The sequence below is a fragment of the Paenibacillus favisporus genome, assembly GCF_040545415.1.
GTDB lineage: Bacteria > Bacillota > Bacilli > Paenibacillales > Paenibacillaceae > Paenibacillus_AQ > Paenibacillus_AQ favisporus.
In genome coordinates this window covers 634387-692057 of the sequence record NZ_JBEPLV010000002.1, presented here as the reverse complement: position 1 = coordinate 692057, position 57671 = coordinate 634387, and the positions used below count along the sequence as shown (strand labels likewise).

51 protein-coding genes (2 of these 51 only partly in view) are annotated in these 57671 nt (G+C 51.5%); 18 read left to right on the top strand and 33 right to left on the bottom strand.

What is annotated here, in order from left to right:
- The 6 genes from ABID47_RS11210 to ABID47_RS11185 form a co-directional block, all read left to right on the top strand.
- Window positions 1–352 carry the final stretch of a glycoside hydrolase family 38 N-terminal domain-containing protein gene (locus ABID47_RS11210; RefSeq protein ID WP_354496663.1) on the top strand. 2162 nt of this gene lie to the left of the window's left edge, so the window shows 352 of its 2514 coding nt (coding positions 2163–2514); its start codon lies off the left edge, out of view; its stop codon occupies window positions 350–352.
- 566 nt (window positions 353–918) lie between these two features.
- Entirely contained in the window at window positions 919–2241 is a 1323-nt protein-coding gene (locus ABID47_RS11205; protein WP_354496661.1) for an ABC transporter substrate-binding protein, read from the top strand.
- 113 nt (window positions 2242–2354) lie between these two features.
- Window positions 2355–3248 carry a carbohydrate ABC transporter permease gene (locus tag ABID47_RS11200; RefSeq protein ID WP_076169143.1) on the top strand — a complete coding sequence of 298 codons (894 nt, stop codon included), beginning with the start codon at window positions 2355–2357 and terminating at the stop codon, window positions 3246–3248.
- Window positions 3248–4081 carry a carbohydrate ABC transporter permease gene (locus ABID47_RS11195; RefSeq protein WP_076169145.1) on the top strand — a complete coding sequence of 278 codons (834 nt, stop codon included), beginning with the start codon at window positions 3248–3250 and terminating at the stop codon, window positions 4079–4081. The genes ABID47_RS11200 and ABID47_RS11195 overlap by 1 nt, the downstream gene beginning before the upstream one ends.
- A gap of 29 nt (window positions 4082–4110) precedes the next feature.
- Entirely contained in the window at window positions 4111–5919 is a 1809-nt protein-coding gene (locus tag ABID47_RS11190) for a cache domain-containing sensor histidine kinase (protein WP_354496658.1), read from the top strand.
- Window positions 5920–5949: 30 nt separating this feature from the next.
- Window positions 5950–7443, top strand: coding sequence for a response regulator (locus ABID47_RS11185; protein WP_354496656.1), 1494 nt, complete (start codon window positions 5950–5952; stop codon window positions 7441–7443).
- Window positions 7444–7505: 62 nt separating this feature from the next.
- Here ABID47_RS11185 and ABID47_RS11180 read toward each other — a convergent pair whose 3' ends face one another.
- Window positions 7506–8339, bottom strand: a complete 834-nt coding sequence (locus ABID47_RS11180; RefSeq protein ID WP_354496654.1) for an SDR family oxidoreductase — start codon at window positions 8337–8339, stop codon at window positions 7506–7508.
- Window positions 8340–8572: 233 nt separating this feature from the next.
- Between ABID47_RS11180 and ABID47_RS11175 the strand changes: the two genes are divergently transcribed.
- Together ABID47_RS11175 and ABID47_RS11170 are read left to right on the top strand one after the other, a co-directional pair.
- Window positions 8573–9358, top strand: coding sequence for a glucose-1-dehydrogenase (locus ABID47_RS11175; RefSeq protein WP_145024710.1), 786 nt, complete (start codon window positions 8573–8575; stop codon window positions 9356–9358).
- A 59-nt stretch (window positions 9359–9417) separates the two neighbouring features.
- The gene (locus tag ABID47_RS11170) at window positions 9418–9654 is read left to right on the top strand and encodes an alpha-glucosidase C-terminal domain-containing protein (RefSeq protein WP_354496652.1); all 237 of its coding nucleotides are present in this window, start codon (window positions 9418–9420) and stop codon (window positions 9652–9654) included.
- Between the two features lie 101 nt (window positions 9655–9755).
- Here the strand turns inward: ABID47_RS11170 and ABID47_RS11165 are convergent, their stop codons facing one another.
- A complete protein-coding gene (locus ABID47_RS11165; RefSeq protein ID WP_354496650.1) occupies window positions 9756–10637 on the bottom strand; it encodes a sigma-70 family RNA polymerase sigma factor in 882 nt (293 codons plus the stop codon).
- A gap of 211 nt (window positions 10638–10848) precedes the next feature.
- Here ABID47_RS11165 and ABID47_RS11160 point away from each other — a divergent pair, with 211 nt between their 5' ends.
- Window positions 10849–11274 carry a VOC family protein gene (locus ABID47_RS11160; RefSeq protein WP_105443937.1) on the top strand — a complete coding sequence of 142 codons (426 nt, stop codon included), beginning with the start codon at window positions 10849–10851 and terminating at the stop codon, window positions 11272–11274.
- 163 nt (window positions 11275–11437) lie between these two features.
- On the opposite strand, the gene ABID47_RS11155 is transcribed toward ABID47_RS11160, so the two are convergent.
- Window positions 11438–12010, bottom strand: coding sequence for a CBO0543 family protein (locus tag ABID47_RS11155; protein ID WP_354496648.1), 573 nt, complete (start codon window positions 12008–12010; stop codon window positions 11438–11440).
- A 188-nt stretch (window positions 12011–12198) separates the two neighbouring features.
- Here ABID47_RS11155 and ABID47_RS11150 point away from each other — a divergent pair, with 188 nt between their 5' ends.
- Together ABID47_RS11150 and ABID47_RS11145 are read left to right on the top strand one after the other, a co-directional pair.
- On the top strand, window positions 12199–12984 hold the full coding sequence (locus tag ABID47_RS11150; protein WP_354496646.1) for a hypothetical protein: 786 nt from the start codon (window positions 12199–12201) through the stop codon (window positions 12982–12984).
- On the top strand, window positions 12984–13481 hold the full coding sequence (locus tag ABID47_RS11145) for a hypothetical protein (RefSeq protein ID WP_354496644.1): 498 nt from the start codon (window positions 12984–12986) through the stop codon (window positions 13479–13481). Before ABID47_RS11150 ends, ABID47_RS11145 begins: the two co-directional genes overlap by 1 nt.
- Here ABID47_RS11145 and ABID47_RS11140 read toward each other — a convergent pair.
- The 3 genes from ABID47_RS11140 to ABID47_RS11130 all read right to left on the bottom strand — a co-directional run bounded on the left by ABID47_RS11140 (window position 13476) and on the right by ABID47_RS11130 (window position 16665).
- Window positions 13476–14405: a phosphotransferase family protein gene (locus ABID47_RS11140; protein WP_354496642.1), complete on the bottom strand. Its 930-nt coding sequence runs from the start codon at window positions 14403–14405 to the stop codon at window positions 13476–13478. The genes ABID47_RS11145 and ABID47_RS11140 overlap by 6 nt on opposite strands.
- Before the next feature lie 157 nt (window positions 14406–14562).
- A complete protein-coding gene (locus tag ABID47_RS11135) occupies window positions 14563–15627 on the bottom strand; it encodes a right-handed parallel beta-helix repeat-containing protein (protein ID WP_354496640.1) in 1065 nt (354 codons plus the stop codon).
- A gap of 165 nt (window positions 15628–15792) precedes the next feature.
- The gene (locus ABID47_RS11130; RefSeq protein ID WP_354496638.1) at window positions 15793–16665 is read right to left on the bottom strand and encodes an AraC family transcriptional regulator; all 873 of its coding nucleotides are present in this window, start codon (window positions 16663–16665) and stop codon (window positions 15793–15795) included.
- 275 nt (window positions 16666–16940) lie between these two features.
- Between ABID47_RS11130 and ABID47_RS11125 the strand changes: the two genes are divergently transcribed.
- Window positions 16941–18488 carry an MFS transporter gene (locus tag ABID47_RS11125; protein WP_354496636.1) on the top strand — a complete coding sequence of 516 codons (1548 nt, stop codon included), beginning with the start codon at window positions 16941–16943 and terminating at the stop codon, window positions 18486–18488.
- Between the two features lie 78 nt (window positions 18489–18566).
- Here the strand turns inward: ABID47_RS11125 and ABID47_RS11120 are convergent, their stop codons facing one another.
- Together ABID47_RS11120 and ABID47_RS11115 are read right to left on the bottom strand one after the other, a co-directional pair.
- The gene (locus ABID47_RS11120; protein WP_354496634.1) at window positions 18567–19355 is read right to left on the bottom strand and encodes a TetR/AcrR family transcriptional regulator; all 789 of its coding nucleotides are present in this window, start codon (window positions 19353–19355) and stop codon (window positions 18567–18569) included.
- Window positions 19356–19494: 139 nt separating this feature from the next.
- Window positions 19495–20301 carry an AraC family transcriptional regulator gene (locus ABID47_RS11115; protein ID WP_354496632.1) on the bottom strand — a complete coding sequence of 269 codons (807 nt, stop codon included), beginning with the start codon at window positions 20299–20301 and terminating at the stop codon, window positions 19495–19497.
- 251 nt (window positions 20302–20552) lie between these two features.
- On the opposite strand from ABID47_RS11115, the gene ABID47_RS11110 reads away from it, so the two are divergent.
- Complete coding sequence (locus ABID47_RS11110; RefSeq protein ID WP_354496630.1) at window positions 20553–23129, top strand: Ig-like domain-containing protein; 2577 nt, start codon at window positions 20553–20555, stop codon at window positions 23127–23129.
- A 116-nt stretch (window positions 23130–23245) separates the two neighbouring features.
- Here the strand turns inward: ABID47_RS11110 and ABID47_RS11105 are convergent, their stop codons facing one another.
- From ABID47_RS11105 to ABID47_RS11090, 4 genes are all read right to left on the bottom strand, one after another.
- Complete coding sequence (locus ABID47_RS11105) at window positions 23246–23806, bottom strand: sugar O-acetyltransferase (RefSeq protein WP_354496628.1); 561 nt, start codon at window positions 23804–23806, stop codon at window positions 23246–23248.
- Window position 23807: 1 nt separating this feature from the next.
- The gene (locus ABID47_RS11100; protein WP_354496626.1) at window positions 23808–25040 is read right to left on the bottom strand and encodes an MFS transporter; all 1233 of its coding nucleotides are present in this window, start codon (window positions 25038–25040) and stop codon (window positions 23808–23810) included.
- A gap of 11 nt (window positions 25041–25051) precedes the next feature.
- Window positions 25052–26083, bottom strand: a complete 1032-nt coding sequence (locus ABID47_RS11095; RefSeq protein ID WP_354496624.1) for an ROK family protein — start codon at window positions 26081–26083, stop codon at window positions 25052–25054.
- A gap of 202 nt (window positions 26084–26285) precedes the next feature.
- Window positions 26286–26885 carry a TetR/AcrR family transcriptional regulator gene (locus ABID47_RS11090; RefSeq protein WP_354496622.1) on the bottom strand — a complete coding sequence of 200 codons (600 nt, stop codon included), beginning with the start codon at window positions 26883–26885 and terminating at the stop codon, window positions 26286–26288.
- Between the two features lie 95 nt (window positions 26886–26980).
- Between ABID47_RS11090 and ABID47_RS11085 the strand changes: the two genes are divergently transcribed.
- Window positions 26981–27706, top strand: coding sequence for an SDR family oxidoreductase (locus ABID47_RS11085; RefSeq protein ID WP_354496620.1), 726 nt, complete (start codon window positions 26981–26983; stop codon window positions 27704–27706).
- A gap of 216 nt (window positions 27707–27922) precedes the next feature.
- Here ABID47_RS11085 and ABID47_RS11080 read toward each other — a convergent pair whose 3' ends face one another.
- From ABID47_RS11080 to ABID47_RS11065, 4 genes are all read right to left on the bottom strand, one after another.
- On the bottom strand, window positions 27923–28915 hold the full coding sequence (locus ABID47_RS11080) for a phosphotransferase enzyme family protein (RefSeq protein ID WP_354496618.1): 993 nt from the start codon (window positions 28913–28915) through the stop codon (window positions 27923–27925).
- 70 nt (window positions 28916–28985) lie between these two features.
- Window positions 28986–29612: a hypothetical protein gene (locus ABID47_RS11075; RefSeq protein WP_354496616.1), complete on the bottom strand. Its 627-nt coding sequence runs from the start codon at window positions 29610–29612 to the stop codon at window positions 28986–28988.
- A gap of 154 nt (window positions 29613–29766) precedes the next feature.
- Complete coding sequence (locus ABID47_RS11070) at window positions 29767–30621, bottom strand: class I SAM-dependent methyltransferase (RefSeq protein ID WP_354496614.1); 855 nt, start codon at window positions 30619–30621, stop codon at window positions 29767–29769.
- Window positions 30622–30835: 214 nt separating this feature from the next.
- Entirely contained in the window at window positions 30836–31354 is a 519-nt protein-coding gene (locus ABID47_RS11065; RefSeq protein ID WP_354496612.1) for a DinB family protein, read from the bottom strand.
- A 127-nt stretch (window positions 31355–31481) separates the two neighbouring features.
- Between ABID47_RS11065 and ABID47_RS11060 the strand changes: the two genes are divergently transcribed.
- Window positions 31482–32432 (top strand): helix-turn-helix transcriptional regulator, encoded by a 951-nt coding sequence (locus ABID47_RS11060; protein ID WP_354496610.1) that lies wholly within the window; start codon window positions 31482–31484, stop codon window positions 32430–32432.
- A gap of 86 nt (window positions 32433–32518) precedes the next feature.
- Here the strand turns inward: ABID47_RS11060 and ABID47_RS11055 are convergent, their stop codons facing one another.
- The 11 genes from ABID47_RS11055 to ABID47_RS11005 all read right to left on the bottom strand — a co-directional run bounded on the left by ABID47_RS11055 (window position 32519) and on the right by ABID47_RS11005 (window position 48684).
- The gene (locus ABID47_RS11055; protein ID WP_354496608.1) at window positions 32519–34798 is read right to left on the bottom strand and encodes a beta-glucosidase; all 2280 of its coding nucleotides are present in this window, start codon (window positions 34796–34798) and stop codon (window positions 32519–32521) included.
- 74 nt (window positions 34799–34872) lie between these two features.
- Window positions 34873–36843 carry a beta-N-acetylhexosaminidase gene (locus ABID47_RS11050; RefSeq protein WP_354496606.1) on the bottom strand — a complete coding sequence of 657 codons (1971 nt, stop codon included), beginning with the start codon at window positions 36841–36843 and terminating at the stop codon, window positions 34873–34875.
- Window positions 36840–39389 carry a glycoside hydrolase family 3 N-terminal domain-containing protein gene (locus ABID47_RS11045; RefSeq protein WP_354496604.1) on the bottom strand — a complete coding sequence of 850 codons (2550 nt, stop codon included), beginning with the start codon at window positions 39387–39389 and terminating at the stop codon, window positions 36840–36842. The genes ABID47_RS11050 and ABID47_RS11045 overlap by 4 nt, the downstream gene beginning before the upstream one ends.
- Window positions 39390–39438: 49 nt before the next feature.
- Window positions 39439–40323 (bottom strand): carbohydrate ABC transporter permease, encoded by an 885-nt coding sequence (locus tag ABID47_RS11040; RefSeq protein WP_354496602.1) that lies wholly within the window; start codon window positions 40321–40323, stop codon window positions 39439–39441.
- Window positions 40324–40333: 10 nt separating this feature from the next.
- Window positions 40334–41203: an ABC transporter permease gene (locus ABID47_RS11035; protein WP_354497290.1), complete on the bottom strand. Its 870-nt coding sequence runs from the start codon at window positions 41201–41203 to the stop codon at window positions 40334–40336.
- Between the two features lie 252 nt (window positions 41204–41455).
- Window positions 41456–42985, bottom strand: coding sequence for an ABC transporter substrate-binding protein (locus tag ABID47_RS11030; protein ID WP_354496600.1), 1530 nt, complete (start codon window positions 42983–42985; stop codon window positions 41456–41458).
- A 76-nt stretch (window positions 42986–43061) separates the two neighbouring features.
- Window positions 43062–44708: a response regulator gene (locus ABID47_RS11025; RefSeq protein ID WP_354496598.1), complete on the bottom strand. Its 1647-nt coding sequence runs from the start codon at window positions 44706–44708 to the stop codon at window positions 43062–43064.
- Window positions 44709–44710: 2 nt separating this feature from the next.
- Window positions 44711–46480, bottom strand: coding sequence for a sensor histidine kinase (locus ABID47_RS11020; protein WP_354496596.1), 1770 nt, complete (start codon window positions 46478–46480; stop codon window positions 44711–44713).
- Between the two features lie 83 nt (window positions 46481–46563).
- Window positions 46564–47556: an alpha/beta hydrolase gene (locus ABID47_RS11015; RefSeq protein WP_354496594.1), complete on the bottom strand. Its 993-nt coding sequence runs from the start codon at window positions 47554–47556 to the stop codon at window positions 46564–46566.
- Between the two features lie 175 nt (window positions 47557–47731).
- A complete protein-coding gene (locus tag ABID47_RS11010; RefSeq protein WP_354496592.1) occupies window positions 47732–48274 on the bottom strand; it encodes a GNAT family N-acetyltransferase in 543 nt (180 codons plus the stop codon).
- Window positions 48275–48417: 143 nt separating this feature from the next.
- Window positions 48418–48684, bottom strand: coding sequence for a CD3324 family protein (locus ABID47_RS11005; protein ID WP_076169170.1), 267 nt, complete (start codon window positions 48682–48684; stop codon window positions 48418–48420).
- 360 nt (window positions 48685–49044) lie between these two features.
- Here ABID47_RS11005 and ABID47_RS11000 point away from each other — a divergent pair, with 360 nt between their 5' ends.
- Window positions 49045–50013 (top strand): copper amine oxidase N-terminal domain-containing protein, encoded by a 969-nt coding sequence (locus ABID47_RS11000; protein WP_354496590.1) that lies wholly within the window; start codon window positions 49045–49047, stop codon window positions 50011–50013.
- A 184-nt stretch (window positions 50014–50197) separates the two neighbouring features.
- Here the strand turns inward: ABID47_RS11000 and ABID47_RS10995 are convergent, their stop codons facing one another.
- A complete protein-coding gene (locus ABID47_RS10995) occupies window positions 50198–50911 on the bottom strand; it encodes a glycerophosphodiester phosphodiesterase (RefSeq protein ID WP_354496588.1) in 714 nt (237 codons plus the stop codon).
- A gap of 249 nt (window positions 50912–51160) precedes the next feature.
- Here ABID47_RS10995 and ABID47_RS10990 point away from each other — a divergent pair, with 249 nt between their 5' ends.
- On the top strand, window positions 51161–52165 hold the full coding sequence (locus ABID47_RS10990; protein WP_354496586.1) for an aminoglycoside phosphotransferase family protein: 1005 nt from the start codon (window positions 51161–51163) through the stop codon (window positions 52163–52165).
- Window positions 52166–52259: 94 nt separating this feature from the next.
- On the opposite strand, the gene ABID47_RS10985 is transcribed toward ABID47_RS10990, so the two are convergent.
- The 5 genes from ABID47_RS10985 to ABID47_RS10965 all read right to left on the bottom strand — a co-directional run bounded on the left by ABID47_RS10985 (window position 52260) and on the right by ABID47_RS10965 (window position 57249).
- Window positions 52260–52856, bottom strand: coding sequence for a TetR/AcrR family transcriptional regulator (locus ABID47_RS10985; protein WP_354496584.1), 597 nt, complete (start codon window positions 52854–52856; stop codon window positions 52260–52262).
- Between the two features lie 68 nt (window positions 52857–52924).
- A complete protein-coding gene (locus tag ABID47_RS10980; protein WP_354496582.1) occupies window positions 52925–54400 on the bottom strand; it encodes an FAD-dependent oxidoreductase in 1476 nt (491 codons plus the stop codon).
- A 255-nt stretch (window positions 54401–54655) separates the two neighbouring features.
- Window positions 54656–55180: an AAA family ATPase gene (locus ABID47_RS10975; RefSeq protein ID WP_354496580.1), complete on the bottom strand. Its 525-nt coding sequence runs from the start codon at window positions 55178–55180 to the stop codon at window positions 54656–54658.
- Window positions 55181–55245: 65 nt separating this feature from the next.
- A complete protein-coding gene (locus ABID47_RS10970) occupies window positions 55246–55602 on the bottom strand; it encodes a VOC family protein (RefSeq protein ID WP_354496578.1) in 357 nt (118 codons plus the stop codon).
- A gap of 150 nt (window positions 55603–55752) precedes the next feature.
- Window positions 55753–57249 carry an alpha-L-fucosidase gene (locus ABID47_RS10965; protein ID WP_354496576.1) on the bottom strand — a complete coding sequence of 499 codons (1497 nt, stop codon included), beginning with the start codon at window positions 57247–57249 and terminating at the stop codon, window positions 55753–55755.
- A 130-nt stretch (window positions 57250–57379) separates the two neighbouring features.
- Here ABID47_RS10965 and ABID47_RS10960 point away from each other — a divergent pair, with 130 nt between their 5' ends.
- Window positions 57380–57671 carry the beginning of an AraC family transcriptional regulator gene (locus ABID47_RS10960; RefSeq protein ID WP_354496574.1) on the top strand. It continues 551 nt past the right edge of the window, so the window shows 292 of its 843 coding nt (coding positions 1–292); its start codon is at window positions 57380–57382; its stop codon lies beyond the right edge, outside the window.

The window sequence follows — 57671 nt, the reverse complement described above, 5'->3', positions numbered from 1 at the left end:
TCCGGGGACCTGCCTCGATTATGCCTGCGTACAGGAAGGCATCGCCTGGCAGGATGACCGAAGCTCGCTGCTCTTGGCTTCGCCGGATACGCCGCTCATGCAATGGGGCCCGCTGGAGTACGGCACAAGACGCCTCCACACCCAGCAAGCGGAGGACGAGAAGCCGGAGTCGTACGCCTGGCTGATGACCAACTATTGGGAGACCAATTTTAAAGCGACGCTCGGCGGCTTTTACGAATTTCAATATCATGTCAGTTCGGAGCCGGCGCTGCCGGAGGATGAGCTTGCGGCAGCCCTCCGGGCGCTGCATGCGCCTTTTGTCGTGTGCCGGATGCGCCCGGAAGGCGTGTAAGCGGCCAACAAGGCGCAATATTTGAAGGACGTCCATCGACATACTTTCATCGAAGACAGACGCATATAGCGAAAGTTTTTCTTTCTATATAAGAAAGATCACTCTCCGAAGCTTATACATTCTTATATATACAAAAAGGGGCCGTCCCTCATGGGACGGCTCCTTTCTTGTTTGTTCTTCCGCTCATGCCAAAACGAACACACCGATCCGGCGGAACTGCGGCGAGCCAGCGCTGCAACTTCGCCTTCCTCTTCGCTCTTTAGGTCTGCACCATCCCCTTCTTCCCTTTCTCTATGCACTTTAGATCGTCACGAACAACCCTCCTTCTCCCCCACACCTATTACAGCAAAATAATGCTATTCCCCGCCATTTCTATTTAGCAGCATTTTCTTCTTTCTCCTCCAAACTTTAATTTGTTATTATTTTGTTATATTAATAACACTAATTTTTATTGTGATTAGTATAATAGAAGACAATAAATAACAAATGAGTACATTTAAAAAACGCATTCAAAAAGCTATAATAGCAATGCAAACGCTAACATATTCGAAATGGGGAGAGTAGAAATGAAAAAGAAATCTGTTACGTTGTTAGGATTTGTTATGATCCTGATGCTTTCCATGTCCCTGTCCGCTTGCGGATCAAGCGGCGGCAGTGATGATTCGGCCGGCAGCGGAGGAGGCACGGACACAACCGGCACTTCGTCCGGCGGATCTGCCGGAAGCGGAACCGAGCTGTCGGGCAAAATCACCTTTTTAACCAACCGCACCGACATGATCGGCAAAGAGTATGACGATTATGTAAAGCGCTTTAACGAGAAATACCCGAATATCAAAGTGGAATTCGAGGGTTCGCAAACCGATTATAACCAGCAGGCCAAAGTGAGAATGGCCGGCGATGAGCTTCCGGACGTCATGTTTATCCCGACGATTCCGAACTCCGACTTGCCGAAGTATTTTGCTCCGCTTGACGATCTCGGGCTGGATGACAAGATTACGTTTAAAGACTTCAGATCTTATGAAGGCAAAGTATACGGAATCACAACAGGCAACTCCACTTCCGGTATCGTGTACAACAAAAAAGCGTTCGCCGATGCAGGCATTACGGAAATCCCGAAAACTTGGGACGAATTCCTGGCAGCTTGTGAAAAGCTGAAGCAAAAAGGCATCGTTCCGCTGGCTTCCAACTTCAAAGATAAATGGCCGTTGAACAACTGGGTGTATGACCTGCCCCGGTTGATCGAGAACAATGCGGACTTCCCGAACGCGAAGCTGAACACGGACACGCCGTTCACGATGGACAACGGTTACGGCAAGGCGTTCAGCCTGATCCGTGAACTGAATGAAAAAGGCTACCTGGAGAAGGACATCAACTCCACCAACTGGGAGCAGTCCAAGAAGGATGTGGCCTCCGGCAAGTTCGCCATGTACTTCCTTGGCAACTGGGTCATCAATCAAGTCGTCGGAGCCGGAACGACTTCGGACAACATCGGCTTCTTCCCGCTGCCGTATGACAACTCCGGCACGCTGCGCGCCGCCCTTAGCCCTGACTTCTTCTATGCAGTATCCAAAAACAGCAAAAACGTTGATGCTGCCAAAGCTTTCGTAAAATGGATGATCGAAGATTCCGGTTACGAAGATTTCGCCGGATTCATCCCGCCGCTGAAAGACAAAGAGTCCAAGCTGGCCCAGCTTAAAGAATTCCAGGCTACCGGCGTGGAGCTTCAGGAAGGCACACCGGACGACGCGACGGTTACCGACATCCTGAATAAAGCCCAGATCGATTTGCCGGCCATGGTTCAGGAATTCGTCCTTGCCAAGGATCCGCAAAGCGTCCTGGATAAATGGAACAAGGCGTGGGCCAAAGCCAAGAAAGACCTCGGCAAATAACGCCTGCTTACAGAAATAGCCCGGCAAAGTGGATTATCCGCCTTAGGAGGTAATCCGCTTTGCTGTCGGCTTGCATCCAAAACGCCTAAAAGCTTGCAGAAAGAAGGTATAGCATGTTCGGAACGCTCTCGTACCGCAAACAGAAGACGATCATTATCGTCTCTTTTTTACTGATTCCTTTAATTCTACTAGCCACCTTCACCTACTACCCGGCGATCAAGCTTATCTATTACAGCTTTACGAACTGGGACGGCTACAGCCCGGAGAAGCCTTGGGTCGGCCTGGACAATTACCGGGAAGTGTTCTCCAATTCGGATATTTTCAAAGTGTTTGAGCACAACTTCGCTTATTTTGCGATGGGGATCGTCCAGAATATTATCGCCATTTATTTTGCTGTCGTCCTGAACAGCCGGCTGCGCGGCCGGAACGTGTTCCGGATTCTGCTGTTTCTGCCTTACATTATGAACGGCGTGGCGGTCGCTTTTATGTTCGGATACGTGTTTGACACGACCAACGGCTCGCTGAACCTGTTCCTCTCCAGCCTTGGACTGAAGCATCTTGGCGAAACGAGCTGGCTTGGCACGGAAGGGCTTGTCAACTATGCGCTGGCCTCTACCGGTCTGTGGCGCTTCATGGGCTACAACATGGTCATTTACATCGCTTCCCTTCAGGCTATTCCGAAGGATATTTACGAAGCGGCGAAAATCGACGGTGCCGGCTCTTTGCAGACCCTGTGGAAAATCACGCTGCCGAACATGAAGCCGGTCATTCAGCTGAACCTGTTCCTGACCGTGACGGGCGCGCTCGAAGTGTTCGACCTTCCGTTTGTGCTGACCAAAGGCGGACCTGCGGGAGCGAGCCAGACCTATGTGCAGCGCGTCGTGGAAACGGCCTTCGCCTACAACAACTATGGATTGGCCTCGGCGATGAGCGTCATCTTATTGTTCTTTGTGGTCATCGTACTGGCCGTTCAGCAGCTTGTGCTCAGCAGAGGAGGAAATAAATAATGCACTCGTCCAAATTCCGGATCCAGGACCTGATTAAGTACTTGACCCTGCTCATCGGGGTATTCGTCGTCCTGTTCCCTCCCTATGTCGTCATCATCAACGCATTCAAATCGAGGGATGAATTTAACAGCAGCAGCTCAATGTCGCTGCCTCATAACTTTTTGAATTTCGAAAATTTCAAGGTCGTGTTCGAGCGCGGCGGCCTGCTCAGCGGGTTCGGCAACATTCTGATCATTATCGTCGTCTCGCTCGCGCTGAACATTTTGTTCGGCACGATGGTCGCCTATGTCCTTGGCCGGTTCGATTTCAAACTGAAACCGATCGTGTTCGGGGCGTACCTTGTCGCTACCATCATCCCGAGCATCACGACACAGGTTGCCACATTCGGCATTATCAAAAGCCTAGGGCTGTACAACACGATGGGTGCCCCGATCGTCTTGTACATCGGAGCCGACGTCATCCAGATCATTCTATACCTGCAGTTCATTCGCAACATCCCTTATGACCTGGATGAAAACGCCATGGTGGAAGGCGCATCCCTGTTCAAAATTTACCGTTCGATCATTTTTCCGCTGCTGACACCAGCCACGGCGACGCTCATTATCCTGAAAACGATCAGCATTTATAACGATATGTACATTCCATATTTATACATGCCGAAGCAGAGCCTCGGCGTCGTAACCACTGTATTGATGCGGTTCCAGGGCGTCAACACGGCCGATTGGAACCTCATCTGCGCCGCGATTCTGGTCATCCTTTTGCCTACGGTCATATTGTACTTTTTCCTGCAGCGTTATATCTTTGAAGGAGTAACCAGCGGAGCGGTTAAATAAGACAAGCATCAGGGAGTGGACTATCGGTTATGAGTACTGCAATCGGCCGCATCATACGCAGGGGATGGCTCTTTCTGGCCAATCTGTCATTGGAGAAAAAGCTGATTCTCGTATTTGTCTTTCTGTTATCGCTGCCCATCACTTATGTCAGCTACCTGTCGGCAAGGTCCACGTTCAATTCCGTGCTGCAGAACGCCACCAACAACGCGGGACAGATGGCCGACAACGCCTCCGATACGATCGACCGGTACGTGGACGACCTGAAGCGCTACACGGCGCTTCCCCTGTATAACAAGGATGTGCAGTACTATCTCGGACAGGAACACACCGACTGGTACAAGAACGAGAGCATGGGCATGTTTCTCAGCTATCTGAGCCATACCAAAAAAGACGTCGTGGCCGTCTACCTCGTTGACCGGTACGATAATATTTTTTATGACAAGAACGGGAACATCAACGATCTGTCGGCCGAAAATCAGCTTCCCGGCTGGAAGAAGCTCTTAAGCGAGGCGGGCGGAGCCCGTCCGATCCTGGAAGGCCGCCACCCGATCACGGTCAACGGCAGCAGTACGATGGATGTCATCAGCGTGCTGCGGACCATTAACTCGGCCAGCTCGCTCCAATATCTCGGCATCATCGTCCTGGATATCGATATCCGCCTGTTTCAAGGCATCGTCGAGCCAATGGATCGGGTGACCCAGGGCAGCTCGCTCATTATGGATGAGCAAGGACAGCTGGTGTACGCTAGCGGCAGTGCGAATTCGGTTCAGGATCGGCTGACCGCACTGATGGCGGCGGCCAAGGGTCAAAAGGAAGGCCATTTTGAATCGACGATACACGGAACCCGTTACCTGACCGTCTACTACACGTCGGATCAGACCGGATGGACGACGTCCGTCACGATTCCGCTGTCCAAAATATTGTACAAGGTGCAGCAGAACAGCCGGGCGCTGATGGTTACGACCTTAATCCTGCTGGCGATCGCCCTGTTCGTCGCAACCTTCTTCTCTCACGCCTTGACCAAACCGCTGAAATCCATGGTTCGGCTGATGCGCAAAGTTCAGCACGGCAACCTCGACGTCTGGATATCGCCAAAATATAATGATGAGATCGGCATGCTGGGCAGCCATTTCAACCGGATGATTCTACGGGTCAAGGACCTGCTCACCGAAATCAAGCTGACCGAAAAACGCAAGCAGACCGCCGACATGAGGGCGCTGCAGAGCCAGATCAACCCTCATTTTATTTACAATACGCTCGAGTCCATCCGGATGCTGGCCGAGAGCAACGACGATCCGCGCGTCGCCAAGCTGACCTACCTGCTGGGAAACCAAATGAGATATTCCATCGTCCGCAGCGGGGACCCGGTGACCATCCGGCAGGAGCTGGAGCATGTCCGCAACTACTTCGACCTGCTGGCCATCCGCTTCCCGGACAAATTCCGGCTCATCATGGATGTGCCTGAGCCCTACCTTGGCCTGTCGGTGCTCAAGCTGGTGTTCCAGCCGATTGTGGAAAACTCGGTCTTTCATGGGCTGGAGCGCAAGCCCGGACTCGGCACGATCACCATCACCGCTTCGCGCGAACAGGACCACGTCGTCTTCGTGATCGGCGATGATGGAGTCGGCATGGATGCGGATACCGTCCAGCAGCTGAACCGCAGCCTGAAGCACGGCGACTCGGGCGGTGCATTCGGCATCGGGCTGCATAATGTGGCCGAGCGGGTACGTCTCCATTACGGCGGCTCCTGCGGTCTTGAAGTGGAGAGTGAGCCCGGGCACGGAACCCGGGTCATTGTGCGCATTAAGGAAGAACTCCCCGACGAAGACCAAGAGTAAACATCATTACAGCAAAGGCGGGAGAGAAATATGCTTCGAATTGTGATTGTGGACGATGAAGTTCTGATTCGCGAAGGCCTGTCGCGCATGATCGAAAAGGAAAGCAGCCTCTTCCGTGTGGTCGGGCAGTTTCCGGACGGCAAGGATGTACTGGACAGCCTTCCCGGCCTGGAGGTCGACGTGGTCATTACCGATATCCGGATGCCGATTGTGGACGGTCTGGACCTGATCAAGCAGCTGAAGGCTGCCCGCCCGCACGTCCGTTCCATCCTGATGAGCGGTTTCACCGAATTTAACTATGCCAGGGAAGCGATCCGCGCTTCCGCGGTCGACTACCTGCTCAAGCCGATCAACAAAGAGCAGCTGTTTGAGCTGTTGTACCAATTGGACGAGGAGCATCAGTCTTTGCTCGAGAAAGAAGCCTTGAGCCGCAAGCGGCTGCTTCATTCCTGTTTTCTGAGCGAGTCTCCCCTTCCCTATCTTTCCGAAGATACCGGGCTGCCCCTGTCCTGTTATGCCACGTTCGTTCAGAAGGGCGGATCGCTGGAAGCCGCAGCCGGGCGGATCCAACAGCATCCGGAGCTCGTCTGTGACTGGATCTCGGTCCAGGAGCGCATGCTCGCCTGGGTCTTTTATTTTCCGGAAGCTCCAGGGCAGGAACAATTGGACCGGATCGCCCGTCTGCTGGGCGGCGCGGAGGAACAAAGCGAAGAGGAAACGGCGGTTCATATCGGATTCAGCCGCATCCACAACGACGCTGCCGAACTCAGAGTCTCCTATGAGGAAGCCATGCAAGCCTGTGATCTGGGCCTATATTCAGATTCGGCCCCATATTATGCCGCCGGTTATGCCGGGGAAGCTTCCGGGGACATCGTCGATGCGGAGGATGCCGTCCGCGGCATGAACCTTGCCGAGCAGCTGCAGCTCCTCCATATTCCAGCCGTGCTGGAATGTGTCCGTCAGTGCTTTGGGCGGCTGAAAGAGCAGCGTGCAGGTACCGGGACGATCGTCCGTGTCTGCCGTCAGCTGGAGGATATGGCAAGCCGGGAAGTGCAGGAGTACAGGGAGATTCGGGGCAAAGAAGCCCGCGCCCGGCTGGAGACGCAGCTGCGAGCCTGCATGAGCTTCTCCGACATGGAAGATTGTTTTGTGGAAGCGTTCAGGTCGGCACTGGAAAAAGTGTACGGATTGCGCAGCGAGATGGGCGGTAAAGCCGTAGAGATCGTCAAGCGCTGGATCGCCGAGCATTACAGTGAGCATGCCGAGCTGAACACACTGGCGGCCATGGTGTATCTGACACCGAGCTACCTCAGCAAGCTGTTCAAGCAGGAGACCGGTCTGACGCTGACCGAGTACATCACCGACGTGCGTCTAAAAAACGCCAAACGCCTTTTGCGAACCGAGACGAACATGAAGGTGCACCAAATCGGAGCGGAAGTAGGATATGCGGATCCCGCTTACTTTAATAAGCTGTTTAAGAAAGTGGTCGGCGTCACGCCGAATGAATATAAAAAGTGGAAATAGCCGCCAATAAACAAGCGCCCTGAATGATCAGGACGCTTGTTTTTAATATGTTCATACGGAAATCAGTTGAAGTCGGTTGAAAAAGCGAGATCCTTTTGCTGTTCCAATTCCGCCAGCCGCTCGGTAAGAGCTTTGTGAATCGTCGAATATGCGTCGCTGCCCAGCACGATTCTTTTAGGTGCCGGATTCTGGTCTACACTGTTAATCATCGCAGCAGCCATTTTGGCAGGGTCCCCTAGCGAGGGTGCCTTGGCTTCTTCGATAATCCGCCGCGCATGGATGGCCGGGGAGGCCTCATAAGCATCTATCTTTGGTGCCAGCGTGGAGCTTTGATACCGGAAGTTCGTCCTTGCACTGCCCGGCTCCACAATAGTGACGCCTATATTAAAAGGGGCAACTTCAGCCATGACCGATTCGGCAAACCCCTCAATTCCCCATTTGCTCGCATGATACAAAGAACTTCCCGGGAAAGCGGTCTGGCCGCCTACGGTCGACAGCTGGAGGATCCGCCCATAGCCTTGTTTTCGCAAGTGTGGAAGAGCCGCACGCACCACCTGGATGGATCCGATCAGGTTCGTTTCAAGCTGATGGCGTATCTGCTCATCTGTCAATTCCTCTGCCGCGCCGAAAAGGCCGTACCCCGCGTTGTTGACCACGACGTCGATGCTGCCGAGATCATGAAAAGCGTTGTCCACAACCCGGTGTATGGCGGGCGTATCGGTGACATCCAGCTTGGAAACCCATAATAGGTCGCCATATTTTGCTTGCAAATCATTCACGGCCTCCATATTGCGGACCGTTCCCGCGACCCGTTCCCCGCGTTTCAAAAGCTGCTCCGTCATTTGACGTCCAAAGCCGCTGCTAATGCCGGTAATCAGCCAAGTACGATCATTCATTGTCGAATCCTCTCCCACTCTCTTAGTATGCGCCATTAGTATTTATAACTAACTGGTTAGTTATAAATTACACCTACCGAACGTTATTGTCAAATGGAAATGACTCATAGACTGATTCTGATGCTATAATGCCGTTTCTTCTACGGAAGTTATGACCCCGCCCTGTTGAACCATACCCGTTCCGGTTAAATACTATTGTAGTCATTATGATGGGACGACAGGAGGGATTGATTGTGTACAAGGATCTTGAGGGTAACACAGCCATTATTACCGGAGCTTCTTCCGGCATCGGACGAGCTATGGCGCTGAGGTTCGGTCGGGAAAAGATGAATGTGGTCATAAACTACCGCAGCGGCGAGCAGGAAGTGAATTCCATCATCCAGGAGATTGAACAAAGCGGCGGTCAAGCGATAGGCGTGTACGGCGATGTCACCCGTGAAGAGGATGTCAAAAAGCTGGTAGCCGCCGCGCATGAGCATTTTGGCTCGCTGGACGTCATGGTCAACAACGCAGGCATCGAAAACGAAGTCCCCTCGGAAGACCTGACGCTGGAGGACTGGCGGAAGGTGCTGGACGTGAATCTGACCGGGGCTTTCCTCGGCTGCCGCGAGGCGATCGATTACATGCTGGAACACCGGATCAAGGGACGGATCATCAACGTTTCGAGCGTGCACGAGATGATTCCGTGGCCCCATTTCGTGCATTATGCCGCGAGCAAGGGCGGGATCAAAATGATGACCGAGACGCTGGCGCTGGAATTTGCGCCGAAGGGAATCCGCGTCAACAGCCTCGGTCCCGGTGCGATCGATACGCCGATCAATGCCGCCAAGTTTTCCGATCCTGCCGCCAAAGCAAGCGTTGAGGCGCTGATCCCGCTCGGGTATATCGGCAAGCCGGAGGAAATCGCCGCTGCAGCCGCATGGCTTGCCTCCTCCGAGTCCAGTTATGTTACGGGCATTACCCTGTTTGCGGACGGCGGGATGACCAAATACCCCGCTTTTCAAGGGGGACACGGTTAATTCCCCATACAACCCATTTCATGCACGGACAGGAGGAATGCGCACATGAACGAAACCTGGTGGAAAGAATCCGCCGTTTGGATCCGGATCTCTATGTTTACACCCGTACGCTCGAGCAAGACACCGTCCTGGTCATCCTTAACTTTTTTGATGATACGCCGGTCATGGAATGGCCGAAAACGCTGCGGGGCATGTCGCGAGACCTGCTGATCAGCAATTACGATCTGCCGCCTGACGCGGAAGGAGACCGCATTGAGCTGCGCCCCTATGAAGCCAGAGTATACCGGTTGACCTGACCGGGGTTTGACAAGAAAAAAGGCACCCGCTGCAAGCCTTACGGCTGCAAACGGTGCCTTTTCCTTGCTTCAAGATCATTTCTCCATGTTCTTTATACCCGTTAATCGTTCAACAAGGCCAGGTCAAGCTGGCGCAGGCGCGCCGGATCGGCAATCATTTCGATTTCGGTGATTTTATCATTCTTTACCGTAAAGACGAGTACGAACAGGATTCGATCAAGCGGACCTATAACGGCGCCTACGGAACCGTTCACGAGCGCAGGCTGGGCACCTTGGGCACGGCCTGCGAATTGCTTGGCCGCAGCTTGCGAACCATGAACAACAACCGGCGCGTTTGCGGCCGGCGGAAATGCCGGATCGTTTCGTGTCACGACATTCGGATCCAGGATAGAGAGAAGTTTCTCAAAATCTCCGGCGCGCGATGCAGCAAGGAATGCATCCACCAGCTCCTGTTTGCGCCTGAGCTCTTCTGCTCTTGAAGCCGATTCATCCCCCTTCACCCGTTGACGTGCACGGCTGGCAAGCTTTCTGGCTGCCGCCTCATTTCTTTCCAAGATGGAAGCAATATCCGCGAAAGACATGCCGAAAATATCGTGCAGCACGAACGCGATTCGTTCGGCGGGACTTAATGTTCCTAAGACCACAAGCATGGCATGCCCCACAGCATCGGCCATCAGCGCTTCATACTCCGGGTCGCTTCCGTCACGGAAGTGGGTAACTGGCTCTGGTGCACGATCTATCGTCAGATCTTCATGCCTTGATTTACGGGCTCGGAGCATATCCAAACAAACCCGCGAGACGATCGTCGTCATCCATCCCCCGATATTTTCCACGCTGCTCATATCCGAACGGCTAAGACGTATCCATGACTCCTGTACGGCGTCATCCGCCTCATTCCGTGATCCCAGTATTCGGTAAGCCACAAACTGAAGGTGATTCCGATGCGATTCGAATTGTTCTGCAAGCCCGTTGTGATCGTTCACGCGCCCCAACCTTTCCTTTTCCTTATTACTAATATGTCGTAAGAAATCTAACGGATGTGACCGAAATCGTAAAAAAATCGCAAAAAAATATTTTAACTTTAACGGTCACGTTTACCTGCCGGTGAACGACATTGGTAGTGAAGGGAATCCCGCTGCGAAATAAAAGGTCCGTCGGTATCCCGGTAAAAAACATGTACAGGAGATGATTGTTGTGAGCACGAGTTTAATCCCTTTTATTGAAATGAATGGTCAAGCAAATGAGGCTATCGATTTTTACGTCAAAGCGCTGGAAGCCAAGGTCGTCTATGCGCAACGGCTTGGCGATTTACCGGAAAATCCGGAATCCCCGCTGCCGCCGGAGAAAAAAGACTGGATATCCTTTGCGGTCTTGGTCATCGGTGAATCGCAGCTCCAATTGTCCGACCTTGTTACCAGCAGCAGTTACCAAAAGGGCTCGCCAGTGACTATCGTCGTGCAAACCGATGACAAAGATCAGGCCACCCGATATTTTGACGCCTTGAAACAGGGCGGTCAAGTGAATACGCCGCTTGAAGCCAGCTTCTTCAGTCCTGCTTACGGCAATGTGACGGATCCATTCGGCATTACATTCCGGATCCTTGCCAAAGGACAACAGTAATCTACGCGCACAGCTCCCCCTTTTCATCAAGGTTAGGCTAACCGGTTTCAGAAAGTGGAATCGTATAACAAACCATAAAATAACGCATCGAATTCGCCTTCGATGCGTTATTCAGTATATCGATATTGTATCCTGGAACTTAAAGCGGGCTCAATGCCTTCTTCTAGTTCGCAGGTTTTTGTTGTGATCGGTTTGCCTTAGATAGCATGAATTCCAGCGACCACTTAACAAAACAGGCTTTAGCTATATATAGCGGGAACGAATAAATAGATTTCCAATGGTCCATATCATAAATATCAATCCAGACAAAGAAGGGCTCTGCAATGAAGGCAGCCCCTAGGGCCAGTATGACGTTGGCGACAACGAATGACTTCCAACTTCTAAAATACTGATAGATCAACATATGGATAACAGGTAATACGGAGTAATCAATCGGGCTTAGGCGAGGAATCAGCCTGAAGACTTGATGAGGGTAAGACCATAATCCCAGTTCGCTGCCAATATCATCCAGCAGGACAATAACGATGGTTATTGCAAAACCGTAAAGTAAAATATCCTTCAGTCTTGATTTATCGACCATTTTCCACCAAATGATCCATGGCACAATCAAAAGCACCAACAAAAACCACCATTGAATCGAGAACAGGTCATGGCGATAATAATACAGTTTTCTCATTTCAGTAAGTTTACGATCTACATCTTTGATTTCTTCAAAGGAAGGATATCGGTCTGACAAAAGTAATGCAGCTCCTTTTTATGCACCGTTTCATCGTCCGTTTGGATTGTCCTTAAACTTCCCCAAAGTCATCCCGCTAATTCCATGTCTTCTTTAAGCCAATCGCGTTATACCTCCCAAGGAAGAATAATCTTTCGCCAATTGACAAAAAATTCGATTAAACTGTATTTCCATTGGAGCGTTGATAAGTGAACAACTTTAGAAACAAATATAGAAACCGTTATTATCATGCCTATGTAACGACGTTCGGCACCATCCAGCTTCACCAGCGTAATCCCCTGGTCGTAGCGTTATGGTCCGTAGCGTTCCCCGGATTCGGCCACATCTTATTACACAAATTCATTTCCGGGTTCGCATTATTTTTTTGGGAATTTTATATCAATCAAAAAACCCAGCTGAATACAGCCATTATGTATTCGTTTAACGGAGATATCGCCCAGGCAAAGGCTGTATTAAATGAAAAGTACATTTATCTCTATATCCCGGTTTATTTGTTTGCCATATGGGACAGCTATCGGACCACAGTTGACCTGAATAAGGTTCACCTGTTGGCGAAAAGGGAAAATGCCAAATACCCGAATTTTTCGGTGAGCCCCTTTGAGATCAACTATCTGGACAAGAAAAAGCCGTGGATTGCATTGGTCTGGGCAATGACGATTCCAAGTCTTGGACAACTGTATATTCATCGGATCCTAGCTGCTGTTTTGACGCTTGCTATGACCGTGATGATTGTCATTCATTCCAATATGATTGAAGGCATGCACTACTTTTTGCTGGGGAACTTCCCCAAATCAAGAGAAGTGATGGGCGTTCAGTGGTTCCTTTACTTCCCCTCGATCTACTTCTTCACAATGTATGATTCTTACATCAATGCCGTAGAGCTGACGAAACTGTTTGATTGGGAACAAGCCGATTACTTGAAAGAAAACTATCAGCCGCAAAATTTTGTACTGCATAAGGGAGAAAAAGTCTAATGGGAATCCAATTTTTCTCTACATTTCAGCATTCACACTATGTTGAGCTGGCTATAAGCAAGCTTAAGGAAAACGAGGTCGTCCATATTTACGCTGTCCCCCTGGATAATCGTTCGATGGATATGAAGTTGGTTGATACGATGCACGGTACAGACGGTACCTCGTTAGTCGATATTGGGCTTATCCTAGCCATGATGGGTGGGACCATCGGGGTATCCAGAGGATTTGTTCTCCACTGGGGTCCGGTCTTTTGGGGGCTAATTGGAGCGGCTGTCGGATTTGCTGTTGGCTTTGTTTACGATTTGATAAAAAACCTTGTGAAACGAAAAAAGATGCGGACGGTCAAGACAACAGCCGGTGAAGTAATATTGATCGTCCAATGCAGAGCGGAGCAAGCCCCGTTTGTTGAGCAGACGCTGTGGGGGAACAGGGCACTCGGAGTTGCCAAAACACAAATGCAGACAGCCCCATCCGAGCCCGTTACAACAGACTTATGATTTGTCCAGGCCCAGAAGGAAGTTGCGAGTATATGCATAGGCGTCGGTCCATCCCATTTTGGCATAGAAGCGCAGTCCGTCCAGTCCTTTGAAGTAATAAGCGCCCTTTAATCTCTCATTGAAATCGGGGATGACGATTCCGGCTTGCGCTTGATGGTCCTGATAAGCCTGTACGACGTTGTGCCCGTCCATGTGCCGATCCAAAATGGCCAGATCCACAAGAAAGTCGCCGTAAGCGCAGTTGCAATCCAAAATTCCCGTAATCCGGCTGCCGTCAGACAAGATGTTCCACTGGTGAAAATCCCCATGAATAAAATACCGGTGCGGCTCGTTATAGTGTGAATAAGCCGTTAACCGGCTGTAAATCTCATCGAATACCTCTTTCTCCAAACAGGAGGTATGGAATAAGGCGTACCAATTCTCCCAGAAGCTGCCCGTTTGGTCTTCCGCATAGACGGATTCCCAATAATCCTTCCAGGTTGGGAACGCACCGTCACCACTCGCCCCGATCCAGCCGTATCCACGGGCTCCACGCAGGTCAATATGGTTCAAGCGCGTCAAAATCCGAATAAGCTCCGGAAGACGGCGGCGCTGCTCCTCAGCCGAAAAATCCGCCAGATTGCGGCCTTCTATCTTTTCCAAAATGGAATATTCGAGATTCCCTGTTTTCCCATGTCCGATACACCGGGGGAAAGGTATGCCCTGGCTGGACAGCAGATTCGATACGTAGATTTCCGACTGGTACGCCCCTTCAAGGTCGCTGAATTTGATCACGTACCCTTGACCTTCATGGTTAAAGGAAAAAACGCGGCTTAAATTCCCCCCTTGCATCGGCGTGATTTCCGCCGCTCCATCACCCAGATGCTCACTGATCGTCTCCTCGACCAAAGTGATGTCCACGATTGGTTTTTCGTATTCAGTCATGCTTTCCGCCTCTCTTTCACTTCCATATCGTTCGATCGGTTACCCGCGATTCCGGATTGAACCCATTATATCCCGGATTGTCTCATAGAAAAATGGGGCCGGACAATAAAATATCAATCCTCAAGCCAAAGGCCTGAGGATTGATCACCATGCAGCCTTACATCACCGGAGCTCCGCCTTCACCAGGCCATGTCATCTCTACAAATCCTGAAGGCGAGGCCGTCGTCGCGGTTTTGGAGCCGGATGCATACAGTCCGCCGGCAACGCCTGTCATCGTATAATCGGTATAGAGCTTATTGGACGAATAGTTCGTATAGATCATGGCACCCGATAGGTTGGAAGCGGTCACGTTCTTAAGTTCCAGGTTGCTGCCGTAGGAGACGCCGTCCGAAGCCGTCGTTTTGCTCGTCCGGAACGCCTGACCCGTCGAAGCATTGTTTTTTACCGTCGTATTGATGATCTGTACCCCGTTTGCTCTCATAAAGATTCCGTTGTTGCCTACGCTCGATTCAGGGACCGTATTCTGGAAGTCGACGGTACCGCCGACCACTTTGATATGGTGGGTTCCTTCCTTGAAGTCAAATCCGTCATTGACCGTCCGGATGGCACTGCAGTTCAAAAATGTGATATACCCGCTTTGGTCGGGATCAGGGCTGGTCGTCCAGTTTTGATCGGCATCCCCCACATAGAAGCCCTCGCCAAATTTCCCGCCCGCTCCCGTGCTTTGCGCCGTGCTGCTCGAAATCAGCCAGTATTGGCTGTTCTTGCGTATTTTAAAGCCTTCGCCCTTCGTGTTCTTGACCGTCACGTTTGTGACGTAACCATGAGAGGCCTCGATGAGCAGTCCTTTATTGGATTGGGAGTTGGAGTTGATCGTGATGTTCTCCAGCTTGTAATAGTTATGTTTAATATGGAAAGCAGCGTTGCCCGCCGAGGCCGTAAAATTGAAGGTCGCCCCGCCTCTCGTACCCCGGATCGTGATGTAGCCGCCCGCTAAGCCGCTTACCGTTGTCGCAATGGTTCCATCGGAGACGTTATAGGTCCCCGTCACCTCGATAATGTCACCGGGACTTGCGCTGGACAAATAGCTGCGCAAGGTGGCGACATCCCCGGCGGGAACGGATTTGGTCGCTGCATGCACCATCCCGCTGGGGTAACAGGCCAAGACGAGAATGAAACCACATAAAAACACCAAACTGCGTTTGAGCGATAATCTCAACATGATTCAACCTCCCATTCATCTTCGGTTAATACTGCCTTTCGTCCGTTATCCTATTTGTAACCCATGAATTCCTGCCCTGCATCCCACCTCCGTTTACAAAAACCTCTGTTGTTAAAGCGCTTTAATTATAATTCGGCCAACGTAACAAAAAGGGGCCTAAAAATATCACTTTTCCATACTCATTCGGTACCTGCGGGGCGTTAGTCCATATTTCGCCTTAAACAGGGAGATGAAGTAAGACGGGTATTTGAAGCCAGCCCTTCTGCTGACGTCTTCGACGGTAAGAGAGGGATCGGCCAGGAGCATTTTGGCTTGCTCCATCCGTTGTTCGTTAGCATAAGCGGTAATGCTGACCCCCATTTGTTCTTTAAACGTCTTGGACAAATAATTCGGAGAGAAATGCAGTTCGGCTGCCAGGTCATGCAGCGTAAACGACTGGTTCAGATGCCTGTCGATCCACTTCACGATCCGGCCGATGATCTCCGCCTGGCCGGCGTGCCCAAGCATCTGTGTTTCATGCATTGAATCCGGAACGTAGATCCGGCTGACGAAGTATTCGAAAAATTGAAATGAAAACAACGTCACTGCATCCATCCGGAGATGAGGCGGAACGATCGCCAGCGTGTGGCTTAATTGTCTGAACTGTTCTTCCAGATATGAGGCGTCCGCGGGTGCCAGATAAAAAACCTGGCTGGGCTGACGATGCTCCAGAAACAGCGCAAAAACGGAGGCAAGCTGCGGAAGCACAGTCATGAACCGTTCCATGACGGAGCCTTTAATCTTCAGTAAAGTCCGTGTATAAGACGGTGGAACCTGCACCTTGATTTCGTGCATTTGAAATGGCTTGACAAGGATCAGGGTAGACGGCTTCAGCGGATACAACTGATTGTTGATCACGTAACGCCCCACTCCCTCATGGACGAACAGAATTTCCAAGCCTTCATGTGCATGAAAATATTCAATGGGAGACGTATGTACGCTTCGAAAATGAAACAGATACAAATTATCCTGCCACGGAATCGCGTTGTGAATTTTCATGTGGCACCTCCATTGCTCATTGGTCATCTTTCAGGGCTCACGTTCCTTATTTATGTGGTTCCAAGACAAGTCATGCTTACCGCTGTCATGGACAAATGCCTGGCCATCAGGCTGTCTTTCTCAACCAAATCTTGATCTTTTCCATTTTCAAACGCCTGTTTCATTCAGATCGCCCAAACCAGCGGTTTTTTTTTTTTGACCATATACTGTTTATGTAATATACTGTTTTCAAAAGTTACTGTTTATACAATAAACAATAAAGAGAGGGATTTTAAATGAGCATTTCAACCCCCGCCGCGGCCAAATTGGCCGGCCGCAAAGAATGGATCGCGCTTTGCATCCTTTGTCTCCCGCTGATGGTCGTCTCGATGGACGTATCCGTCCTGTTCTTCGCGGCACCGGCCATTGCCGCGGATCTGCTGCCGACCGCCACCCAGCAATTATGGATTTTCGACGTTTACGGCTTCATCCTTGCCGGGCTGCTGCTGACGATGGGCGCCGTCGGCGACCGGATTGGACGACGGCGCCTGCTGATGATCGGTTCCGTCGGATTCGCCCTGAGCTCTTTGTTCGCGGCGTACGCCCAGTCGGCCGAAACGCTGATCCTGGCCCGCGGGATTCTGGGAATCGCCGGCTCCACCCTCATGCCGTCGACGCTGGCGCTCGTCCGCACGATGTTCCAGGACCCGGCACAGCGGACGAAGGCGATGGCCATTTGGAGCGCCGTCATGGCAGGCGGTGTCACCGTCGGGCCGATTATCGGCGGCCTGCTTCTCGACTCCTTCTCCTGGGGATCCGTGTTCCTCATCAATATCCCCGCCATGGTCCTGCTGCTCATCATCGCGCCGTTTTTGCTGCCGGAGTCCCGCAGCACGGCAAAAGTCAAAGTCGATGTATTCAGCTCGACGCTCGCGCTCGCCGCGATCCTTCCCGTGACTTACGGCGTGAAGACGCTGGCGGAAGACGGCTGGGCCATCCTTCCCGCCGCACTGCTTGCCGCAGGCCTGCTCATCGGCATCCTGTTCGTACGGCGCCAGCTGACCATCTCTAATCCGCTGCTCGATATCCGTGCGCTGATGGAGCGGCGGACTGGCGGTTCGATCCTCGTAAACTTTATCGCTACGTTTACGCTCATGGCCAGCTCGCTCATCAATACCCAGTTCCTCCAGTCGGTTCTTGGATACTCCCCGTTCGTCGCTTCCCTCTGGAGCGTGGCGCCTTCCGTTGTGGTCGGGGCAGCGGCACCGATTGCCGGTAAACTGTCGCAACTCTACGGAAGACCGCGCGTCATGGCCGGCGGCTTTCTCCTGTCGGCAGTCGGATTCGGCGTACTGACCCAGGTCCGCCTGGAAGGCTTCTCGCCGCTGACCGTGCTGCTCGTCGGCGCCGCCTTGGTCGCCGCGGGCATCGTATCCGTCATGACCCTCGTCACCGATTATGTCGTGGGCGTCGCTCCGGCCGACCGTGCGGGAGCCGTCGGCGGCCTCATTGAAACGTCCAACGAGCTCGGAGGCGCATTCGGCATCGCGCTCCTCGGCTGCGTCCTTGCGGCCATCTACCGCCACGCGGTCACCCCATTCCTGCCTTCGGGACTCGCGCCGGATGCGGCCCAGGCAGCAGGGCAGACCATTGCTGGCGCATCGGCCGCCGCCCTCCATTTACCGGCGGATGCTGCGGCGCAGGTCATGAGGGCTTCCCGTGAAGCGTTTATCACCGCCATGCACGCCACCTGCCTGATCTCCGGCGTCATCCTGCTCCTGGCCACCGGAGTCACGCTCGTAATGCTTCGCGAACAGAAGAAGGCCGTCCACACCGCCGCGTAAGATCAACGCAAATGAATAAAGGCTGCTTCCAGGAATCACCCCCTGGAAGCAGCCTTTTTTTGCTGCAGCTTTATTTGGTTATGCGCCGCTCATTTTCCGATTCAAATACTGTTCGATCCCGTCCAGCATCCGCTCCAGCCCGAATTCCAAATCATCGCCTACGGTGTTTTCGGCCTCTTTCTCACCCGAATATACCCCGGACATAACGATCGGGTACAGGTTCGGATATGGTTCAGGCTTCACCAGTGTCCGAAGCGCCACCGAATAATTGATTCCGCTGAACTCCTCCTCGCTCGAACCCGCCTGAACGGCCCGGTCGATGTCGCGCTGGAGCATCCCGCAATGACGGGCATAGCCGCTCAACAAAAGAACGATCGACATTTTCTCGAAATCGTCCAGAGGCATGTCCCGCAGCGGCCGGAGCGCCCAATCGACGATCCGTAAATTGTTAGGCGTGATCGGAATGCCGAGGATCGGAATATCCCCATACCATGGATGTTTCCGAAAAATAGCGACCGTTCCGAGTACATACTCGCGCATACTCTCCCGCCATTCATGCTGGGGACGCTCAGGAGTCAGCGGAATATCGCATGCCGCATCCTGCATGAGGATGAGCAGGTCGTCTTTGCTTGGAATATAACGATAAAGGGACATCGCCGTAAAACCGAGCGCCGACGCGATCCGGTTCATCGAAACGGCGGCGAGGCCGTCCTCGTCTGCGATTTCAATCGCCTTCGACACGATCTGGTCGATGCTCATCTCCCGCTTGGGCCCCCGCTGCGGAGGCTTCACCAGTCCCCAGCTCAGCGCTGCGCCGGCAGGAAGCATCTTCGCCGCTTCTTCCGGTGTCACTTCTTCATTACTCATCAGATCTCCCCCCTAGTCGTCCTAAGCCATGATGCTCACAAATAAATGTTTATACCATAAACAGTATATCACATTAGACTGCATTTTAAAAATCCACGGGAGTCATCCCCCCCATGCTCCTGTCCCCCGCCTTCTTCACTCACCGAGCCGATTCGTTCTTAGGCATCCCCTCCAGGAGGCTTCGGCGAAATTCGTTCGGAGTCATTCCGTATTCCTTTTTGAAGACGCGGTAAAACGAACGCAAGCTGTTGAAGCCGGAGTCAAACGCAATCTCGGTGACCGGATCGGCGGTGGACAGCAGCAGCATGTGGGCGTAGGCCGCCCGCTGGCCGTTAATATAATCGCGGAACGAGACGTGAAACTGCTCGGAGAAAATTCGCGAAATGAGGAACTTGCTGATCCCGAGCTCTTTGGATAGCGTGTCCAAGTTGATGGCCTCCAGAAAATGAAGGTCGATATAAGCAAGGATCTTTTGGAAGAGATCCATATCTTTCGTATAATCCACCCTTTTCAGGGACAGCAGCGGCAGCACATGCCCTAATAATACCGAAGTGTACGCCTTGAGCAATCGGCTGTCGCCAGGTTCGCGATACAGCTTGTACAAGCTGGTCAGGGTGCCTGATACGACCGGATGTTTGTGGACGACCGGGTGGTCCGGAACATAATGAAGCAAATCTCCTGTGTAATCCCCCGGAAATGAAGCGTCAAAGAAGATCAGCAGGATTTGGCTGTGGTCAATGGTTTGATAGCCGTGCGGCTGATTAGGGAAAATGATCGCCATGTCCCCTTCGGAGAGGACGTACTCTTGTTGATCGATGTGGACGCGGATGTCGCCGGACAGGACCATGGCAATTTCGACGTTTTTATGCAGATGCAGAGGATAGGTATTATTGGTGGAAATGAATAAATGAAACTGCGGGTCCCTGTGCTGGTATTTGATTTTCATTGCGATCCCCCGTTTCGGTCTGATGTGAACCCTGGCAGCCAAGCGTGGTTTGTTATGAAAAAGATAATATGGATGTCTGTATCTGCACAAGCACCGGGCGCAACTTCTGGCACAAAAAAATTCGTTTTTGGCAGGTAAAAGCAGCCTAAAAGATTTAAAGTAAGAGCAGTAAGCGGCTTCATGGAGCGGAGAACACCGCATTCCGCCGGGCTTCCTGCTCCATATCCGTTGAAGGGAGAAAGTGTGAGCGAATGACAAATCGAACAGTAAGGGGTGCATTTATGTTACACGGCAAGCGGATGAAGCAGAAGCACAAAGGAATGAAAAGCATGGCTGTTGTGTTGAGTATTATGGTAGCGTTTCCATTTGCGGGAATGCCGCATTCCGGTTCGGTTTCGGCCCAATCGGCGGATGAGCAGAAATTTGCGGGCGCATCGATTCCCGCTTTTCCGGGCGCGGAAGGCGGCGGGGCTTATACGAGCGGCGGCCGCGGGGGCGACGTCTATATCGTCACCACCCTGGAGGATTACGGCACCAACGAAAAGGCGGTCCCGGGATCGCTTCGCTACGGGATTATGTCCACGCCGAAAGAAGGCCGCACCATTGTTTTTAACGTATCCGGTACAATCGAGCTGGAAAGCTCCCTGCTGTTGAAAAACATTAAAAACCTGACCATCGCCGGGCAAACCGCGCCGGGCAACGGCATTACCCTCGCAGGTTGGGACACCAACATCAGCAACTCGGAGAACATCATCCTCCGGTATCTCTCCTTCCGGCCGGGGGCAACCAACGTGTACAACGGCAGCGATTCGATGGATGCGCTCTGGGGCAGGGACAATAACTATTTTATCATTGACCACTGCTCCTTCAGCTGGAATACCGATGAAACACTGTCGCTGTACAGGGGCGAAAACGGCACGGTCCAATGGTCCCTCATTTCGGAGAGCCTCACCCTGTCCGGGCATTCCAAAGGCAGACACGGCTACGGCGGCATCGCCGGCGGAGACAAAACGACGTTCCATCACAATCTGTATGCCAGCCATACTTCCCGGAACCCAAGGCTCGGCGGCGGGTATGCAGGCGCGGCGGATGCCGATCACGTGGCGGTCGTGCAGCTCTCCAACAATGTGATCTATAACTGGGGCTTTAACGGCACCTACGGCGGAGGATTCACCTTTACGAATTATATGAACAATATCGAAATCGCCGGTCCAGGCACAAGGGATAATGTGACCGACCGGGTCATCGATGCGGGCGAATCCAAAAAGCTAGGCGGCTTCTATATCGCCGGGAACCGGATCAACGGCAAGCTGACGGGATGGCTCGACGGATCGTCCCCATTGGTGAAAAGCTCCGGTGACGCCAGCGGAGACCAGCCGACAACCTTTGCGTCCAAACCGTATCTCTCTGCGGACAGCACAGGAGTCAATCACAGGGTGACCAATCCGGCGTTTGACGATTACGTGCAGCAGGGCGTGGAAAAAGCGAACGAGCCGCTGCTGAAGGCCATTTTGCAGAAGGCGGGTGCCACCTACCCGCGCCGCGACGCCATCGACGCCAGAATCGTCGCGGAAGTGGAGCAGGGCCTCGGCAGATACATCAACACCGAAAATGAGGTTGGCGGGTATGTCTCCCCGTTCGGCGTGATCGAGGAGCAGCGCGGCGCCGATTTTGATACGAATCGGAACGGGATCGACGACCAATGGGAAAAGAAAAACAACATCTGGGGCATTCAAGATGCCTATAAGACGATAACCGGCACGGGATACACCTGGCTTGAACTGTACCTCAACAGCCTGGCCGACATGGACCATGCGGCCGAAAATCCGGATGCCACGCTTGCGGCGCCAGCGAACAATGCGCAGTTTGCTCTGGGAGAGGACATTGAGGTCAACGTCAAAGCCTCCTCCAAATTCGGCAATAAAATCAAGAATGTGGCCGTATACAACGGATCGCAGTACCTTGGAGAAGCGGTGAAAAAAGGCCGCGCCTATGTGTATACCATCAAGGGTCTTCAGGATGCTTCCTACAATATTTCGGCCAGAGTGACGGACACGGACGGAAATGCGACCCAAACGACCGCAGCCACCATCCATGTCAACACGGCCCCGCGCTCGCTGGCTGATGCAGGCTGGGCATCGGCCGATATCGGCCGCCCGGACATGAAAGGAACCGGAAGTCTGACGGACGGCATAATCACCGTTAAAGGCAACGGCAAGCTGGGAACGAGCGAAGGAAGCACCGAGCAATCGCCGGAATACGATGCTGCGAAAGACGATTTTCATTTTGTATATAAGGAAATGACCGGAGACATGGAGTTCACCGCGAAGCTGCAAGCCATCGGAGCGGTTGACAATCATGCCTTTACCGGACTGATGATCCGGGATGATTTACAGGATAACAGCGCCGCTGCAGCCCTTGGATTATCCTGGGTGAAGCTGTCCAAAGAAACAAGCTGGTCGGCTTATCTAACGGGAAGAGATCAGCAGGGCTCAGGCTTTGATCCGTTGACCGAAACATTGGACAGCGCATCCAGCGCGCAGGAAGCCGGTATTCAGCTGGTTCCCGACATTCCGTTCAAAATCGGCGGCGTCGAGCAGGGCTACTGGCTCAAGCTCAGCCGGAACGGCGACACCTTCTACGCCTACGGATCGACGGACGGCAAGGAATGGAAGCCGATCGGTCAGAGAACCATCGCGATGAAGGATTCGGTCTATGTCGGTTTTGCCGTAGACAGCAACGATGTGGCCAATGCGATCGAGCAATTAAACTTTGCCAAATTCTCGAATGTGAAACTCGAGGATCACTTTGCTCCCATAAGCAACTAAGCTTAAATCGACGGGCTGTGTGCATGTGGGCGTCTCACTGAGATAACCCTTTTTCCGGTATGAAAAAATCGCCCGGCGGCCGTTTTCCGCACGGGCGATTCTTTTTTTATCACAACTTAGGCTTCGATCGTTTTAATGAATTTCGCCGGGTTGCCTCCCACGATCATGTTGTCCGGAATATCCTTGGTCACGACCGCTCCGGAAGCGATGACGACGTTGTTGCCGATCGTTACGCCCGGGTTGATGACCGCCCTCCCGCCGACCCATACATTGTCGCCGATCGTTACGGGTTTGCCATATTCCGGCCCCTTGTTCCTTTCATACGGGTCCACCGGGTGAGTCGCGGTATAGACATGAACCCCGGGCCCAAACAAGCAGTTGTCCCCGATCCTCACTTCGCACACATCCAGGATGGTACAGTCAAAGTTGGCGTAGAAATGCTCACCGACATGAATATTGTAGCCATAGTCAAAGCGGATGTTGGGCTCCATCGCCAGGAAGTTCCCGGTTGAACCCAGCAGCTCCTTCAGAATTTTCAGCCGCAATGCTTCATCCGTTTCGGTCGTCTGGTTGTATATGCGGGTCATTTGCCGGGCATATGCCCGCTCCCGCGTCAATTCAGGGTCGGCAGCGACGTACAATTCGCCGTCCAGCATCTTTTGTTTTTCTGTTTTCATCTTAGGAGTGAAGTCCCCTCTCATCTTGATGTAATGTTGGGTGCTGCTGCACGGGTTTGGCTGCTCTAGACAGAGAACCTGCGATCCCAATGCCGATCAGCACCGCGATCAGTGCGTGCAATAACCCGAAATGCTCTCCAAGGAAGCCCAGCGCAGGCGGGCCCACCAGAAAAGCGATGTAGCCTGTAGTCGCCACAGCTCCGACTCTTGCGGCAGCGCCATGAGGATCATCCCCCGCCGCCGACAGTCCGACCGGAAAACCAAGGGAAGCTCCAAGTCCCCACAGGACGACGCCTATGGAGGCCACAACTTCATTCGGACCCCAGATCACCAGCGATAACCCCAAAATGGCTGCCACGGCGCATCCGGATAACACCGGCACCCGGCCATAACGGTCCAGAATCCATCCGCCCGTAAACCGTCCCAGCGTCATCGCCGCAACGAACAATCCGTAAATAAATGAACCTGTCAGCGAGCTTACCCCGTAGCCATCCACCATGGTCAGCGGCAGCCAATCATTGGCGGAACCCTCGGCAAACGCCATGCCCAGAACGATGATTCCAATCAGCAAGGTGCGCCTCTCCGTCCACATCCTTAACTGCTGCTGAATCGCCGATCCTTTAGGTCCTCCAGCATTCGCCGGTTCCTTCCCCGACCCCTCAGGCAGGTAACGCCAGCCATAGAGTACAGCTGCCGCCATAATTAAGGCGAGGATCGTGAAATGGACCATCACCTGAAGATGGATGGCGACGGCGGCGGCGCCAAGTGCTGCGCCCACAAGCGTCCCCACACTGAAAAAGCCGTGAAACGCCGGTAAGAGCGTCCGGTTCAAGGCCTTTTCCGCAGCTGAGCCCTCCACATTGAGCGCAACCTCCGCCGTACCATAGCCGCCCCCGAAAATGATTAGGCCAATAATAACCACCGGTATCGAAGCCAGCGACGTGCCGATTCCCGCAACGACGAAGCCAACCACAATCAGCAAAGAGCTGATCAGGATGACAAATCGTGCGCCTTTCCGGGCTACGATCGAACCTGACGTAAGCAGACCGAACAAAGAGCCGGCGGCAATCGCAAATATAATCATCCCCATTCCGGCGGTGGAGACTTGAAGCGTGTCCCGAACGTCAGGCGTGCGGGATACCCATGACGCAAAGGATAAACCCGGCAGGGCAAACAGCAGAAACAGAATATTACGGACCGTTCCCGGATGCGGTTTACTTTTCACAGATGTCATTAGGCTGACCCTCACCTCCGCTTCTCTACCAACTGCAGGGAATAAGCCAGGCTTTCCAACGTCATGGTCGTCAGCCCGTACATGTAGTCCTCATCCGGATGCTCCAGCAGCGCCAACTGCGGCATATGCATCTCCGGGATATACTTCAGGCATTCCTGGCGGATCAGATGGATATCATCTGCCTGCACCAGACTTCCCGTCAGAGCGATCGTCTCCGGGTTCACGACCGCAATCAGGCTGGACACCGCATGCGCAGCCAGGGAATGGAAGGTCTCTCGGTCGTGCAGCTGCCGCAGCTGCTCCGCCTGCGAAATGCCATAAGGTAAAAAGGCGATCTCACCGGCAAAGCGGGTATTCCCCCGATGAATATGCCCATCGACGATTAGCCCGGCGCCTGGTAAGCTTCCTTCGAGAAACGTCGCAACCGCAATCGACTTCTCGGTGTCGTAGTCCTGCTTTCGGTAAAAGCCGTACACGGTCGAGTTCATGTCATTCTCCATAATGACTTCGATCCCGTGCTTGTCGCGAATGATCGCCTCCAGCGGGGCATGAATCAGTTCAGGAATATCGCTGACATTGATGACGCCCTGATAAACGGCACCCGGAACGCCGATCCCAACCGCCCGGATTTGCGGGTATTGGGAGATGAGCCCGTCGATCAGTTTCTCAATCGCTGCAGCATCGATCCGGCCCGCTTCCTGCTGCCCTTCCTCTACCGCTTCACCGGCCAGGTTAGCGACCCTGTACGTGAGGGAGTGCACCTTCACGCCGGCCCGGATGATCACGCAGGCGATATAAGCATAGTTCACATTATACTGATACAGTCTGGCCGGACGGCCGCCGCTCGATTCCTCCCTGTCCAGCTCGAGCAGTTCACCGGTCTCCAGCATTTCGTTCAGAATGCTGCCGCAGGTCGCCACGCTTAATCCGGTCATTTGCGCCACCATCGATTTGGTACCCTGCTTCATCGATTTGAGCGCTTGCCGCACGAGCTCCTGATTCATCTTTTTGACTCGCATCGTATTGTTCGTCACGGGATTCATTACCGCCAACCTCCCTTTCCGGACTTATTAAAATACTTTTAATAAGTAATAACATAAATGATTTTGTTGTATCTGTCTACCCATTGATCCTGATCGGGTGCCAAACTGGATGACCTTTTACCAAGATACGGGACGCTGCAAGTGTTTAACGCCATGCAAAAAAAGCCGGCCGATTTATTGAAATCAGCCGGCAAATTTATTTTTAGTTCTTCGGACGCGGGGAATCGAATAAGTACGATACGAGGTTATCCACAAAAGGATCCTCCAGTGTCGAATGCCGGTTCAGAAGCCTGTACCACATCGGTCCATAACACAAGTCCGCGATAAGCTCCAAATCTGCATCCTCTGGCAATTCGCCACGCTGCTGTCCCCGCTCCAACAACCGAATCAAGGCTGCTCTGCGCGAAAAGATAAAGTTGTCACGAAAGGCTGCGGCAAATTCAGGGTTAAATTGGGCTTCCGCCATCAAACTGCATACGATTTCATCCATTCCTTCTAACAGGGAACGGAACGTCCGGCTTAAATATTCACGCACATCGCTCTTGAGATGGCCTGAATCCGGCAGGCCGATCTCCGTGTTCACGTGTAGTTTCAGCGCCTCCATCACGATAAAAGGAACACCTGGCCACCAGCGGTATAACGTAGGTTTTCCAACACCGGCCTCTTTTGCGATTTTTTCCATCGTTAAGCTCGGGTACCCGCCCGATTTGAGAAGGTCAAGAGCCGCCTTCATCACGGCTTCATACGCTTTTTGGCTTCTTGGCCGACCTACAGCTGTCGTTTTGTCTTGCTCAGTATCCATGATAACTCCCTTAAAATAATTTATTTACAGAACGTTACGTAATATATTATAATTCAAACCAGAACTTCAATCAAGCACAGTGAGGAGTCGATCCAATGGAACAATCTTTAAAAGGTCAACGTGCCATTATTATGGGCGGAACATCGGGAATGGGGCTGGCATCAGCCCGGTTGTTGGTCGAAATGGGTGCTGACGTCGTCGTCACGGGGCGGGATCAGGCCAAGTTGGAGACCGCTCTTCAGCATCTGGGTCAGGGTGCGAAAGGAGAGCAGCTCAATGCAGCTTCGTATGATGATCTGAAATCTTTCTATGAACGTCAAGGAAGCTTTGACCACCTGGTCATTGCGGTCTCGGGGGCTAAAGGCGGCGGAAACTTCCGTGAACTCTCACTCGATGAATTGCGCAAAGGGTTCGATGCCAAGTTTTGGCCGCAAGTGATGTCTGCCCAGCTCAGCCTGAATACGTTGAGCGGCAGCGGCTCGATCACCTTCCTCACATCGATATCAGCCCGTTCCTACGCGCCCGGCAATGCCGGACTCACCGCGATTAACGCCGCCTTAGAGTCTATGGTTCCCATATTGGCACAAGAGCTTGCTCCTGTGCGCGTTAATGCCATATCTCCTGGCGTCGTAGATACGCCTTGGTGGAATTGGCTGCCGGAAGATCAAAAAAACGCTGCGCATGATTTTTACAAGGAGAAATCCCCGGTTAACAGAATCGGCCAGCCGGAGGATATCGCCAAAGCGGTCCGTTACTTAATTGATAACACGTTTGTGACCGGAACCGTGCTGGAGGTGGACGGCGGGCTGCGACTTCGGTAGCACCGACGCATCCGACAACGTCCTCATCATGGAATCATGCAGATCTTTTTAACGCTGAACAGGCTGCCGTTAATGAACGGCAGCCTGAGTCATTTCGAAGCAAAAATATGATTCGCAATGAGTGTATTTTTTGCATTCCAAGGGTGGAGTAGCCGCTCCATTCCAATATCTACTCCTTAAACTGCGATTGGGGCTTCATAAATGATTTTTGAACGTTTAAAAGAACTCATCAATCAACGACATTCCTTTCGTGATCCGCATCCGACTATCCTGCAAAAAGTCGCGGGTCCAACCGTCTGGTTCACGTAAATCCCAGCTCCGGTGCATACCGACGAATACAATGATTTCACGCAGTATAAGGAAGAGCGGCAGTTGGTCTTTCCAGCCATCAGGCATAGTACGTCCATCCTCGGTATAGCCACGCACGAAATGTCTAACGAAAAGTTCATATTGCGCTTTCCGCTCGGATTTCGAATCCTCCCCATAAACATACAGCAAATAATAAAGCTGGACGGCGATGTCTTCGACATACCAGCTGTACTGGCATTCGTCGAAGTCGAAAAGTATGATTCCTCCAGCTTCATCCACCATAAAATTCCCGACATTAATATCCCCGTGGATCAAACCGAATTGATCCTCTGAAGCTGGCAGGACAGCCAGCTGTGCTTTAAGCTCATCCAGGGCCTGAAGAATTGGTTGATGCTCTGAGGGCAGCACATTTTTGGCTTGCAAGAGGTATTCATTAGACTTCCAAGTATGTCTTCTGAGAATTGGCTTATAACGCTTCGACAGTTCGTGAAGACGGCCGGTGATGCGTCCGCATTGTTCATAAAGCATGGCATTTCCTAAACACTCCGGGTACCCGATTTTACGACCAACCGCGTGCTTGAATGACGTCACGTAGAAATCAATGGCATTTCCTTGCACCTGTTCGATGTCTTTCCCGTCCATTGAAGATACCGGTTCTGAAACAGAAAGTCCATTCGCCGAAAGATAACGAATCCATTCGATCTCAGCCGCAAGTCCTTTCCATGTGCGAAGCGTGCTCGGGGTGAAACGAAGGATATATTTTGAATCGCCCTTCATGTAGGAAAAAATAAAGTTCTGAAAGCCTCCGATGAAAGTCAGCTCCTCTGGGCTAACGCCAAACCGGGCAGCTCCTTCTGCGGCATGCTCGTTCAGGAACATTAATTTTACTTGGGGGTCCATGATTTCTCCTTGTGAATATAAAGTTTCATAAGAAATGAGGAAACACGCTAGAACTTTACCTTAAAGGTTACTACTCCTCAAACTGTAAGGAGAATACGAGCGCCCATTCCGTTTGGCTTAACGATTCCGTTGAAAGATCCGATGTACGCATGGTATTGGAGCTTGTGGCTTGCATGCCAAACACATGCACGGCCTGATCGGGCGTAAACGAACGCGGCTCCGCATCCTGGATTAATCCTCGGGCCGCCAGCTTTTTGTCCCAAGGAATCTGAAATGTGGTTAGGTCTGTTCCCGAGCGATTAACAATGCCTACCTTAATGACTGCGGACTCGTCCTTCTCCCCCATGAATACCGTGTCAATGGATATGATCACTTCTATTTCGTTATTCTTCTCCTCATCAGGACTGTAAAACACATCCCCTATCCAGCCTAGAGAATCTACTCTCCGCCCGTCCTTCCAGATGTCTATATCCAAATTAGCGTTTGGCTTGCTCCCCTCATATTTCAGTTTAAATGCACCCGACATCGGGCCTAGGAATGGCTGAAACTTGGCTGCCTCCCCCTTGAACAAATCAACGGGCACCAGCTCTATTTTGGCAGGGCTAGATTCCTTCTCAGGTGACGTCGTTTCCTTACTCTCTGCAAAACATCCCGTTAAGACGAAACAGATGATCAATATGCATGCTTTTAAGCGCATGTTACCTCCCCAAAGATGTTCTCATAATTCCAAATTGTACCATACAGTGCGTTATAAAATGAGGTTATCCGGAACGATCAGCGAAAAAAAGCAGCCGATCGTTGGGATCCGCTGCTTTGATCTGCTTCATAGTTTTTATTGTGTGGATTATCCCTCACACCGTTCCGAAGGTGATTTTCATACCCGCTGCATAGATGGCCGCTGTTGATGAGGTAAATAACTCCGACATTGCATTTTCACATTCATATTGTCGGATGGCCTCTTCCATTGACATTCCTCTCTCTAACAGGCTATCAATAAATGCTGAACGCTCCCCCGGGCTACTGAACTGCATAGCTTCATAAATATCCGCACCTATCTTCGCTGTGGGATCATAAATATTTACTTTATCGCTCATTCGGCATTGGACATTGCGTAACCCTAACCGATTGAAATATAAAGGCAGCTTGATTCCGATGTTTCCGTCCTTACCGGTACGTCTCAGGTCTCGTTCAAACAACTCCTGCAACTGCCCCAATGGGATCACCGTGGATTGATCAATGCCATCCAAGTGGAAACCTGCACTATTTCCGATCCAATGAGGTTCGAATGCAGCAACTTTTCCGTCAGGTTTGACAGAGGCCTTCATTCTTTTCAGTGTGCTAAGCGGGTCGTTCATATGCAGCAGCACCGCGTGGCATACGGCAAGATCAAATTCCTCCTCAAAGCATACCGAGTTAAAATCCGCGGCAATGAACTCCGAACGGTATGGTAGATTTCGAAAAAGCTCTCTTGCGTGCTCTATCAGCTTAACACCGGCATCGACACCGACATATTCCGAACCGGCTGGCAGCAGAGGCAGCAATCGGATCCCCAAATGCCCAAACCCACATCCAAAATCTACGATTCGAACGGGATCAACAAAGTTCCATACGCGATGAATCAGAAAATCAATATAATCATCGTTATAATACAAGGCAGTAGACCTTTTTAAATACTCGATTTGACCATCCCAATAATATGGCTCCATGTAGGATCTCCCTTAACGTATTTGCGCCGCGGTCGCTTATATAACATACAATCTATCCCAAAAAAGGAATAGACTTATTTTCAATTTTTTTATAAACTATTATGTATCTATGGTTTTTTAGCAACCCGGCGTTGCATGGAACCGGCACTCTTTGTGCCGGTTTTTCTACTTCTTCCACTCTGTTCCAACTACACATCTATTTCCCGCCTAGGGTTCATAACGTCCATGATTTTGACGCCGGTCCGTACAGATCATACATCGAAACCGGGATGCCAAGCTGCTTCATATAGGTAAACATTTGGCCGCGGTGGTGATAGATATGCGTCGTAATCTCGATCAACCATTTGATCTGAACAGACGGCTGGTGCTTGGCAAAAAAAGGGGCGGTCGATTTGTACAGCAGGTCTGCCTCATCCAAGTTGTTCATGTAGTCTTTTAACGCTGCGACTCCGCGATACATGACCTCTGACAGGGCGGCTGCGTCTTTTACATGCATAACGGACATGACCAGACTTCTAACCTGCTCCATGGGCCGTTCCTGCAAAATGGCCAGTTCTTGCTCGGGGACCAGAACAAGATGGCGGGCAAGCTCGATTAAGCTCCGCATGTTCTCGCGAGGACGATACTCCCAGTGCTCCTCCTCGATCATGGAGAGCAGCGAGGCAGTTGTCGTGAGCGCAAGCTCCATCTCTTCAAACAGCAAATCCTTGATGCGGGATACTTCCGGATTCATGTCTCTCATCCTTTCTTCGGGGCAGAGGATCATTACGAGCATGAATATAACACCTAAATAAGCCAGAACTTGGCTTATTTCATGTGATAATATGGAAGAAAAATATGTGGCGAGGGATGAGCGTGTATTGATCAAATCACAGCGCCTGATTCAATTAATGATGGTGATTAACGCCAAAAGGTCGTTTACGGTCAGGGAGCTTGCCGACGAGTTCGGCTTGTCTCCGCGGACGATTACCCGGGATTTGCAGGAACTGAGCGAGGTAGGGTTTCCGATCTATTCCGTGCAGGGGCGCGGCGGCGGTTACCGGCTGCTTCAAGAAAGGATGCTTCCGCCGATTGCCTTTTCAGAGAACGAAGCGGTCGCCGTATTTTTTGCCTGCCAATCCCTGCAGTACTTTGGTTCCGTTCCCTTTGACGAGAGTGCGGCTTCGGCGATTCACAAGTTTTATCACTACTTGCCTGCCGATGCGAAGGAGCAGATCGACCGGCTGCGGAATCGGGTGGTCATCTGGAATCCTCATCGGACGATGTCTGCCGACTGCCTCCAGACCCTGCTGCAAGCGATCATGAACGACAGCGTCGTGACCATTGCGTATAAATCCGGCGATGGCGTCACGCAAAGAGATATTCAGCCCGTCGGTCTCTATGCGAGCGAAGGATACTGGTATTGTCCGGCCTATTGCTTCCTCCGCCAGACCTACCGGCTTTTTCGCGCAGACCGAATCAGCTCAGCAAGTTTGAACGATGCCTTTCATGACCGGCAGGATCTGAGCGGACGATCGGTATTTGATTGGATCACACCGGATTTGATCCGCTTTAATCAGCAGAGCGATTTGATCGTCGATCTAACAGAGGAAGGCGTACGTTCACTTGAAACCAACGTCTGGTTCAGTTCTCACATAGCAGTTCATGAAGATGGAAGTGGGACTTTACGCATGCGGATTCCCGTTCAGAAAATCGAATTTTTTGCGGATTTGGTTTGGCCCTTAGGGGGAGAAGCAAAAATCGTGGAGCCTATCGAGGCTGTAGCTTATATTCGGCAAAAAATAGAAACGATCACAAAATGCTATTTTTGATCCACCAGAGAAGCGATCTTTGATTATAATGTCAAAAAAACAGCCGGTCCGAAAGACCGGCTGTTTTCGCGCTTCCGATTTTAAATTTATCTATCACTCTCGGGTTCTATGTTCAGCTCATCCAGCAATTCCTTCAAATGCGTTTCAGTAAATTTGCCGCCGCTGAAGGAAACCAGTCCGCGCAGGGGCATAAACTCCATAAAAGCCTTTAACATCTCGGAATGGGACTCCTCAACAGCAGCGGCGAACGGAAGCATGCGGATATAATTCTGTACAAAGGCGGCTCCTTTTTCCGATGCCAACAGGTCGGAGATGGTGGAGTTGCGGTGATAGCGGAGCTTCCGCTCGGTTGTCGAGTATACGCTTACCGTTTCTGTCAGCACGATATCTCTGGAGGATTTTCCGATCAAAATGTCGAACTCCCCCGTCTCTACCATCCAATCCTTACTCTCCACATCATAGTAGGCAAAGCTCCGGTAATCCAGTTCAAATACTACCGTTTTCGTTTCTCCGGGTACCAGCTCGACTTTATCAAAGCCCTTCAGCTCTTTATCCGGCCGGATGACCGTGCTCTCTTTGTCGCGGATATACAGCTGAATGATTTCTTTGGCCGTATACGAACCGGTATTGGTCACATCCACCGATACCTGAAGCTTCTCTATATCCTTCAGTTGTTTCTTATCCACAATTAAATTGGAATATTCAAAAGTAGTGTAGCTCAGGCCATACCCAAACGGGAATAACGGAGTGAGATTCTTTTTATCGTAGTAACGATAGCCGACAAACAGGCCTTCACGGTACTCGACCTTGTCTCCTTCCCCCGGAAAAAACAGATACGAAGGGTTATCGCTAAGCTGGAGAGGGAACGTCTCCGCCAGCTTGCCGGATGGGCTCACTACGCCAAAGAGGAGATCGGCAACGGCCCCGCCGAGCGCTTGGCCGCCAAGATAGGCTTCCAATACCGCCTTCGCTTTACCGATCCACGGCATTTCTACCGGCGCGCCGTTGCATAGCACCACGACCAGATGGGGCTGCACCTCGGCCACAGCCTCAATTAGAGCTGCCTGATTTTGCGGTATCCGCAAATGCTTGCGGTCAAAACCTTCCGACTCATAACTGTTCGGCAAACCGGCGAATAGTACCGCGACGGAAGCCGAGGCCGCCAACTGCTTCGCTTGTTCCAGCCATTGAGGAGAAGTCTCCTCCTCCTTCAAATCGTACCCCGGTGTATACACCACTTCTGCATCTCTGGCCGATGTAGCTATTTCTTCCGTGATATCATCCAGAAAGGTAGGGTTAATTTGCGAACTGCCGCTTCCCTGATAGCGCGGTTGTTTCGCCAAAGCGCCAATAACAGCGATCGTTCCGCTGCGCTTCAGCGGCAGAATTCCGTCTTCATTTTTCAGCAGAACCATGCTTTCCTGTGCCACCTCACGAGCCAGCCGGTGATGTTGTACCGGATCGAAGGCAGCGTCAGGCCGCCGTTGATCTGCCGCCTGAAAGATGACACGAAGCAAACGTTCTACCGCGGCATCCAGCTTTTCTTCGTCGAGTTCTCCGTTCCTTACGGCCTCAACGATTTGCGCAGTCCCCTCTCCACTGCTGGACGGCATTTCAAGCTCAAGCCCGGCTGCAAGCCCCTTGACCCGATCATTGACCGCGCCCCAATCCGATACGACAAATCCTTCATGTCCCCACTCTTCCTTCAAAATATCCGTCAGCAATCGTTCGTTCTCCGAGGCGAATTCGCCATTCACTTGATTGTAGGCGCACATGACCGTCCAAGGCTGTGCCTGCTTCACCGCACCCTCAAAGCTGGCCAGGTAAATTTCGCGCAGCGTCCGTTCATCAACGACAGAGTCGGAAGTCATTCGGCGATGCTCCTGATTGTTCGCCGCAAAGTGCTTGAGCGAAGTGCCCACACCTTGGCTTTGCACACCCCGAATATGGCTGGCCGCCATCTCCGAAGACAAATAAGGGTCCTCGGAGAAATATTCGAAATTCCGTCCGCATAGTGGTGAGCGCTTGATATTAGCCCCCGGCCCAAGCAGAATGGCCACATTCTCTGCCTGGCATTCCTTCCCAAGGGCTTCCCCCATCGCTTCAATCAGCTTGCGGTTCCACGAACTCGCAACGCCTGCGGCGGATGGAAAACAGGTGGCAGGAACGCTGTTAAATAACCCCAAGTGATCGGCCGTAGCCTTTTGCTTACGCAGACCATGCGGCCCGTCTGTAACCATGACCGACGGAATCCCCAGTCGTTCGATCCCCTGCAGATGCCAGGTATCGCGTCCGGAGCAAAGGCTCGCCTTCTCTTCCAAAGTCATTTCAGCGATTAGTGCTTTCAAGTTTCGCTGTTCACTCATTTCCGGTTCCTCCCTTTATTGGTCGAGCTTATGCACAATACGGATCAGAATTCAGCAAATCCCGCCCGCATTCTTTACTGAGCTCCTAGCGTATCCGTTCGGCCTTGCGCATTCAGTTCCTTCAGCCGCTCCTGATACTGATCCAGCAAATGATATAGGGCGCGGTGACTGGATGCCAGACCGCCTTCCCGGTTTCGAATACGCCACAGCCGGTCGAATTCCCGAACAATGGTCTCCAGCTGCTCTCTAAGTTCGGTAAGGCACTTGATTTCAGCCGCTTGATCCGGAAGACCGATACGGTGCATGTAGCGGTGAAGTCCGACGCCTTGTTCAATAAGCCGCAGCGTGTTCGCCAGTTCATCCATGACGAGATCCGATTCGGGGGCTTGGAGCTTGAGCTTGCCAAACTGTGCTTTCCGCTGACGCAACCATTCCAGCATCTCATCGTAACGGTAGTCCAGCGTAAATTCGCCGCCGGGGCCGCCCAGCTCGCCGAAGGTTTTCATCAGCAGATCCATACCTGCCTTGAAACGTTCCGGGGACATCAGTCCGCGGATCAGTAAATGCGCCGTATAGGTGGAATTGTCGATCGAACTGTTCTCCAGGTGATGATAACGCCCCAGCTCCAGCAGAAAATTTCCGACTTCGCCGCTTTCGTCCCTGTATATCCCTTCCGAAATATATCTTTCGACCCAATCCGTCCGCTGCAGGTGGTGATGCGTCTGCCAGCCGGTACCGGCTGCATAGACATATGCCGGATAACTGACAGCAGGGACCTGCCAATGGCCATTGTCTCCCCAATCCGTCACGATCAGGCCTCCGGCGCCGTAACTGAGCCCATGAATGGCGGCATCGGAAATGTTGTCCAGCATGTTGTCGGTTCTCCCGGATATCGCCGACCATGCACTTGTTCCCGGGCAGACGTAGAACGGGATCCAATTCTCGGACAGCATCTTGCAATGAGCTTCAAACGAGATGCTGCTTTCATAATTCCAATCGAGCACCGTCACGTCTTCCGGAAACCTTTGCATCAACTCAGGATGAGAAGCAAGCACATCTCCCCACATCATCGGCTTCTTTCCGTGGCCGCGGATAACATCAAATACCTGATCCGCATACTCCATATATAGCGCGCCTGCCCCGATTTCATCACAGCGTGCTTTACTCTTCCCCCTGCCGAGGCCATAAGGCTCATCCATATTCACGTTCGCATAGGACGAAGAGAATTGCGGAAGCAGGGCATCGAACAATTGCTTGACCAAATCCATGGAGCGCGGATCAACCGGGTTCAGCGTGGTCGGCGGAAACGTAATTTGGTTCGGCAGCGGCAGGCCGTCCGGGTGCTCCGCCAGCTCGCGGAAATCCGGCTTGTTCAGCCACTCGCCCATGTGTCCGAGGCAGTTCTGGTTCGGCACCAGATCGATATACCTGGCGGCGGCATAGGCGTCCAATTCGCGGAGTTCCACAGCTGTTATCGGCGTGCTTCCAGGGAAAGCATCCTTGAACGCTTCCATTTCAAAGCAGTAACCCTCCATATACAGCTGCAGGTGGTTAAGTTTTAATTCCGCCATCCGGTCAACCAATCCGTACAACTCGGAGAGCTTTGGAATTTTGTGCCGCCCAATATCCAGCATCAAGCCGCGAACCGGAAAATCGGGTTCGTCCTCGATTCGAAAACAATCCCAGTTTAAACCTTCTCGCGAGAGTAGCTGCTTGAGCGTAACGAGTGCATAATACAACCCGGCATCGCTCCGGTACTCGAGCAGAAGGCCATCTTCATCCCACTGTATAACATAGCCTTGCGGATGAAGTTCGTCCCGCTGGTTTACTCGGATCGAGGTCGCCGGCTGATCCTCCTCATCCAATGCGCCACCGCGGCTTGCAATCGCCTGCTCCAGTTCGGAAGCGAGCTTCAGCCGTTGGACGGCCCTCCCGGCTTCGCCTTGAGCTCGCACGTTTAAATGAGCAGACCATTCTTTTTCCCCTTCTAACCATTGCAGCAGCCGGGGCTGCGGATACAATCGCACGGTCTGTCCTTGCTTCATTCCGGCCAACTCCCTCTTTCATTTTCCGATTCCTTTACCAATTCCAATGAATCGACTTCCTGTACATCCCGGCTGCTTGAACCAATATACACCTTGAATTGACCGGGTTCTGCCGTATATCCGGTATCCGGCGTCCAGAACGTTAATTCCTCGGCCGTAATTTCAAACGCAACCCTCCGGCTCTCGCCCGGAGCCAGAAACACTTTGCAAAATCCTTTCAATTCCTTGACCGGACGCACGATGCTGCCATGGCAGTCCTGAATGTACAATTGGACAATTTCTTCTCCGGCTATGGCTCCCGTGTTCGTTACTTTCACGGATGCGGCTACCGTTTCACCTGCAGACATTAAACTGCGATCCAACTTCGCATCCGAGTAAGCAAAGCTCGTATAACTCAACCCAAATCCGAAAGGATACAGCGGCTCATTCGGTCCGTCCAAATATTTGGAGATATACTTTTGATTTTTGTTCGTTTCCGTCAGTGGGCGTCCCGTATTGAAATGGTTATAGTAGACCGGAACCTGCCCAATCCGGGCGGGAAAGCTCATCGTCAGCTTGCCGGATGGATTGTAATCCCCCGTCAGCACATCGGCGATGGCATGCCCGGCCTGTGAGCCCAGGAACCAGGTTTCAACGATGGCATCCATATGCTGCTCGAACCAGCTGAGAGCGAGCGGACGGCCATTCGTCAAGACCAGAACGGTCGGTTTGCCGACGGCGGCGATCGCTTCTGCCAGCCGCTGCTGCGGCTCGGGCACGACGATATCCATCCGGGAAGCGGCCTCGCCGGACATATCGCTGCTCTCGCCCAGCGCAAGTATCACTATTTCAGCTTCGCGCGCCTGCTCAACTGCGGCTTCAATTCCTCCATCGAGCGGCTCGTTCACTTTGCTCCCCGGAGCAAACAATATACGTTCCTCCCCAATGCCTTTCCCCATCAGTCCTTCATACAGGGTAACCGTCTCATGCCCGTAACGGGAAAATTGCCACGGACCGAGCAGATCCTTACTGTCAGCAAACGGACCGATCAGCGCAACCTTACGTGCCTCCTTGGCAAGCGGAAGCACACCGTCATTTTTCAGCAGGACGATAGATTTGCGCGCCAGCTCCAGACTGGCCTGCAAGTGAGCCTCGCTGAAATGCCATTCCATTTCTTTCTCCGGCCGAATATACCGAAACGGGTCATCCATCAGGCCGGTTTTGTATTTCAAATATAAAATACGCCGGACGGCCTCATCGATTTGCCGCTCGGCGAGCTTGCCTTCGCGAACCAGCCCGGGCAATGCGTCATAGGAGCGCGTCACCATTTCGATATCCATGGTTGCCTGCACCGCCTTAAGTGCCGCCTCCTCGGTATCTTTGGCATGGCCATGTACCCGAATTTCATCGACCGAACCGTAGTCGGAGATCAAGACTCCCTTGAACCCCAATTCCTCCCGAAGCAGCTCTTTCAGCAGAAATGTGCTTGCTGCAGCCGGAACGCCTTGGTAAATATTGAAGGCATTCATGACCGATCCCGCCCCCGCCTCCAATGCGGCCTGAAATGGCGGTAAATACACATTGCGCAGGGTCGATTCCGATATATCCACCGTATTGTAGTCCCGTCCTCCTTCCGCTGCACCATAGGCAATGAAGTGTTTGAGGCAGGCGATCAGCGTTTCTTCGTTAAAAAGGGACTCTCCTTGATACCCCTCAACCTGCGCTTTGGCGATCAAGGAGCCCAGATACGGATCCTCTCCCGCTCCTTCCGAAACCCGCCCCCAGCGGGCATCGCGCGCCACATCAATCATCGGGCCGTGATTGTATACCGTGCCCGATGCGCTTGCTTCCTTGGCCGCAATGGCGCAGGCTTCTTTAATCGCTTCCATGTCCCAGCTGCAGGACCAGGCAAGCGGAATCGGAAACACCGTTTGCGAGCCGTGGATGACATCGGCGTTGAAGAGGAGCGGAATCCCGTGCGGGGATTGCTCAACGGCGATCTTTTGCAGCTCGAACACCCGGGTGATATCGAATGCTCCCAGCACCGATCCGACCCTGCCTTCAGCGATCAGCTTCTCCGGCGGATCCGTTGCCACCTCGCTGCCAAACGAGAAGTTCGAAGCCTGGCATTGGCACATCTGGCCGACCTTCTCCTCCAGCGACAAACGGGCCAGCAGCTGTTCAATCGCTTCATGGATGTCCTCGTCGCTTCGCTCCTTGACATGATGCTGCCGGTAGGGCGCGATTTCATCCATCAGGCTCAATGCCATATAAGGCCCCCTGCCCCTGGCACCATGAAGCGGGATCGTTCCGATCAAGGGAATATGGATATGACCCTCGAAAGAATCCTCCTTGAAATCAAGTTCGGCTTCAAGCTCATCGCCTGGATCCCAAAATACCTTGCCCGTTCCCCGAATGCGGCTGCCCTGAACGGTCACGTTGGTGAATCGAAGAGGGGCCGGTAACGGCTCCATCGCTGCATCGAGCGTATAGCCCCCCTTCTTTTCAATTTTGAACTGCAGCTTTATGCGCGGTTGTTCTACTAAGGCATGCCAGAGACCTATCATTGCATCCCACTCCCATCTTTCGCATCGTACACAGATTTATGGTTTTCCATCAGCCTTTTACCGCACCGATGGTCATCCCTTTGACAAAATACTTCTGGAAGAACGGATAAGCGATCAGAATCGGAATGACACCGATCACCGCGACGGCCATCCGGAACGTTTCGCTAGGAAGCTGATCCAGTGCCGCTCCCGTGTTTAATTGACTGTTGCGGGTCAAATACTGAATATCATTCATGATCCGGTTCAGCAGGTTCTGCAAGCTGAACAGCTTCGGATCGGTCACAAAAATCAAACCGTTATTCCAGTCATTCCAATAAGCGAGCCCCTGGAACATGCCTACGGTGGCTAGAATGGGCAGCGATAACGGCAGAATGATCCTGCAGTACATTTTGAATTCCCCGGCTCCATCCATGCTGGCCGACTCGATGATGGCTGCAGGAATCGTGGTCACGAAGAAGGTCCGCATCAACATGACGTTGAAGCCGTTCATTAGAAGCCATGGTATGAGCAGGGCGAACAGCGTATTTTTAATATCGAATAATTGGGTATACACGAGATAAGTCGGTACCAAGCCGCCGTTAAAAAGCAGTGTAAAAAAGACGATAAACGCGATGGCTGTCCCGCCGGGCAAATCCTTTCGGGATAGCGGGTAAGCGAGCAGCGAAGTCATCAACAGGCTGGCCGTGGTACCGATCAGCGTCACGAGAACAGTGATGCCGTAAGCATGAAAGATCTGCCCCGACTCCCTCCACAAATACTCATAAGCGCTCAAACTGAACTTTGACGGGAAGAAGGAATAGCCCTCTACCGCAATGGTGTGATCATCCGTTATCGAAGATATGAACAGCAGGATGAACGGAAGAATACACGCCAGGGAAAACAGGATCAACAGGATATGGCCGGCCCACTGCCAGCCCCTGGATTCATTTTTCATAAGCTCCTCCTTAGAACAAAGCGTTGTCTTTATCGATTTTGCGGACGATGGAGTTGGAGACGAGCACCAATACAAAACCGACTAAAGACTGATAGAAACCCGCCGCTGAAGACATGCCGATGTCGCCAAGCTGCATAAGGCCGCGGAAGACGTAGGTATCAATGACATTGGTCGTTGAGTATAACGCGCCGGAGTTCATCGGTACTTGATAGAACAGGCCGAAATCGGAGTAGAAGATTCGTCCAATCGAGAGCAGGGTCAAAATCATGATGACCGGCATGATCATCGGAAGGGTAATTTTGCGAATCTGCATCCACTTGGTGGCTCCATCCAGCTTAGCAGCCTCGTAATATTCCGGGTCAATCCCGATGATTGCAGCCAGATAGACGATACAGGAGTAGCCAGCGGCCTTCCAAATATGCACAAATGTCAAGATGAACGGCCAATACTTCGGTTCGGAATACCACGAGATCGGATCCAGACCGAGCGCTGGCAGAATCGTATGGTTCACCAGCCCTGTGTTCACGCTGAACATCGCATACACCAAATAGCTGACAATGATGATGGAGATCAGGTAGGGCAGAATGATCACACTCTGATAGAACCGGGCCAGAAATTTGTTCTTGATTTCATTCAGCAAAACAGCCGTGCCGATCGAAACGATGAGGCCGAGAATAATAAAGACTGCATTATACAGGATGGTATTTCTTGTGATCATCCAGGCATCCTGCGTTTTAAACAGGTACTCAAAGTTTTTGAATCCCACCCAATCACTGTTCCATATCCCCTTGCGGTAGTTCACGTCCTTGAAAGCGATCGACAGCCCGAACAAAGGTAAATAATTGTTAATGACCAGATAGGCCAGACCCGGCAGCATCATGATGTACAGCGGAGTGTATTTCTTGAGACCTCTCCATCCTTTACGGCGTGTTGTTTTGATCACCGCACTTCCCCCTTCTAATAGCTAAACGCCGAATATACTATTGATTTTAAAGAGTGAGGGGGGAGGACACTACCGTTTAAGCGACCTCCTATTTGATCTTTCCCGACTTGATCCCTGGAACAAGAAAAGGGCTGCCTCAAAGCTTTCGCTTTAAGACAGCCCCATTGATCAGATCTTTCGGTTTGTCGGTTATTTCACACCGTTCGCATTCGCCCATTCATCCAATTGCTTTTGTTTTTCCGCTACAATCTTATCCACACCGGCCGATTTCAGCTTGGAAATGAATTCGGGCAAAATTTTCGCAGGATCGACGCTGCCGGTCTCTAGCGGCACTTTATATTGGGTAATGACGTTCATGACCGCCGCATATTCCGTTTTCACCGGTGAAGCGTCAAACAGGAACCCCAGTGCCTTCGAGCGTTTGGCGCCATTGTTGAACTCTTTCATTTTCGTCCACGTTTCTGGATCATTCCCCTTTTGGACATAGGACAAAAACTGGTTGCCGAACATCCAGCCCATCGGCATGCTGTATCCGAGGTTCGCCGGATCCGCACCCTGCGGATACTCGATCACATTGTCGCTGCCGGCCGACTTCACATAGTGCGTGCCTTCAATCCCCCAATCATAGAGATTGACGATATCTTTGTCGGAGTACATCAGATTCAGAAAATCCATCGCCTTATCCGGAACGGTAGAGTTGACAGGGATAGCCCACATCGAACCCGTTACCGAGCTGGTAGTCGCCACCGCCGGGTATATTTCCGCAGGCTGAATTTCCTGCCCGACCAATGCGGTTTCCGTGATCTTTGACATCGGGTTCTGTCTGGCCGAATAAGCAAACGTTTCATTCGATTTGATCAAATCCACGCGGGAGGTCTGGCTGGTCGCCACATCCTTTGGAATCAGACCGTCGACGTACCACTGCCGGATTTTGCTCAGGAAATTCGCGTATTCCGGCGTTTCGTAATAGTTCACGACTTTCAAGCCATTGTCATAGTTCGGCAGAACCCCAATGGAATCGCTCAAGGCGTCAAAATCGCCCAAGTCGTCCAGGAATGTACGTCCATTGGCACCCGGAACCAACGGATACATCGTATTCCCTTCGCCATCTTTCACGGTACGCAGCACTTTCTCCAGATCGTCGAGGGACTTTATGCCGTTCACATCGATATGGTACTTATCCACGAGCGCCTTGTTCATATTCACCCCGGTTGAAGAGGCAAAATCGCGCACCGTGGGCACGGCGTACATTTTTCCGCCGATTTTGGTGGCGTTCAGATAACTTTCATCGATAGCCGCCGTGATGCCCTGACCATGATCCTTTAACAAACCGTCAAGCTCCTGCAGCTGGCCTTTGGTGACGATATTGGTGTAATTGCTGCCGGATATCCAGATCAAATCCATTTTCTCATTTCCGGCGAACATCAGGTTGGTCTGCTGCTCCCAATCGCCAAAAGAGATATGCAGAAACTTCACACGTGCCTGAATTTTCTCCATAGCGATTTTATTAATCGCATCCTCTACCTTTTGCATATCCTTGGAGACCGTACCCGCCACAGGAAGGACAACGGTCAATTCCTGGATGGGCGAATTGTTGTCAGCGCCTCCATTTCCAGCGCTGCTGCCGGTGTCCTGATTGTCTGATGTGCCGCCGCAGGCTGACAATACGACCATACAGACCAGAAGCAGTGAGACAAGCTTGAGAAGAGACTTTTTCATCTGAAACCCCCGCTTTTATCATATTTTTGAATCCTGATGTCATTGTACGAAGCTTTCAGCGCAGTCTCTGCCCGGATTACGACTTTCCACTGTCACTTTTACGACTCTCCCTTTCGCTTACCTCCCGGATGGAACAGCCTTGCCTGTATTCCAGCGGACTTTTGTCATAGTACTTTTTGAACATACGGGAAAAATGCGAGAAATTGACGTAGCCAATTTCGGCAGCGATCAAGCTGACGGACAGACTGGTGTTAGCAAGCAAATTGGCGGCAATGCTTAGGCGCTGCTGAAGGATATAATCCGAGATCGACATCCCGGTCTCTTTCTTGAAAATCCGGGTCAAATAATCAGGGTTCAAGTAAACCTGGCCGGCGATGTCTTCTCTGGATAATTCTTTGGCAAGGTGCTGACGGATGTACTCCTTCACCTTTTCTACCACACTTGACGAATGCTCCACTGCTGTAGCAAAATCCGCCGCCTTCCTCATCAGATGCTCCAGCCATCCGATGGAATGTGCGGCCGAACGCGCCGATCTGGAATGCAGTTCCAGTGATTCGGAATCCCCAAACAACCGATGCGCTTGTATCCCTTTGATATGAAGAACATAATAGAACATCTGCTGGAAGTCTTGTATAAATTGATTGAGCAGGCTCGAGGTTAGCTGATTATCTTGTACCTTGGACTCTATATAAGCCTTCGCGGCATCCAGGACTTGACCGTATGCCCCTTCTTTAAGCAAAACCGCCCAGATGCTCATATCCGGTAAAAGATGCGAATTTGCCGAAGCAGCGGCTTCTTCTCCCATGACAAGAACGTCCTGGTCGTAGGCCACATTATTGTCATTCATCTTGCACAGCTGCTGGTAGATTGATGCAATCTCGTCTCCATGGCCCGATTTGCCGATGTAACAGGACACGCTGGCATAGAAATAACGTTTGCAGGCATCGATATACGTTTCACACCGGCTCTTTAGCTTTTGGATATCCGGCGTACTGGCGTCTTCCCCGTTTAACAAGACCAGCAGCCGCCCTTGCTCCAGGGAAATCAGTATGCAGTGCCCCTGCCGATCCTGCATGATCTCCTCCGCGGATTTGCGGATCGCATACTCTACGATTTTCTCATCTCTTAACGTAATCCGCTTGTTCCAGCTTCTAACCTGAATAAGCAGCGGTAAAAAGGTCATTTCATCCGAGTAGGGAATGTTACGTTCTTCAGCTGTCTTTCGAATGGCCAAGGCATGGCTGGGAATCGACTGATTCAAAATATCCAGCCAGAAGCGCTCGACGAGCAGAGGCTGATGTTGCACCCAGTACTTACCGTATCGGCTGAATTCATTCAGCTTGCTTTCCTGCTCGATCTTGCCAATCGCCTTGCGAACTACCTCCTCAAGTTCCACGAATGGAACAGGCTTCAGCAAATAATCGAAACTGCCGAGTTGAATGGCCTGCTTGGCATATTGAAAATCCGCATGGCATGTCAGAAATACCACCTCGATGGCCGGATTATTTTCGCGTACCCATTTCAGCAGGTCCAACCCGCTCCCCTGCGGCATTTCAATATCACATACCAAAATATCTACAGCCTCATAGCGAATGACCTCCTGAGCCTGCTGAGCATTATAGGCAGTAAACACGCGGGCAATGCCCAGTCCGGACCAATTCACACCCGTTTTTAAACTTTCCACGGCGATTGCCTCATCATCTACGATCAACAATTGATGCACGCTTATGCCAGCTCCTTTCCGTCCATCTCCGGCCTCACGGGAACGATCAATTCCACCACGGCGCCTTGCGGATCATCGTTGTAACATTCCATCACGGCATGGTCCCCATACTGCAAACGCAGCCTTTCCCGTGCATTCCACAGGCCGATATTTTCCCTGCCCGCACCGTTCTGGCTGTCGCCCAAGCGGATTTCTTCCAAGACCTCATCAGGAAAACCCTTGCCGGTATCCCGAATGGTGATGCATACCATCGGCTCTTCTGCAAGATCATCCAGTGAAGCTTCAACCACAAGAAGGATGGGTGCATCGGCACTAACCGCATGCTTGATCGTATTTTCGACGATGGTTTGCAGCATGAGCGGCGGAACGGGGGTATCGAGCAAATATTCAGGCACATGCATCTCGCTTTTAAATTGACCCGGGAGACGCAGCTCCTGGATATGCAAATAATTGCGGATATGCTGCAGTTCATCCCGCAGCAGGACAAAGGGCTGATTATTGCTCTGAAACATATACCGGAAATAATGGACGAGGCAGAGGGTCATTTCCTGTATGAGTTCATACTGCCTGGCCTGGGCCAAATGATAGATGATATTCAGAGAATTCATGAAAAAATGCGGGTTGATCTGAAGCTGAAGATGCTTCAATTCGCTCCGTTGTTTGTTTAGCTGTTCCTCATAGACATGAATCTTCAATTCTTCGATCCGGGAAATCATCTGATCAAAGGTCGTGTAGACCAGTTGAAATTCCTCGGTGGCCGACGGGGCACCTTCCATCCGCAGATTGAAGTTTCCCTCGCCGATCCGCCGCATTAACCGCATCATCTTTTGCAGAGGCAATAACAGAACCCTTCGCAAAAACCACAGGCTTACCGGGAGAAGCAGGATCGCAATGGCAGAGAACCATCCCGCCATTTTTTTCAAGTAGGGCATGTTCTCAAGCGTCAGTTTATCCGGTATCACGGCGGACATGCTGAGATCGATTTTACTGGAGGTTTCACCGACCACCAGGTAGTTTTTATGCTCTCCGGACATGTAATAGTTATGGAATCCCTGCGAGAAATCAAGCCCCTTATCCTGCAGAGGCTGAGTACTGTATAAAGGGATCCCCTGCTTATCAACGAACAGCATCGCTCCGGTATCCCCCGTGTTGAGCACAGATAAAGGCGACATTAATGTCTTCAGTGAAACCCATGAGCCGATACATATATTCCCATCCCTGAACAGTTGAACGGCATAGTATGACCCGTTAATTTGCTGAAGCTGCCACTTAGGATTCAGTACAAGTGAACGTCCCTCTTCCATGATCTTGTTTTGCAGATTATCGTGTAATTTCAACAAGCTTGCATACGAAAATAAGCCTTTTGCATCTTTATAGGCTTGGACGAATTCCTGCCTAGGAATGGAATAGACGAACAGTCCGTCGATATATGGATACACGGCGATGTCAGAAGTTAGCTTGCGGAACAAGTCGCTTTTGGCCATCATATAGTCGGTTTCCGGCACCGCGTCTTTCATCGTCAAAATGCTGACTTCCGAATTGGACAGATTCACCAAATGACGCTCAATTTCCGCGAGCTGGCTGTCGATCTGCCGCATTTGAACGGAAATCATATTTTTATTGGAGACCGCCACCTGATTGTGTATGACACCTACACTGTAGTAACTCACATAAATCAGCAATGCAATTAAAGGAGTTGCCACGCCAAGCAGTCCAAGAACGAGCTTGACGCGTATCGAATTCCAAGGAACTGCCTTAAGACGGGTGTACATGATGAAAATCCTCTCCTTGGTCATAAGCTAACTCCACTATACTACTTCTCTCACCGATAAGTATTTACGATCATGCCTTCAGGCTAGTGCTCCAACCGCTCTTTTAAAAAGGATAACGTCTCGTTGAAGCACTCCATCGCCTCTCGGGTATTCAATTGAAATTGATATTCGTGTGGAACGGCTCCATGAGACACAGGGAAAAATAAGGAGGTAACCGGGACGCCCTCCGCCTGAAGTCGGGCCTCTAGCTCCTTGCCGTGCCGCTCAAAGGAACCGGTGTTTCCATCTGTAATGAAAGCAGGGGGGAAACGAGGGGTCACGTGGTTGGTCGTTGAAGCATCCTCCGCCTCGGTTCCTCTCTGCCAATTCCGTTTACCGATGTAAGCCCACCCCAGCTGATTCAGAACAAACTGCTCCACTCTGCCCTTTACGTTCGCAAGCTGTTTGACGTTGTACGGCCCACAGTATAAAAGCGCAGCCTTTAACGTTTCCAGCGGTACGGACGGTTGGATATTCATCCTGTTCGCCAAGTCCGGATTGGTCTGTATCGCAATGAACTGGGATGCGATCTGAGCACCTGCCGAGTCTCCTCCAATAATAAGACGGTTAAGATCTATGGCCGGATATTCATCGGAAGATTCCTTCAAAAATTGATAGAGCTCCGTCATTTGAAGGACCGGTGCCGGGAATCGAGCCTCGGGAGCCGCCTCGTAATTCATGCTGACGACGGCATACCCTTTGCTGGCCATCATCGTGCACCAATAGGAAGTGCCCGACTTATCTCCAGACACGAATGCACCGCCATGTACCCAAAGAATCGTCGGCCGCTTTTCCTGACTATTTTGGGGAACATAAACATCAAACGTATTGGACTTAAATTCGGACGGATACCGAAGGTCTTTGTGTGTATCCACCATCTCTTGATACGCCGTCCAGCTTAGGGGTGCTGCCGGCCCAGGATCCGGTTGGTTGCGAAGCCAATAAATAAAAGGAACGGGAGATAAATTCACGGCGAGAAATCCCCCTATCGTTACAATGAGGACAATCGACAGTACCCATTTGATTAATGTCTTCATCTGCATGCTCCTTTGCTTCCTGACGACTTCACAGTGAAGATATTCTATTCCTTTTCTTCGGGTCGCTCTACCTCTGATCCGACTTATCGATAGTCGTAAAGCGACCTTTTGCCATTCCATAGCTATGAATTTGAACAAAAAAACAGCCGATCTTATCGATCAGCCGCCCGACTACTTATTTGTTTATAAAATGGAACACCTTAGCCGCCCCGATCTCAGCCCGCAATTCCCTGTCCTCTTCCGTGAACCTGTTGTTCGTATAACGCGCCAGGGTTTTTCTCCAAAAATGAATGGTCCTTGAATTCCTCTCTGTCGGAGTCGTGTAGATCAGCCATTTTCCCTTGAACCGGTTGAAGATTTGGGTTATGGCCTCCTCGGCAACGCCCTGACCCCGGAAAGGCTGCAGTATAAAATATTCGTTCACCAAAAAATCGCTGTCATCCTCCACATAAGGCGGCGTGGCAATCAACGCGAATCCTGCGGGCACTTCGTCGACCCGAATCAAGAAAGGAAAAAGGCACTCCTCTTTTTCCCACCAAATATCAAACTCCGGCATTTGCTGCTGAAGCGTTTGAAAGGCATCGCTGTCTTCAAAGACGCCATACCGATTGGGAAGCACGTTCCGGATCCCCGCCAAATCGTGAAGATACAGGGGGTAAAGGTTATAGATGATCGATTGCGTATCACGCCTGCTTAATTCAACCGTTATTTCTGCCATGCTGGATCCTCCTCAAAGAGCCTTTTATCTTGTACCGTAAAGTATACCGGCTGGCGCTTTGAAACAATATGCAGAGAACACACATAACCATTTAGGATACAAAAAGGGCTCGCGCTGGTTTGATCACACGCAAGCCCCTGGCATTATTTTTTCTGGTATACGATCTTTCGGATCGTTTCTACAGCGAGGCAATAGGACTGGGAGAGCTGCTCCACATCAATTCCTTTACGGAACGATTGCCTGATCTCTAAATTGCGTTTCCGCAGATAGTCCCGCTGTCCCGAAAGCTGGCCCCATTTTTTGCGGCCATCCTCGCGAGAAGGAATATAGATCGTCCTGCCTTGGACGTATTTTTGAATTTCCTGAAGCAGCTGTTCAGGTAAAATGTCGCTCGCAGATACATATTTCATTGGCTTCGCCCTTTCATCTAAGTGAGTTTAAGATGGTAAGGTAGCAAAGCCTGCATGACAAACATCCTGCTAATGATCTGAAATGGATGCGGTTAAGGGATAAGGCTCCATGCAAAACAACCGCCGCTGTTTGTCATATAGACTCTGCATGGAGCAAAGATGTAAACTTTGCATCGGGTAAGCTTTTGGATTCAGTAGGTCCTGAACCGGCATCATCGCGATATTCCTCTCTTTCGGTTATTCATCTGCCTAGTAGTTTCCACATGGGGTTTGAGGATTCCTTTGACTCTAGCAAAAAAATGAGACAAATCACTGCAATTCAGGTATATTCAAGGAAAAGATTCAAATGGAGGAAGAATTTTGAAGAAACTTGTCATGATATTGCTGGCTTGTGTGCTGGGGATTTCGGTAATCACGAACGGACAAAAGGCGGGGGCCAGTGGAGAGACAGAATCAGAGCTGCCTATCATCGAATTGAAAGATAAAGGAGTTATCCTATCAGGCCAAACCATGCTTCCCATTGGCCCGCTATTTAAAGAATTGGGCCTGCAACTGCAGTTTGATCCCAAACAGGGAAACATCGGCTATACAATCGGGGATATCAAGGTCACCGCTAAGCTGAATGTTAAATCCGTGTCGATTAATGGAGCAAAAAAGCTGTATACTGTCCCTCCTCAGCTCATCGAGGGCAAGTTGATGCTTCCCCTCGGGATGATAACGGACACGCTGAATGCAAAGACAACAGTAGATTACACCAGGCCTATAAATGAAAAAACAAAGCCGATCAGTTACGTTATGCTCACTACATCAGCCAAGAAGGTTATCATTTTTGTTAATAACGCCTATGAAACCTATAAAAAATATATAGGCAAGACTGTTTGGATTCACAGCTACCGGGTGCAGATGAAACTAACGGAATTTGACGGTACACCAACTAAATCCGTTCACAATTTGTCGCAAGTTAAGATCGTCAAGGTAGAAAGCGATGAACTAATTACCGGCTGGGTTGACGTATACTTTACTTATCAAAACAAAACCTATAAGATCAAGAGCCTTCACACCGAGGATTTCCAAAAGGTAATTTCGACCGTTAATCCTTATAAATCTTTTAACTTTCCAAGCTCATATTGGAAGCTGATCGAAAATAGCCAGGTTCGTGCAGGGATGACCGACAAGATGCTCGAATTATCCTGGGACAAGCCGGACCGGATCCTTAATTCGGGGAATCATACCGTAACCTGGATCTACGACATCGCACCACCAAAATTGTTTATCTACGTAACGCTGAAAAACGGCGTCGTAACCTCCTATTCTTTGGAGGAGAAATAAGGTTCTCTTCAATCTCATATTAGAGTTCGGAAAAATACGATCCAAAAAAGGGAAGCGCAAGAATTAGCGCTTCCCTTTTCTTATGCTAAACACTCATCATCTATAACGACTATCTCCAAATGTCACCATTAGTCATAGCAGTAATACCCGTGGATAAAACGCTACTGAAACCTAGACTCCTATTTCAATCCCACAAAATCGTATCCGTCGTGATATAGGCCGCACCCGCCTCCTCAAACGGCCGCGAAATCTCCCGCTCGTTTACAGTCCAGATCGACACGTCAACTCCAGCCCTGCTGCAGTTTCGCACGTCATCCGGCGTCGCGGTACGATAGTCGTAATCCAGAAAAGCAGGCTGCAGCCGGCCGATGAGCTCAAGGTCTGCTTCACTTGGCGGCTTCGCCGATAAAAAGCCGAGCGGCACCGCCGGATCGATGGCACGCACCTTCAACAGATCGTTGGCATTGAAGCAGATGAAGCTCATTTGCCCCATTATGCCGTAGCCGCGGACCAGCTCAACGAGCCTTTCCAGATCGCGATCCTGGTGATATTCCTCAATCTCGACGAATGCGTGCATGCCGTAGGACACACATACGGACAACACTTCCTCCAATGTCGGGACTCGCAGGCCGGAATAATCGCTGATCCCGTTTCCGGAGGTGATGCTCAGCTCGCGAATCTCGGCAAACGAGAAATCCTTCGTCCTCCCCGTTCCGTTCGTCATCCGGTCGACGGTACGGTCATGATGGACAATCCAGCGGCCGTCCGTCGTGCAGTAAGTATCGCATTCGATGCCCCAGAATCCCGATCGGCCTGCCAGTTCAAAAGCCGCGACGGTATTCTCAGGCGCCTTCATACTAAGCCCCCGATGGGCTACATACTTCGGTTGCTGATTCACCTGTCTTCACCCCATGATCCGAATTTTTGTTGCCGTCTTCATCCTTTGATTGAACCGAGCATAACCCCTTTGTTAAAGTATTTTTGCAAAAAGGGGAAAATGATCAGCAGCGGCAGCGCCGTTAACATATTAAAAACCATTCATGAACGAATGGTTTTTTCCTGCTTCTTGACGGCCGGGTAATCACACCCATTCCATGCTACAATATCCGGTATATACCAAAAGAAGGCGAGGAGGCCGGAGAACGTTATGAATGTAAGGTTGGCAGAACGACTCATCGAAAAATGGGCAGCGGCGAATGCCGGTGCGATCGGTTTAGATCCCCATCATATCCAGGCTTCATACATCTATAATCCCGGAGGCTTCGGTAATTTGTCTCTCCGCTTGTCGGACGGCCACACGCGGCTTCACGTTAAACTGGCTCCGCCCGATCGGAGCGAGCGGCTGCAGCAGTGGGCGGGCGTCAGCGATTATCTTGCCGAACACTACGCCGCACCCAAGCTGGTCCACAGGATTGAAAGCGAGATCGTAGAAGGGTATCCGTATGGCCTTGTGTTCGAATATATCGAGGATGCGGTCCCGCTGGCGGAAGCGGCGAATCCTGAAGCTATTCTGACGGGCGTCATCGAGACCGCCTCCAGGCTGCATCGCGACAGCATTCTTCGCGGAATGCTGCCTGAAGCGGAAGTCCGCACTTTTGCGGATGCCTTTGAAGACGAATACATATCCAGGTTTACGGAAGATTTGGAGGGAATCCACAGATCCCGGGAGCTGCTGCGGGACTTCGTGTCGGATGAGACCATTTTGTGGTTTGGAGAAGAGATCGAAAGGCTGAGGGAAGCTGTCCGGCAGACCCCGGCATTTGGACTCCCTGCGAGCGACGTGGTTCATAACGATCTGAACGGAAACAACGTGCTGACTTGCGGCAAGGACAGCTTTCGGATCATCGACTGGGACGATCTTTCCGGCCAGGGAGATGCGGCGATGGACTATTCGGTTATGTTATGGCCACTAAGGCATGGCCCATCATGGCCGGTTTGGAGGGAAAAGGTGTTGGCCACGGCAGGAGATACGGTTGCCGAGCGGCTTGAGCTGTATTTTCGGGCAAAACTGCTGGACGACGTCATTGACGTACTGGCCGATTACGTCGAGTCGGAGGAGGTCCCGGAACATCGGGAAGAAGCCCAGCGCAAAGCCAAAGCGGTCCATCTCCGCTCGTATCCGCAGTATCTCGCCCAGTATGGAAACGGATAGCTGTTCTTGAATACGGAGAACACATCATAAAACTCTTTCCAACCGCCTTGATAGGCGGGTAGGAAAGAGTTTTTTAACGATGTACAAACTGCGTTTATTTCCGTGCAACCAGCCGCATCAGCATGTCGGCCTTCGGAATTTGATACACCTTGCTTCCATTCGAATTGATGACCATCACGCCGGATAGGACGGATAAATAACAAGCGATGAGCTCACGCGGATCTCCTTCCGCCAATTCCCCTGCTTGCTGACCTTCTTCGAATAACGGAAGCAGCATATCTACATACGTATCCATAGAATATTGCTGTTGGATCTCCTTGACTTGTTCAGGCACCCCGTCGGACGTGGCTGCCTGGTGAATCAGCATGAAGTATGGAGTGCCATCTTCATTGAGGATTTCCGCCGTTAACGCCCTGATTCTCTCGAGCGGCGTTCCCGGCATGTCATAGACGCTGCGCAGCGCCGCTTCCGATTCGGCCATCGCTTCTTGAACAAGCGACGTAAACAATTCGTCTTTGGATTTAAAATAATGGTACAGCAGCCCGTTGCTGATGCCTGCCGTCTCAGCGATCATACTCATCTTTGCGCTGAGGATGCCTTTGCGGGCAAACACCTGAAGCGCTGCTGCCTTGATCTGTTCTTTTCGTTCATCGCGAATTTGGTGTAATTGCTCTTCGTTTAATGGTGCCAATGTCAAGTACCCCTTTACCGGAAGCTACCGTTTTTTCTACCAGTATATCAAATCCATCTTGGCTATCGCTATGGTCTTACCAGCTCGAACGGCGATTCCGGGAACCGCGGAAGCATTTCTTCGAGAATCGTTTCCACAGGTTTACCGTTGTCCGCCGTAAGACCGGAGAGCAGCTCCCTGCCTTCATCTGAAGCGGTTAACACTTGGACAGCTGTCTCAGGATTGAAAATGTTTCGGGGGGATACCGATAACGTATTGACCGCCCAATAGAGTCCATAGAACTTCCAATCGGGTTTGCTGACCGCATACCTCAGGAACAGCTCCATATATTCCCGGCTGAAGGCGTTCCTCTTGCTCGAATCCGTCCCATGGTATTCGACACCCTCCCACCGGAGATCGGCCGTACAGTTCAGCCAGAACGCCGGCTCGATGGCCTCCTTGATTCGGCGGAGTACGCCATGCTCCCAATCCGGCCGCTTCTCGGCGTGCTGTTCCTGCAGACAGGTTTCCAGGATTTCGACTGAGATGGCAGCAACGGTCATGCCCTGGCCGAAGATCGGGTCATAGATGCAGTAAGCATCTCCCAGGACCAGCAAGCCTTGCGGCCACTGCGGCATCTGTTCAAATCGATGGCAGTACAATTCCGGAACGCGGAAAGGTCTGGGTGACGCCATCGGTTCGAAATCGCGGACGAGTTCTGCGATCTTCGGGCTCGGAAGCTGCTCCAAGGCGCTCTCGAATTCGGCAGCATCCGTCGGAGGGTAATTCCCGCCCGGACGGGCGAGCAGCACTTCAGCCGTATCATTCTCGATAAATGAGAAGACACTCGTATACGTACCGCTCGCAGGCTGTCCTTGAATGTTGATGACATCCCATTCATCGATCAAATGAGTCAGGTGCGGCGGTACTTTATAGCGGCGGGTGCTGTACCCGAGCGAAACTTTCAACAGATCCGGCTCGGGAACCTCGTAGCCCAGGTCCGTAAGCCAGCCCGACAGCTTTGAAGATCGCCCGCTCGTATCAATAACCAGGTCGGCCGTCAGTGCTTTCTCCTTGCCGGACTGCTCACGGTCTCTGGCTTGCACCCCCATTACCTCGGATCCGTCAGGGCTCGTTAACAACCCCGTCACCTGGTGTTTCGTCAGAAATTTCACGTTGGAAATGGCAGCCGTCCGCTCGCGGATGACCCACTCCAGAAGCGCTCTGCTAAATTTAAGATCATCCCGGTCGTACTTCATTTCCAGGGTGCCGTACTGGTTCATGAAATACGCGGTTTTGTTCAGTGAAGACGGGCAGCCGTTCGCGATCATATCCTGCTCATATCCAGGAAAGAGCCGTTCAATGACCGCTTTCCCCCGCGCCGTAAAGCGATGCGGATGGAATGCCTGAGGCGTTCCCGGCCGGACGTCCGGCCCTGTCGGATAGGCATCATTTTCAACGATCAGTACCTCTTTGAAATATTCCGAGAGCACGCGTGCGGTCATGAGTCCCGCCATACCTCCACCGATGACGATGGCTTTGCTTGTGTTCGCCTTGGTAACCATAAAATGATTCCTCCCAGTTTTAGATTGACTCATTCAGTCGATAATATTCAAAAAAAATATGAATTGTCGTGATTTAGATTGACTCAGTCAGTCAATGTAATTATGCGGTGATTAACATTTATTGTCAACCCCTTTTTTTCAGGCGTCAGCATTTGCCTCTTCAGACACTTTCGGGCACAACAAAACGGCGGCCGGCGAAGACTTGAAGAATAGCAGTCTATCCCTGCGGCAGCCGTTGTTTAACCATGCTTTCCGTTACATTCCAATATGAACGTGAAACCTGTCATGTTGGATCACTCCTGCGGCAGTCTCGGCCGGATCCTTATGATTCGTATCCACAAGATAATCCGCATTGACTGCTGCTGACTTCAGTTTATTTAGCAAAAACAGCGAACGGTCCAGTAAATGTATATCCCCTCTCATATGGAGACGCTCCGTTATCGTTTCTTCGTCTGCGTGCAGTACCGCATATTTGAGCTGTACGTTTAAATCGGCGATCTGCCGGCAGAACCACTCGAATTCATCTTCGACGACAAAGTCGATCACGACGTGAAAACCGTTTTGGATAAAGTTTCTGGTGACCGAAAGGATATTCATCCAAGCCAAGCTCAGACGTTCCTCCCATGTCGGGGCAGGCTCCGTCATCTGCATGTGGAGTAAATCGTCGCCCTCGATCAGCACACAGCGTTCCACGAGCCGAGCCAGCTCTTTCGACGTTGTCGATTTTCCGACCCCGAGCGGACCGGAGATCAGATAGATTTGCTTCGTATCACCGTTCATATGTAATCATCCTCCTCTCTCTACAAATGCCATCAGCTGCGCCTTACCTGTCCGTTCGGCCGGGTTCAGACTTCTGTAATATGCCAGAGAACGCCGGCGGGATCCAGCAGATGGATGGCCCGTCTGCCGTACGGCTGGATTTCAGGAGGCTTGGCTTTCACGCCGTATTTTAAGATGACACCGGAGTGTTGAAGATGGCTCCACCACGCATCCAAATCCTGGACGCATAGCTCCAGCATATAGTTCATTTGCAATTCAGCGTTCTGATAGTTCTGTAAATGGAATTCCGTTTCGTCCATCCGGAAAATCGTCAGCTCATCGCTGGTGAATATTTTTTCAAATCCCAAATCCTCATAGAACTGCACAGCAAGCGGGTAATCCTCACCGGACGGAACAAAAGGCCTTAGCTTTAACGCTTTCATCGTGATCATCTCCTTAACAAGAGTTATTAAAAACGCCCCACGGCATCATTATATCAGCCGCAGGGCGTAATCCAACGAGTATTATATTATTATACCGATCATTTACCTAACTCAGCCAGCGATGCCGGTCCAAATGGATCATCGAGCGTGTCACCCGAGCTCAATAGCCAGGCAGTGGGCATGATTTGTCGGCCTATGCTCCGGAAGGGAAACAACCAGAGCTCCGTAAGGCTGCTCGAACGGTACATCGCCCACACCCAGCAGCCGCACGGACTTTACCTTGTCAGCCGGGGTCAACGTACGAATGACGGCTAGACGATCCTCCGGCCAGCGCATTTGGAAGGCGTAGAGAATATTCCCCTTCTGCGTAAATCGGTAATCTGCCGCTGTCCATTCCACTTTGTTTTCGGTGAAATGGTCAATGACCACCTGTGAAGGGCCTTCGCCTGACACGCGGAACGGGCGGGTGCCAAATATCCCTTCGCCGCAGACTCGAATCCACTCAGCCATCTCTCTGAGGATATGCGTGCACTCGTCGTCGATTGTACCATCCGGCTTCTGCGGAATATTCAAGAGAAGATTGCCGTTTTTAGAAACGATATCGACCAGGATTTCGATGACATGCCCCGGCTTTTTATACACAGACCTCACATTATAGAACCAGTCCCCTACGCATGTGTCGGTCTGCCACGGCTCAGGCTTGATGTCAGGCTCTTGGCTCCGCTCGATATCCAGCACGCCTATCGTGTATATTTCCTTGCGCCGATCCTTCTGGTTATAGACCGCGCGGTTCACGCCGCCGTGAATCGCCGCGCTCGTATTATACAGGTGTGCGACAGCGAGTAGTCCAGCCTCGTAGGCGGGATCATCCAGGGACAGCTCCGGCTTTTCCCAGTAGCCTGGTGTGAACGGCAGCCCGCCGTCCGAGTACAGCAGATCCGGCTGATACTTATCAATGATTTCCTTGATCACGGAAAACCAGTGACGATGCCACCACGGATTGGATGTATACCAAGGCGAAATCGAATCAACCTGTATCCTGCCTTGATGGTGTTCCTTATTGGGCAGATACAAATCCTCATTCGCCGGATCGTTCCCATCGTAAGGAATGCCGGCATATGGCCCCTCCTTATCGCTGCCTTTATTCCAATGGAACCAGCTGAATGTGGCGCCGAGATGCTCCGTTAGGCCAAAAGGCAGCCCACGCCGTGCGGCGGCATCCTTCCACAGAGCGACAATATCTTTTTTGGGTCCCATATTGACCGAGTTCCAGCGATGGATGCTAGAATCATAATTGAAGAAGTTATCATGGTGCATCGCCTGCGCCACGAAATATTTGGCCCCGGCTGCCGTGTATAAGTCCATTAAGGCATCCGGGTCAAACGCCTCCGCTCTCCACAGCTGCACAAGGTCTTTATAGCCAAATTTCGATGGGTGCCCATAGTGACGGACATGGTATCGGTATTGTTCCGAACCTTCGATATAGATGTTCCGTGCATACCAGTCTCCGTACATCGGTACGGACTGGGCGCCCCAGTGCGACCAGATCCCGAACTTGGCGTCCCGGAACCACTCCGGACATTCGAATTGGCGGAGGGATTCAAAGGTAGGTTGGTAGGGGCCAGCGGCGATTTCGTTCCAGTTCATCGGTATTGCCTCCTTTGCTCGAATCAGGAATTGATTTTATCCTAGCAATCCTCGCGCCATGAATGAATACAGAATCCTAACCTTCTGTTGGATAAAATTATCTACTCTATATAGAACGGGGAATACAGTTATGGGCAACCAATCACTAGCAAGGCTGTATATGGAAAATCTGGACGTACGGGTCACATCGATGGGATATAACCAGGTATGGACGGATTGGCGGGAGCTCGACTATACGCCGGACTTTAACAAGTTTTATTTGATCTGTGACGGGGAGGGATGGCTGAAAATCGGCGATTCGGAATTCAGTCCAAAACCCGGACAATGGTTTCTTATGCCTCATGGCGTGAAGCAGTCCTATTCTTACACTTCGGGCCCCAGATACACGAAATATTGGTGCCATTTTACGGCTCGGATTGGAG

Coding starts and splice junctions, on each gene's coding strand:
- ABID47_RS11205 (WP_354496661.1), top strand. CDS start 919: ATGAAAAAGAAATCTGTTACGTTGTTAGGATTTGTTATGATCCTGATG.
- ABID47_RS11200 (WP_076169143.1), top strand. CDS start 2,355: ATGTTCGGAACGCTCTCGTACCGCAAACAGAAGACGATCATTATCGTC.
- ABID47_RS11195 (WP_076169145.1), top strand. CDS start 3,248: ATGCACTCGTCCAAATTCCGGATCCAGGACCTGATTAAGTACTTGACC.
- ABID47_RS11190 (WP_354496658.1), top strand. CDS start 4,111: ATGAGTACTGCAATCGGCCGCATCATACGCAGGGGATGGCTCTTTCTG.
- ABID47_RS11185 (WP_354496656.1), top strand. CDS start 5,950: ATGCTTCGAATTGTGATTGTGGACGATGAAGTTCTGATTCGCGAAGGC.
- ABID47_RS11180 (WP_354496654.1), bottom strand. CDS start 8,339: ATGAATGATCGTACTTGGCTGATTACCGGCATTAGCAGCGGCTTTGGA.
- ABID47_RS11145 (WP_354496644.1), top strand. CDS start 12,984: ATGGGAATCCAATTTTTCTCTACATTTCAGCATTCACACTATGTTGAG.
- ABID47_RS11140 (WP_354496642.1), bottom strand. CDS start 14,405: ATGACTGAATACGAAAAACCAATCGTGGACATCACTTTGGTCGAGGAG.
- ABID47_RS11135 (WP_354496640.1), bottom strand. CDS start 15,627: ATGTTGAGATTATCGCTCAAACGCAGTTTGGTGTTTTTATGTGGTTTC.
- ABID47_RS11130 (WP_354496638.1), bottom strand. CDS start 16,665: ATGAAAATTCACAACGCGATTCCGTGGCAGGATAATTTGTATCTGTTT.
- ABID47_RS11125 (WP_354496636.1), top strand. CDS start 16,941: ATGAGCATTTCAACCCCCGCCGCGGCCAAATTGGCCGGCCGCAAAGAA.
- ABID47_RS11120 (WP_354496634.1), bottom strand. CDS start 19,355: ATGAGTAATGAAGAAGTGACACCGGAAGAAGCGGCGAAGATGCTTCCT.
- ABID47_RS11115 (WP_354496632.1), bottom strand. CDS start 20,301: ATGAAAATCAAATACCAGCACAGGGACCCGCAGTTTCATTTATTCATT.
- ABID47_RS11110 (WP_354496630.1), top strand. CDS start 20,553: ATGACAAATCGAACAGTAAGGGGTGCATTTATGTTACACGGCAAGCGG.
- ABID47_RS11105 (WP_354496628.1), bottom strand. CDS start 23,806: ATGAAAACAGAAAAACAAAAGATGCTGGACGGCGAATTGTACGTCGCT.
- ABID47_RS11100 (WP_354496626.1), bottom strand. CDS start 25,040: ATGACATCTGTGAAAAGTAAACCGCATCCGGGAACGGTCCGTAATATT.
- ABID47_RS11095 (WP_354496624.1), bottom strand. CDS start 26,083: ATGAATCCCGTGACGAACAATACGATGCGAGTCAAAAAGATGAATCAG.
- ABID47_RS11090 (WP_354496622.1), bottom strand. CDS start 26,885: ATGGATACTGAGCAAGACAAAACGACAGCTGTAGGTCGGCCAAGAAGC.
- ABID47_RS11085 (WP_354496620.1), top strand. CDS start 26,981: ATGGAACAATCTTTAAAAGGTCAACGTGCCATTATTATGGGCGGAACA.
- ABID47_RS11080 (WP_354496618.1), bottom strand. CDS start 28,915: ATGGACCCCCAAGTAAAATTAATGTTCCTGAACGAGCATGCCGCAGAA.
- ABID47_RS11075 (WP_354496616.1), bottom strand. CDS start 29,612: ATGCGCTTAAAAGCATGCATATTGATCATCTGTTTCGTCTTAACGGGA.
- ABID47_RS11070 (WP_354496614.1), bottom strand. CDS start 30,621: ATGGAGCCATATTATTGGGATGGTCAAATCGAGTATTTAAAAAGGTCT.
- ABID47_RS11065 (WP_354496612.1), bottom strand. CDS start 31,354: ATGAATCCGGAAGTATCCCGCATCAAGGATTTGCTGTTTGAAGAGATG.
- ABID47_RS11055 (WP_354496608.1), bottom strand. CDS start 34,798: ATGAGTGAACAGCGAAACTTGAAAGCACTAATCGCTGAAATGACTTTG.
- ABID47_RS11050 (WP_354496606.1), bottom strand. CDS start 36,843: ATGAAGCAAGGACAGACCGTGCGATTGTATCCGCAGCCCCGGCTGCTG.
- ABID47_RS11045 (WP_354496604.1), bottom strand. CDS start 39,389: ATGATAGGTCTCTGGCATGCCTTAGTAGAACAACCGCGCATAAAGCTG.
- ABID47_RS11040 (WP_354496602.1), bottom strand. CDS start 40,323: ATGAAAAATGAATCCAGGGGCTGGCAGTGGGCCGGCCATATCCTGTTG.
- ABID47_RS11035 (WP_354497290.1), bottom strand. CDS start 41,203: ATGATGCTGCCGGGTCTGGCCTATCTGGTCATTAACAATTATTTACCT.
- ABID47_RS11030 (WP_354496600.1), bottom strand. CDS start 42,985: ATGAAAAAGTCTCTTCTCAAGCTTGTCTCACTGCTTCTGGTCTGTATG.
- ABID47_RS11020 (WP_354496596.1), bottom strand. CDS start 46,480: ATGTACACCCGTCTTAAGGCAGTTCCTTGGAATTCGATACGCGTCAAG.
- ABID47_RS11015 (WP_354496594.1), bottom strand. CDS start 47,556: ATGAAGACATTAATCAAATGGGTACTGTCGATTGTCCTCATTGTAACG.
- ABID47_RS11010 (WP_354496592.1), bottom strand. CDS start 48,274: ATGGCAGAAATAACGGTTGAATTAAGCAGGCGTGATACGCAATCGATC.
- ABID47_RS11005 (WP_076169170.1), bottom strand. CDS start 48,684: ATGAAATATGTATCTGCGAGCGACATTTTACCTGAACAGCTGCTTCAG.
- ABID47_RS10990 (WP_354496586.1), top strand. CDS start 51,161: ATGAATGTAAGGTTGGCAGAACGACTCATCGAAAAATGGGCAGCGGCG.
- ABID47_RS10980 (WP_354496582.1), bottom strand. CDS start 54,400: ATGGTTACCAAGGCGAACACAAGCAAAGCCATCGTCATCGGTGGAGGT.
- ABID47_RS10975 (WP_354496580.1), bottom strand. CDS start 55,180: ATGAACGGTGATACGAAGCAAATCTATCTGATCTCCGGTCCGCTCGGG.
- ABID47_RS10970 (WP_354496578.1), bottom strand. CDS start 55,602: ATGAAAGCGTTAAAGCTAAGGCCTTTTGTTCCGTCCGGTGAGGATTAC.
- ABID47_RS10965 (WP_354496576.1), bottom strand. CDS start 57,249: ATGAACTGGAACGAAATCGCCGCTGGCCCCTACCAACCTACCTTTGAA.